Genomic DNA, 52049 nt, shown 5'->3' with positions numbered 1-52049 from the left:
AGCAGCCGCTCGCCCGCGCCGGCGGTGCGCAGCAGCGCGGCGAGCTCGGTGGCGGTGCGCGCCGGGGGAGAGGTGCCCTTGGGCGGCAGCTCGACCGGGAGTGCGCCGAGCGGGATGAGCTCGCCCACGCCGTCTTCTCACCGTGGTCGCCGGCCTCGTCGTCAGCCTCGTCGTCGGCCGCGGGGGCGCCGCGCTTCGGCGGGCTCGAGACGACGACGGCGCCGCCGGTCAGCGCGGTCAGATCCACCACCCCGGCGGAGGAGGCGGGCGTGGCGGCGGGCGTGGCGGCGGGCGTGGCGGCGGCGGACGGGTGCAGCAGCGGCGCCTCCGCACCGTCGACCGGGTTCTGGGGAGCTGAGCCGGCCGGGGCGCTCATCCCGCTCGCCTTCCCCGTGGCGACCTCGGCGAGCTGGGTCTCGCGGCGCTGCAGGAACTCCTCCAGGTCGTCGACCAGGGCGGGCCAGGCGCTGGTGCCCGGGGTAGAGGGCCTCGGCCGACAACTGCCCCGACAGCACGCTCATCCGGGCGCGGGCGTGGTGCGGGCCGACCGGCCTCGTCACTGCTAGCCCTAGGCTCGCGGGCCTGATATGGGGGTCCCATCGGGACGCTGCCTCCATGCGCCTAGGTACGCAGTGAGTGAGACTGCCACAGAGTTCTACACAATCGACGCTCATGATGCCGATCGACGGACGCTATTCACTTTGTACTCCGATTTCGGAGTTAAGCGTCTGCATCTGTCTTGAACAGGTCTCAGACGACTACTGGGGCGAATAACCTGCGCTGCGGGCTGGGCAAACCAACCCCTCCTCCATTCTGGAGGGTGCGTCGGTGTCGAGAACGTGCTGCCCTTCATTCGTGACGTAAGCGGCCGTCTTTCGCATGCCGTCCGCAACTCCTCCGACACCCTCGATCGCCTCCATGCGCGCCGACAGCCAAGGCGCCGCAAGCACGGCGGCGCCGCAGTCATCGACCGGATACCTGCAGGCCGGGCAGCGGCCCGGGGATAGGCCTCGACCAGCCCGGTCACAGCGCCTCCCCGGCCGCGGCACCACCGGCGGACCGAGACAGTCTGCTGATCGCCTGGACGACCGCCGCGTCTTAGCTGCAGCCCCGCCCGCCCCGTTGCCGAGGCGTGATCAAGATGTGTCAGGATTCCCGGCCTGTCCCTTGAGGAGGAATTCGTTGCAGCGCTTGATCGCCGGGCTCGCCGGAGCCGTCGTCCTGTTCATCGCGGCCGCCCCCGCCGCCGCCCTCGCACCCGCCGACCCGGTGAAGGCGCTCAAGAGTCGGGTGATCGCCGGGCAGGGAGTCAAGGTCACGGACGTCACGTCGTACCTGAGCATGGAGGGCAAGACGGCCTTTTTGCGGCGCACCGGAGCGCTGCAGTACGGCAAGCCCGTTGCGGGCGGCACGGGAACTGTCGCCGCCGCCGACCTGCGCAGTATGTACATTCCGCACGACGGCCTCGTGTTCGAGGCCATCGATAACCTGCTGGGTGACGAGCGCACGATCACCGTCGGCAGGTACAGCTACACCAAGGGCTCCAAGCTGTTCGGTGCGACGCAGGAGGGCAAGAGCTGGGTCAAGCTCAAGCGCACCATGCCCGGCGGGGTGAGCGGCATGTACAGCCAGGCCGTGAACGCGGCCGAGCCTGCGACGCTGCAGGTTCTCATCAAGCATGGCGAGCGGTCGGGCCGGACGTACAAGGGCACGGTCGATGAGGCTGCCCTCTGGAGGGCGTCACCCTGGTACCGGGCCGCCACGATCGTCAAGCCCAAGGACGGCACGCTGCAGTACGAGCTCACCCTGGGGACGAACGGCCTGCCCCAGCGGCTCGTCACCTCCCACCCGGCCAAGGAGCACTGGGTGGAGAGCCTGGTCAACGACGACATCATCACCATCGACACCCGTTACACGGGCTGGGGAGGCAAGGTCCGCGTGACGGTCCCTCCGAAGAACCAGGTGCAGACAGGCTGACCGGGATCGCAGGGCTGAACGCGGTGACTTCCACGTCGCGCTGGTTGGGCACATGGCCGGCGTCGACCTCGACGCCGAGCTCCAGCCTTTCACCAGGTGCTCACCCGCGCCGGGCATGAGGTAACCCGAGGGACGAGGGCGGTGCCTTCGCCGCCTCACCGCCCGAGTGCCGCGGCCCCGTGCCACCACCGACCGTCCGCACCGTTTTCTCCCGCCGTGCCCTTAAGCCTGAACCACCGGACCCCGACTGGAAAAGGTGATCCAGGCGTGCGCCCGCTCATGACTCTGCCACAACGGCACCTCGCCGCTGCCATGGCATCAGCAAGGTGAGCTGCGGAGACCATGAAGCCAGTTCCCCCTACCGGGAGATAGTCCACGAGCAGGGCGGACCGCTCGCGGTGCGGAGGAGCTTCAGGGCGTGTCATGCGCGACGATGTACCGCTCGTGATGCAGGCGAAGCCAGGCCTCGGTGATCTCTTCTCCCGTGACGCGCCCCGCGAGGACAAAACCTTCCGACAAGATTTCGGGAGCTCTTTCATCCCAGGCGACGTCCTCGATGGTGGAATGGAGAAGGGGGAGTCCGTCAGTGAGATGCGGGAAGAGCCGGTGCGCCTCGTACAGGTCCACACACTTAGCCGGGCCGCCGTCCTCCGCCCAGAACAATTTGGTGATGTCGCTGAAATGGGTCGCCAACACGAGGACCTGCCCGCCATTGCGAGAGAGGCTGGAAAGAGTCTCCGGCTCGATGAGGCGCCACCCTTGGACCTCCATGCAGATCGTCCAGTCGCCCTCATTCGCTTCACCGATCAGATAAACGCTTGAGTAGTCCCCCCACGCCGGGTCCAGCTCAGCGCCTTCCAACGGATCGGCAAGCGTCACGCTGGTGGCGTGGTCCAGGCGGGCACCGAGGCGGTGAGCGCTCTGCTCGACATCGATGCCCCTGATCCAGGCGATGCCGAAGTGGTGTGTCAGGTGCGGGTCGATCCGGAAGAGGATGTCGTGAAAGTAGGATTTCGAGTGCATTGAATCGTTTCCCTTTGCCGATGAGCTGTCGACCGCGGCGTGCCCGAGTCAATGATCGACACGAGCCGGTCCGGCGTGATCTCGAACGCCGGCACCCGCGTGAGCTCCCGCGTCGCGGCCTCGGCGATCGCCCGGGGGCGTCAACCGCCCACAACGTCATGGACTCCAGACCACAAGCGGTTCGCCTGGAACGTATCCTCGCCCGGGCTTGCGCGGTGGTGTCGTGCCTGCTTGCCGAGACCCTCCAGGCGGTTACTGGCCGATGGATGCTGTGCGCCGAGGGCTTTCCCGCTCTCGAAGCCGCGGCTGTTCTTGATCACGTAGTGCTGGAAGCTGGGCGATGTCTCCGCCAGGCGGGGCGTGCATCCTTGATACTCCCGGCTTGGCCATTTCATGCGGATGCTGACGTCCAAGTGGGGGCGCTTGCCCCGCCAGCATGCTGGCCGCGGTCGCCGGACCGGCAGCGGGTGCGCCTTGCTCGGCGTGCTGGACGACGAACGCAGCGGTGGCGAGACGCTGACCAACACGGGGGTGGGGCGGTGGTCGGTGGGCGGGCGGATGTCGGCGGCGTGCGACCGATACAAGCTGCCGTTAGGTGAGGAACAGTCAAGCTGGGACGGTGCAGGGCGCTGGTTCTGCAAGAGCGACCGCACCGGCAAGCCAGTGGGTGGCCGAACCTTGGTTGACGGTTGTCAAAGAGCCGGGCACAAGCCGACGTGTCGTCGCAACCTCCTTCACCATTTCCACGCGCCTTCGGGAATACGGAAGAGAGCTCGTTGACCGGTGAACCAGTCTTGATCGATGAATCGGCCGGTGACACGACCGAGGAGCAGGAGGTAATCGTTCATCTCCTCTTGCTTGCTTCCTCCCCGTGTCGGGGACACCTCGTGTTCGGCGAAGACGTCCTCGAGCTCGCCCCCGAGGTTGGCATCGCATCCGTGCTGGCCTCTGCCTAGGCCATCACGCCAGTAGGAGAGTCCCTGAACTCCTTCGAAGTTGTACTCCAAGAAGAAGAGTCTGCGACCTCCTTCACTGAGCGGAGTCGGCACCACACCGGGTCCTTGCAGACCGATGATGTGCAGCCAGCCCGGGGCGTGTTCCCCTACCCAGACGACCTCCTCCCCTATGGACAAGGGGTCGTACCAGGTCAACGCTGCTTGGAGATCGCAGTCGAGCCTGCTGGACAGGTCGGCTCGAAGCTGGCGGGCGACGGCTTCGACGTCATCACCCTCCAGCCAGGTTCCGGCGAACCCTTCTGAGAAGCCGTGCGAGGAGAGAAGCTCCCACTGGTCGTCCGCTGGCCGCGGTCGCGCGCTCTTCACCATCATGGACCCCTTCATGCAGGCAAACCTGCACCCATCACGGCTACCCGCTGTCCGATACCTGATGTTTCGGTCGGCAATATGAGTGTGGAGCAACAGTAAAGGAAGATCTATCTATAGCCCCCTGCGGGCTCAAAAATAGGACTCGATGTCTGACTTGCGGGTCCTCGGTAGCGTCAGCTGGCGATCTGGTACTCGTTGACGAGACCGCCGAGTATGGGCCTGCGGTGGACCCAGTGGCTTGCCAGATGGACTGGTAAGGGCGGCCGGTTTCAGCTTGGGATGGGGTCAACTCTCGGAGGCCGGCGGCTGCCCGCCTCGGCGAGGGAGTCCTCCGGTGCCCCTCACCGCCCGCCTGTCCGACATCGGCCTTCTCGACGCCACCCACGAGGACCTGAGCTACGGTCTGCCCTGATCAAGCGTCCACCGACTGCGCCCGCGTCTCGACCTGCGCTGTCCAGCCTGCGGCTGGACCAGGCACGCCATAGTGAGCCCTGTAGGGACGCGATTCGTCGCTCACGACGTCGCCAACCCGGAGTGCTCCTACCGCCGCGAGTCCCACGATCACCCCACCTCAAGGTGCAGTACGCCCGCCTGTCTCGCGCGGCCGGGTGGCACGCCGGCGGAGAAGTCGCCGGAAGCGGCTGGCGGTCAGACCCTCTGGCGACCCATCCGCAGACCGGACGCAAGATCGCCTGGGAGATCCGCACACGCCGCCCTCATCAGTCACCGTGCCCGGCTGTCTACTGATCGTTACGGCCCTCGCTGCCTCGCGCCCATCGGCCTTACTCGTCATCAGCCCAGTCTCGCCACCTCATGGTGTCCGTCGCCTGGCGGACAGCGATCCACCGATCGGTGGATCGCCAGGTCCCGACCACTGGTCGATGCCCGAAAAGCGCTGGTCATAGCAGGCTGAGGAGCCACAGCACCTCGCCGGAAGGACAGGCATGCCACCAGTGATCGAGGTACGCAACCTCCACAAGCGCTATGAGGACAAGGTCGCGGTCGACGATGTCTCGCTCACCGTTCAGGAGGGTGAGATCTTCGGCATCCTCGGCCCGAACGGCGCCGGCAAGACGACGACCGTGGAGTGCATCGAGGGCCTCCGCATGCCGGATCGCGGTGAGATCAGGGTGCTCGGGCTCGACCCTCTTCGAGACCATGCCGAGCTGACCCGGCGGCTCGGCGTCCAGTTGCAAGCCGGCCACCTCCCCGAGCGGCTACAGGTCGCCGAGGCCCTGGAGCTCTACAGCTCCTTCTACCCCGAGCCCGCCGACTGGCGTGTGCTGCTGGACGGCCTCGGCCTGGCGGACAAGGCCAAGACCAGGTACGGCAAGCTGTCCGGCGGCCAGGTACAACGGCTCTCGATCGCGCTGGCGCTCATCGGCAGCCCGAGGGTGGCGATCCTCGACGAGCTCACCACCGGTCTCGACCCGCAGGCCCGACGCGACACCTGGGACCTGATCGAGGGCGTGCGCTCTCGCGGGGTGACGATCGTGCTGGTCACTCATTTCATGGAGGAGGCCGAGCGGCTGTGCGACCGGCTCGCGCTGATCGACGCCGGCCGCGTCGTCATGGTGGACACGCCGACCGGTCTAACCGAGCGGGCGCGCATCGAGCAGCGGATCCAGTTCCGCCCGTCCAGGCCGATGGACGACCGGCTGTTGACGAGCCTGCCCGACGTCTCGGGCGTCACCCGCCGGGGCGAGCTGGTCATCGTCAACGGCAACGACAACGCACTCAACGCCGTCACCACCGTGCTGGCCCGCTACCAGATCGTGGCCGAACAGCTGCGCGTCGAGCGGGCAAGCCTCGAGGACGCGTTCGTCCAGCTGACCGGCAAGCGCCTCGAACCCGGCCCCTGATAACACATCACAGAGAGAGGACCTCATACCCATGTCAGCCCTGCGCACCACCGCACCCCCCGTCACCGCCGGGCTAGGTTCCGCGACGTGGCGGCTCATCAAAGCCGAGAGCACGTTGTGCGTCCGAGACAAGGTCGCCCCCCTCTGGGGTATCGGCTTCCCGCTGGTCCTGTTGATCGTCCTCGGCAGCGTCTCCGATCTGCGCGAGCCCGTGGAGGGCGGCGGCGGCCTGACGTACTTCGACCTGTACGTCCCTGTTCTGATCCTGTTCAATCTGGCCATCCTGGCCACGGCCTCCCTGCCGACCACGCTCGCGGGATACCGGGAGAACGGCGTGCTGCGGCGCATGCGGACCACGCCGGTCGGCCCGGCCCGCGTGCTCGCCGCCCAGCTCGTGGCCAACTTCGTCATCGCGGTCGTCGCGATGGTCCTGTTCCTCGCGGTGGCCTGGTTCGGCTTCGACGTCGACCTGCCGAAGCACCTTCTCGGTTTCGCCCTCGCCTGGCTGCTCGCGGCGGCCGCGCTGCTCTCGATCGGCCTGCTGATCACCGCGCTCGCGCCCGGGCGTGCCCCGGCCACCGCGATCGGCACGGTGCTGTTCTTCCCGATGATGTTCTTCGCCGGACTCTGGGTGCCGATCTCGCAGATGCCGCCGCTGCTGGCAGACATCGCCCACTACACCCCGCTCGGCGCGGGCATGGGGGCGTTCCAGGACGCGTACGTGGGTCACTTTCCGTCCGCCGTGCCGCTGCTGACCCTGGCGGCCTATGCGACGGTGTGCGCGTTCATCGCGGTCCGCTGGTTCCGCTGGGAGTAGGCGCCGGGAATAGAATCTCGTGGGGAGAGGGAGTTTTGAGCAGGAAGATTTCGCAGCAGCCGCCGTTCCTTCTGGTCAACGTGGTGCCGTACGCGCTGCTGGCGCTCCTCGTCGTGATCTTGATGATCGTGGAGGACTGGTCGGGCGGCGCCCTGCTCATCGACCTCGGCCTGTGCGGGCTGGCGGCCGCGTGGATGCTCGGCATGTTCACCCTGCGTCCCGGCTGGTGGGACCAGCCATGGATCATGGGGATGTTCGTCGCGGGACTACTTGTGATCACCGCGGTCCTGGTGGCCCGTCACCCGGTTTTCGGGCTCTTCACCCCTGCCGCCTACATCTACTCCTTCACGGTGCTGCGCTGGCCGTGGCGGCTGCTGGGCGTGGCCGCCGCGGCGGTCCTGGCCGGTACGGCGCAGGCATCCGGTCTCCCCAAAACGGACGTGCTGGGCCTGGCAATGTACGGGATCATCGTCGCCTTCAACATCGCCATGATGTGCGGCTGCGCCTGGGTCCTGCGACTCGCCGAGCAGGAGGAGGAGCGGCGCGAGCAGACCCTCGAAGAGCTGAGCCGGACGAACCGGCTGCTCGAGGCCTCGCTCGCCGAAAACGCCGGCCTGCATGCCCAGCTGCTCGCCCAGGCCAGGGAGGCGGGCGTGCTCGACGAGCGCCAGCGGATGGCTCGCGAGATCCATGACACCCTGGCGCAGGGACTCACCGGCATCATCGCGCAACTCCAGGCGGCCGAGCAGATGCACGAGGTCCCAGCGCCGTGGCGCCGGCCCTTCAACGCCGTCAAGAACCTGGCCAGGGAAAGCCTGGCCGAGGCACGGCGCTCGGTCGACGCACTGCGGCCCGAACCGCTGCAGACCGCGCGCCTGAGCGACGCACTCGCCGACGTCACCGACCGGTGGTCGAAGCTGCACGGGATCGCCGTCCAGGTCACGACGACCGGCACGGCGCGCCCGCTGACAACGGAGGCCGAGTTCGCGCTGTTGCGGACTGCACAGGAGGCGCTGGCCAACGTGGCCAAACACGCGCACGCTAGCAGAGCCGGGGTGACGCTGTCCTACCTGGAGAACGAGGTGGCACTAGACGTGCGCGACGACGGCAAGGGCTTCGACCTGGCGCGCCTTGAGGCCGGCGGCTTCGGCCTGACGATCATGCGGCAGCGCGTGGAAGAGCTGTCCGGCAGCCTGCGTATCGAGTCCGAGCCCGGCGCTGGCACCGGCATCTCGGCCTGCATCCCTTGTCCGCTGACCGGGAGCGGCGCATGACCGGCGCCCCGATCCGGCTGCTGATCGCCGACGACCACCCTGTTGTCCGGGATGGGCTGAGCAGTATGTTCGCTTCCGCGCCCGGATTCGAGGTGCTGGGCGCGGCCTCTGATGGCGCTGACGCGGTGCGGCTGGCCCAGGAACTGCGGCCCGACGTAATTCTGATGGATCTGCGTATGCCGGGCATGGACGGGCTGGCCGCGATCACCGAGTTGACCCGACTCGGCGTCACCGCGCGCGTGCTGGTGCTGACGACCTACGATTCCGACACCGACGTGCTGCCGGCGATCGAGGCGGGCGCGACCGGCTATCTGCTCAAGGACTCCCTCCGGGAGGACCTGCTGCGTGGTGCGCGGGCCGCGGCCAGGGGCGAGAGCGTGCTGTCTCCCTCGGTGGCGGCTCGGCTGATGAACCGGATGCGGGCACCCGCGCCGCAGCTGCTCAGCCCCCGCGAGCTGGAAGTCCTCGAACTTGTGGCGGCCGGGAACACCAACCGCGAGGCGGCCGTCCGGCTGTTCATCACGGAGGCCACTGTCAAGTCCCACCTGCTGAACATCTACACCAAGCTTGGGGTGAACGACCGCGCCGCCGCCGTCACCGAGGCGTTCAACCGCGGGCTGCTCATTCCGCGGACGCCCGGACAGCCTTGACCCGCGGACTTTCCGCTCAGGTGTTGAATCGGAAGATGGCGTGTGGGCGGCGCTGATCGCCGTCACCCTCCTGTTCGCGCAGATGTTCGCCCCTATCCTGCCTGAGAGCGTCTTTCTACGGCTGCGAGACAGGCGGCGGGGGATGCCGCCGCACGCCCTCCCCAAGATCGCTCGTCGCTCATAGCGGGTCATCTGACCGGTGGCCCTCGGTGCTCCGCCCCGGCCCGAGGTCGAGTTGTTTGCTCATGTCGCGCTCGAACCCGCCGTACAGGTTCAGATGGGACCAGAACAGAGCCGACAGGGCGCGCCGAGTCGGCGTCGGTGCGCTTTTTCGCCACTTCGGCTCGGCCAGGACGATCTGTACCGTCCTGGTGTTCAGATAGACGATCGCCGTTGTCCAGGTGAAGGGCCAGTGCGGAGACCTCGACATGCTCACGATCGTCACCAGTCAGATCATCGGCCTTGCCGTACAAGATGTCCTTATTGGCCGAGTTCCAGCTTCTCCACCACGTTCAGGCCCTCGTGAATTTCGCGGCGCAGCATCTGATGGGTCTCGGCGGTGTCCAGCCGTAGCGCCGTCGTGTACTCGATCATCTGATCGTACTGGTTGGCGATCAATTCGAAGTCGCTCGTCTTGCCCGACCACACGCTGTCTAACTGTGCCCAAACCTCGCCCTCGGTCAGGCTCCGGCCGGTACAGTCGGGCCGAGCCGATGTTGTAATCACCCGGCTAGCGCCTGGTATGCCGCACGTATGATCGACGTAACACGCCACGGGTATAACGCTTTGTTGCTTTGCGGCCAGGCTCGCAATGGAATCTCTGGCCAAATCGCACAACATTGGTTACAGAGCGCTACTTTGCGGCTGGTGACCCGGACCGGAATGGGGGTCTGCCTGGCCACCAGGCGGCCTGACAGCAGAACGGTTAGCGAGCAACGCGACCTGCAGAAACATCCCGGTTGCGTTATCGAGGCGGCGAGCGCCGGACTCATCCCCGAACGCCCCGCGTGATTTCGTCGGCGATGAGTAGCAGCGTTTGTCGGTCAATTTGTACAGCGCCTGTGGGCGATGCGGGATGAGGATGTCGGTGAGAAGTAACAGGACTGGGATCGCCATTACCCTCCTCGGCAGTCGCGGTGGTGGTGCGTCCTCCGTCGCAGGTAAAGATCGTTCGTCCTCGGCTTCGCCTCCGGGCGCTCCATCTTGATCTGCTCCTCTGGCCGTGCGAGATGAGCCGCTGTCCGAGCAGGGGCTGAAATGGCTAGGGACACATCCTGAGTGCGGGCGACGAGACCCCTTAGGCGCGCAAGTGGTCATCAATGGGACACTATGGCTGAAACATCCCCTGATGAGTGGAGAGAGTTATGTCGTTCCAGGCGTACCTGGACAACATCGAGGACAAGACCGGGCTGACGCCCCGGCAGTTCATCGCGTTGGCGAAGGAGCGCGGCTTCGATGACCCATCCACGAAGGCGGGGGCGATCGTCGAGTGGCTGAAGCAGGACTATGACCTGGGGCGCGGGCACGCGATGGCGCTGGTGCACGTGATCAAGAAGGGGCCGAAGATCGACGCCAAGCATGTCGGCAGTGTTGGCTCCCACCGGGACGAGTCCGACACGCTGTGGCTGGACGGGAAAGCGAGTAAGCCTCAGCCGAGCTGAACACCGGCGTGGGAGGAGCGGGGCTGGGTCAGCTTGCAGCGGCGTTCTGGCTGGTCGCGGCGTTCTGTGCTTGGATTTTGGCCAGCCGGTAGGACTGGGTGCCGGTCTCGATGATGTTGCCGCCATGATGATGGGGATGTAGCCGTGCAGTCCGCGGCCGAACTCCGTGCCTCCTGCGGGGACGCCGTGCTCACCAGCGGGGAGCTTTGCTCACCGTGGCGGCTGGTCAGCGCGCTGGCTGCATCTGCGCGACCGGCCTCGACCTGCATCTGGATGCCACCACCACGGTCGCAGGACGACTCGACGTCACGGGGAAGGCATTGACTCCTGAGCGGGTTCGACTAGCTCACGGGGGTGCGAAGTCCTCGGAACGGGCGGACGGCCATGAGGGCGTCGGGTCGTGCGCGTACTGGCGATCACCAGCCGAGGCGCGACGGGTCCGTTTCGAAGGCCGAGGCCCGAGCCGTTACCACGACGTGAGGCGGCCCGGCTGTGCCCTTGTGGAGTCTTGAGGCGAGCTTTGCCGCCGCCACGACCCCGATGACCGGCTGAATCCCTACTTCCCTGTGATCATGAGGAAGTGGAGATACACGGTCTCAGCCGCCGAACCGCGCTGCACGGCGGGCTCGCGGCGATCGGCGGCCTGGCCTTTCCGCCCCTTGCTCCCGGCCCGAACAAGCCGTCGCCGGTCCGGCGGGAGAACCGGCGGCCCGGAAGTCCCGGTTGGGACGACGGCCTTCGCTCCTTCGACGATCTCCGGGACATCCAGGGGTATCCCTCCTCTCCCAGCGTCGATGTGGGCGAGTCCATCGCCTTCCACGTCTCGACCGGTTCCCGGGCGCTGCCGTTCCGGGTCGAGGTGTACCGGATCGGCCATTACGCGGGGGCCGGCGCGCGGTTCATGATGCGCAGTCCCGTGCTGCAGGGGAGTGCGCAGCCGGTTCCGCGCAAAGGCCCGCACAACGTTATCCGATGTGGGTGGAAACCGTCCTGGCGGTTCACCGTCCCCCGGTCGTGGACCTCCGGGCTCTACGTCGCGTCCTTCGTGGACGCGCACGGGCGCCGCGGGCACACGCCCTTCGTGGTGCGCGACGACCGGGCCAGAAGCGCGTACCTGGTCGTGCTGCCCTTCACCACCTACCAGGCGTACAACCTGTTCCCGGCCAACGGCGTGCTCGGGGCCAGTCTCTACTACGGCTACGTGCGGGCCACCGACATCGCCGCGCTCGACCGCCCGGCTCCGGACGGCGTGGTGTACCAGGGCAAGCCGATCCCGGGAAAGAAGTACGTCCTGCACTACCCGGCCAGGGCCAGGACCGTCTCCTTCGAGCGGCCGTACGCCTGGCACGGGCTGCCGTCGGGATTCCACCTGGATCTGGCCTTCATCCGGTGGGCCGAGTCCATGGGCCTCGACCTGTCGTACGCCACCAGCCTCGATCTGCACGCGGGCCGGGTACGGCCGGCCCGTCACCGGGCGCTCGTCTTCAGCGGGCACGACGAGTACTGGTCGAGCCCCATGCGGCACGCCGTGGAACGCGCGATCACGTCCGGAGTCAGCGTGGCGTTCATGGCCGCCAACAACGTCTACTGGCGGGTACGGCTGGGCGGCGGCGACCGCCCCGATCTCACGTGCTTCAAGACCGATCCCGATCCCGGGGGAGGGCTCGGCACCAGCACCTGGCGGGTGCTGGGCGGCAAGGGCGAGCATGCCGAGCAGCGGCTGCTGGGCACCCAGTATCTGGGCATCGTCACCGGCCAGGCGCCGTTGATCGTCCGCGAGTCGCGGCACTGGTTCTGGAAGGGCACGGGTGTGCGCGACGGCGACGCGCTCAAAGGCCTCGTCGTCGGCGAGGCCGACGGCCTGGCCCCCCGCATGCCGCGCCCGGCGGCGCGCGGCTGGTTCCTGTCGGAGTCACCGGTCGCCACGACGCAAGGCGGCACCGTCCAGCGCACGAGCCTGTATCGGGCGCCCAGCGGAGCCTGGGTGTTCAACGCGGGCACCCTCGGCTGGACCCCGGCGTTGCTGACCGACGCGCGGATCAGGAAGGCCACCGCCAACCTCATGGAGCGAATGGCGCGCCGCGCGAACCGCAGGTGACCGGACGCTTTCGTCGAGCATGCGGAACCACATCGTCATCGGCGTTCAGGGCGGCGGCGAGGGAGCGCAGAGCGCGCTCCCGGCCTCGTCCCCTTCAACGTCGGCGACCATCTTCCGCTGGCACCTGCAGAACCACACGCACTGGGCGCGCCGGCCCGCCGTACCGTGGCTGCCGGCGAGCTGATCGGTGACGGCCACGTGGAGAAGGTCGTCCGCGACCGGCTGGAGCAGCATGACTGGAACTACGGCTTCATCATCGACGGCTTCCCGCGCGCCCGCTGTCAGATACGCCGACAGCAGCGCGGTCTTGGCGCCGTCGCGGCCCTGCCGGCTCGCGTAGCCGGGGCTGTCACGCCCGACGGTGCCAGAGTCCTAGACGCTTTGGGAGTCGATGATGGCCGCCGCCGGCTCGGGTCTGATACGCAGGTAGCGCGGCAAGGCCTCGGTCACACCGACCTGCTCCCGCTGCTGGAAGTGCCCGTACACGGTCTGCCAGGGGAGAAGATCGGTGGGGCCGGTACCGCCACGGGCAACCGGACCGGACTACATACAGGAGGGCGTTGACGATCTCCCGGCGCGACTGTTTCTCCGGCCGCCCGCCGCTGTTGGGTTCGGAAGCAGAGGCTCGATGAGGACCCATGGGGCGTCGGTCGGGTCCGAGGCGTAGCGCTGCGGGGGATTCGGACACCTTGGCCGCACGCGAGCCAGTCGTCAGCCATACATGAACGATCTTCGCTAACACCAGGCCTGCCACGGGAGATCAGAGACGTATGATGAGCAAGTGCTGTGGGGCTCAAAAACAAGATTCGATGTCTGACCTGCCGATTCTTGGTAGCGTCAGCTGGCCATCTGGTACTCATTGACGAGTCCGCCGAGTACGGGCCTGCAGTGGACCCCATGGCTTGCCAGATTTACTGGCGATGGCGGTCCGGTTTCAGCTTGGGATGGGCGTGGAACAAGTCCCGGCCAGGTGAATCATGGCGAGTCGCCGTCGAGGCCCCCGAGGTCACCATGGTCACCGGCCTGCCGTACGGCGGGACCACCCTCGCCTCGCACGAACTGCGCTGCCTCGCCTACAGCAAGGCGCGAGCGATGCGGCCGAACGCGCCGACGCCGTCGTGCGGCGACTCGCTGCGCTCGACGGCCTGCCCAACGCCGGCTCCAGCAAGGACCCGATCAAGGACTCGATCAAGGAAGCCGGAGACGTGCACGCCTACCTGCGCGGCAAGTAGCAGGGGAAACGCGAGAAGGTCTCGGCCGACCTTGAGCGGGTTGGCTCGGTGCTGTTGGAGTGTCAGGCATGTTAGGCACATGGAGGATTCAGAACGTGTTTGACGCGCTATCTATGGTTGGTCAGGCACGCGCCATGTTCCTGCCGGCCGCGGCATGATCCACTCGGTGCCCGCGCTGGGGCAGGCTGAGCCGTACGAGATGATCGTGCGGCGGTCGCCGCCGCACCTGCGCCCGTACGCGCTGGGGGCGGCGGGGTTCCGGACGTGGATGGCGGAAGACGCGCGGATGCTGCCGCTCAACGCGGCCACCTTGATCGTCGACTTCACGGGGATGAGCCCGATCGTCACTGGCCCGCGCGCCACCGCGGCGTTCGCGGTTCGCACGCCGTGGCGTCACGGAATGGCGGTCGGGCTCACTCCCGCCGGGATGTCCGCGTTGACGGGCGCGCCGGTCCGGGAGGTGGCCGGGGCGACCGTGGCGCTCGCTGACCTCCTGGGCGTCCGGGCGGAGGAGCTGGCGGGGCGGCTGGGCGAGTCAGCGAGCTGGGATGAGCGCTTCGCCCTGCTGTGGGAGCGCTTGACGGCGTGGCTGTGCCCCGGCCCGGGACGCGACCACCTGATCATGCGCGCCTGGTGGCGGCTGCAGGCCCCGGACTGTCCGCGCACGATCGCGGGCCTCGCCGCCGAGCTCGGTGTCAGCAGGCGGTACGTCGAGCTCGGATTCCGCAGAGTGGTGGGTTTGTCACCCAAGACCGTCGCCAGGATCGCCCGCTTCCAGCGGACCGTGGACAGTTGGCGCCGCCCGTCAGCCACCCTGGACGCGGCCCTGAGCTGCGGTTTCGCCGACCAGCCGCATCTCAGCCGGGAGATCAGGGCGATGTCGGGGCTGACGCCCGCACAGCTGTTCGCATTCGTTCAAGACACCGGGCGGCTCGCCGAATAGCGTGACCTTCCGCTCCCGGCCGAACGCCGTGCCCGGGAGCGGGAAGGGGCAGCACGTCATGGGAGTCACGCTCGCCGACTTCGGCAGGGATCCGCTGGGGATCACCATCGTCAAGGCGGTGTTCCTGTTTCTCTTCCTGTCGCTGGGGGTCGTGTTCGGCGTCTGGTTCGAGCGCAAGCTCATCGCCAGGATGCAGAACCGCATCGGACCCAACCGGGCGGGACCCTTCGGGATCCTGCAGTCGGTGGCGGACGCGATCAAGATGGGGTTGAAGGAGGATCTCTTCCCCAACACCGTGGACAAGATGCTGTACCTGCTGGCTCCGGTCATCATGGTGGTTCCGGCGTTCGTGGCGTTCTCGATCGTGCCGTTCGGGCCGAAGGTGTGGATGTTCGGGCACCAGACTCCGTTGCAACTGGTCGATCTGCCGGTGGCGGTGTTGTTCACGCTGGCGATGGGGGCCATCTCGGTGTACGGGCTGGTGCTGGCCGGGTGGTCGTCGCGCTCGCCGTACGCACTGCTCGGTGGTTTGCGTTCGGTGGCGCAGGTGGTCTCCTACGAGATCGCGATGGGCCTGTCGTTCGTGGCCGTCTTCCTCTTCGCCGGGACGCTGTCGACCTCGGAGATCGTGAACGCGCAGACGTCGCTGTGGTACGGCATCATGCTGCTGCCGTCGTTCCTGGTGTATGTGGTCTGCATGTTCGGCGAGGCGGCGCGGATTCCGTTCGACCTGCCCGAGGGTGAGGGTGAGCTGGTCGGCGGGTTCCAGACGGAGTACTCCTCGTCGCTGAAGTTCGCTCTGATCATGATGGGCGAGTACCTGCACACGTTCACTGCCTCCGGCATCGCGGTCACCCTGTTCATGGGGGGCTGGCGGGCGCCGTTCCCGATCTCGCTGTGGGCGGGCGCGAACGAGGGCTGGTGGCCGATGCTCTGGTTCTTCATCAAGTTCGTGCTGACGTTCTGCTTCATCATCTGGGTCCGCGCCTCGCTGCCCCGCGTGCGGTACGACCAGCTCATGTCCTTGGGCTGGAAGGTCCTCATCCCGGTCAGCCTGGGCTGGATCCTCCTCGTCGCCGCCGTCCGCACAATCACGCAGAGCCCGGGAACCGTCTCCATCACGCTCGGGGTCGTCATCGCCGTCGGCGTGCTGGCCATCTGGATGCGGTTCGACACCGTCGGCCAGCGGCGAAGGGAAGCCAGGAAGGCACAGGTGGACGCTGAGTTCAAGGAGCTCGGCGAAGAGCCGACCGCAGGCGGCTTCCCGGTGCCACCGCTCGATCTACCGCACTATCACGGCCGCTGATGCGTCACCCGGGCGCTGACCAGGGTGGCCCGCCGTTCGGCGAGCCGGGCCGCGGGTGGCACCAGGAGGTGGCCGCCGGCTACGTGCTCGGCAACGACCCCGCCGAGGCCGCCGTCACCGTCACCGGCTGGGGCCCTGGGCACTGCACCGGCCCGCTGCGCGCGCGATCGCGGCCGTCGACGACCACATCGAGGACGTGCTGCAGCTGCGCGCCCACCTGCTGGCCCCGGAAGCAGGTGAGCCCGGTGAAGACCTTCGCCTTCTCCCACGAGGTCGAACACCGCCTGATCTGAGGGGATGGCCCGGCCCTGAATCAGCCGCCTTCGACGAGTGCCGAGATCTGGAGGGTGGGACCGTCGAGTGTGAGGGCCAGTTCCAGACCTGTTGTCGAGGACCATAGCCATGTCTGCGTGAGCGGCGGATCGCACGGTCGCTAGGGGAGCAGGGTCGGATGATCTGGCAGTGTCAGCATCTCCAGGCGCGTGACGTCGTCGATCTGTCCATGGGGCGCCAGGTCGACCTCGATCTCGGCGTGCGAGGTCTCCAGCAGCATCCGGAGCAGGCTTCGGCTGCGGATGCGCGCGCGGTCCAGGAGATCGAGCGTCTCTGACGCCGAGGCGGCGAACCTCTTGCGCCACTCGTTCAGGCTCATCGAGGCGAGCCACGTGCGGGGATCGGAGGCCTCACTGGTGGAGTTGGTCGGCATCTCCAGCACGGCCCGCCGGGTTGAAGCCGATCAGCCGGTCCTGGCGGATGGCCATGTTCAGCGCATGCCGCAGCGTTGCCCGGATGTGGCCCTTGAGGGAGCGCTGGGCGGACTCCTCGATCTTGCCCGTGCGGAACTCCTCCAGCCGCTGCGCGATCGTCACAGGTTGGGTCAGGTACTGCCGCGTCCGGAGGCGGTGGTACACCACCTCGACGGCGGGCAGCGCAGCGGTCTCGGCCACATTTCGCTTGATCAGGTCCGCAATCTGGTTGCGGACCAGCACCTCGGCGGATGGGCGGCCAGCGCCACCAGGTCTCGCACCTGCGCCAACAGCTCGGTGGCGACCCCACTTCCCGGCGCTTTCCCTCCAGGGTGGGGCAACTCGATCTGGTATCTCCAGGAGCCGTGCTGGCTGCTCGAGTACGCCGCAGCTTGGGCACTTCTGTCCCAGTGCCTTGCCGTCCGCCTCGGTACAGGGTGGTGTCGTCGATGCGCACCTCACCGCCTGCGCGCCCTCGACGAACGTGCGCTCACCCGGGGATGAGCAGCGTCGACCCGTCGTGGACGGTCACCGTACTGAGAGGACCGCGGACGGCGAGAGCAGCGCGAGCGGTCGGTCCGACGTCGAGCGCGTGCAGGGTGTAGTCGGCCGGATCACCCAGTTCGGGTGGCAGCCCCCGCACCTGCGGATCCTCGTACGGCCCGCTGACCTCCACGGCCGCGAGTTCCACGGCCAGGCCGTGGCCGGTCGCCTTCAGCACTGCTTCCTTCCGCGTCCACCAGGTGAGGAAGTCGCCTGCCCCCCACCCCAGCCGCGTCAGCTCCGAAAGCTCGGTCTCGGACAGGACCGTCGGTGCCACGGTCCGGACGTCCAGCCGGCGGCCGACCTGCTCGATGTCCACTCCGACCTCGGCGCCGGAGCAGAAGGCGGCGATGACCTCACCGCCGGAGTGGCTGAGGGAGAAGTCCAGGCGCGGCCCCTCCGGCCCGGTCAGGCGAGGTTTGCCGTGCGGCCCTCCGCAAAGGCGGCAGGTCCGGTCGAAGGCGAGCGCGGCCGGGTCGCGGCCGAGCAGTTCGCCGAGCACCAGGCGCACCAGGGTCCACGCCCGGGCGAACCGGTCGCGATCCTCCGCCCGCCGGAACCGCCCGTGACGGGCCAGCTCGTCGGCGCTGAGCAATGCGAGCCCACCGGCCGGGCCGGCGGGCGCCCGCCAAACCTCGACCGTGCGCGGCGGGAGCACGGAGCCCGCCTGGCGCGGTGGCAGCACGGAGTCGGCCGGGCGGGGCGACAGCATGGGAGTCAGCCGGGCGCGGTGACGGCACGGAAGAGCGCCACGTTGCCGCGGATCCACAGCCGGTGCTCGGCGAAGTACCTGGCGAGCTGCCGGTCCAGCCCCGCCGGGTCGTCGCCCTGGTTGTGGAAGTGGCCGCGCTGCTGCTCGCGCAGGAACCAGCGAGTGCGCCGGGGCATCGCCACCCCGGCGTCCAGCACCGTCGAGCCGAACAGCACCCCGCCGGGCCGGAGCGTCGCGGCGACGTGGCCGAGGATGGGACCCTTGCCGTCCCAGCCGCCGGGGATGGTGTGGAACACCAGGTTCATCGCCGCCGAGTCGAACCAGTGCCGGGGCAGCGGCAGCGGGCGGGTCAGATCGGCCCGGCAGGTGTCGGGGCGGTAGCGGGCCAGCCGCCGGGCCGAGGCGTGCAGGCACGGCTGGCTGAGGTCGAGCAGCGTGAGCTCGGGCGGCCCGGGGAAGCGGCAGCGGTCGACGAAGTAGCCGGTGCCCGGCCCGATGTCGAGGTGCCGCCGCCCCACGGACGTGTCGTACAGGTCGGCCATCTCGCTCGCCGGGCAACGCCAGAACAGCGAGCAGCCGAGCCCGAGCACGAGCCGGTCGTAGATCGCCAGGCTGAACCGGTGGTAGGCCCGCTGGGCCTGGGCGATGCGCGGGTCCACCTCGTCGGGCGGGGGAGTGCTCCTGGCCACGGCCATGATCGACGCCTCTCAGCTGAACAGGGCCTGCTCGTCCTGGTCGCGCAGGATCGTGCACAACTCGCGCAGGCCGGTTTCGAGCTGGGCGATCTCGGCGTCGCTCACCTCGGCCGACGGGGCGAAGCGCAGCGTGTTGACCGCGCTGGCGGTGGGGAAGGTGCGCAGCCGGTGGCGGCGCAGCAGGAAGCCGGACAGGACGTAGCCGAGGATGTGCGCGCGGGCGAAGTCGCGAAGCAGCGCCGCCTCGGAGTCGGACTGGTCGTGCAGTTCGAGTCCCAGCATCAGCCCCCGGCCCCGCACCTGCTTGACCACCGTGGGGAACTCGGCGCCGAGGCCGGTGAGCATGCTCTTGAGCCGCTCGCCGCGCTCGCGCGCCTGGTGGTAGATCCGGCCGTCGTCGGCTTCGAGCAGTTCCAGGACCTTCAGCGCGATGGCCGAGGAGAAGCCGTCTTTGGCGAAGGTGGAGCTGTGCACCAGCTCGAACTCCTGGCGGTAGCGCGACTCGCGCACCAGGAGCACGGAGACCTTGGCCAGGCCGCCGCCCAGGCTCTTGGCCAGGGTGTAGTAGTCGCCGTGCAGGCCGAGGTCGGCCGAGGCGAGGAAGGAGCCGGTGCGTCCCATGCCGCTCTGGATCTCGTCCACCACGAGCGGGCAGCCGATCGCGTCGCAGACCTGGCGGATCTCGGCGGCGAACTCGGCGCTCACCTCGTGGATGCCGCCCTCGCCCTGGATCGGCTCCAGCAGGAAGGCGCCGAAGACCGGGTACTCGCGTTCCACGATCTCGACCCGGCCGTCCTGGACGACCAGGTCGAGCAGCGTCTCGCGGGACTGCTCGACCAGCTTCGCCAGCGCGCCCGGCTCGTTGAACGGCACGAAGACCGCCTGCGCGGCCAGCGGCGCGAAGGCCGAGCGGACCTCCTCGTTGTGCGTGAGCTGCACGCTGGCGACCAGCTTGCCGTGGAAGGAGCCGGTCAGGGCGAGGTACTTCGGCGGCCGGGCGCTCACCCGCGCGTTGTGCTCGGCCACGTGCCGGGCCAGGTCGTCGAAGTGCTCGACGTCGGGGGAGAGCGCCGCCGAGCCGCCGGCGACCGCGGCGCGCGCGGCCTCGACCGAGGCGGTGATCCCGCTGCTCAGCGCCGCGACCCTCGCCGCGCGGTCGAGCTCGGCGTGCTTGAGCGCGGCCTCGATCGCCTCGGCGCCGGTGCTGGCGAAGACGGCGTAGAACCGCTCGCCGGTGCCGAGCTCGCGCTGGACGATCTCGTTCAGCTTGGCGGCGGTGCGGATGGCGGCGGTGTGCCGCGAGAACTGGGCGAGCACGGGCGTGTCCGCGGTGAGCAGCGCGATGGCGTGCTCGGTGATCCGCCGGTGGTTGTGGCCGAGCAGCAGGGCGCCGTAGCCGCCGGCGAAGTCGGTGACCGGGATCTGCTCGCCGTCCTCGCCGAGGTAGTAGAGCGTGTTCCCGGTGGCTCGGACGTAGTCCACGTCGAGCCCGGCCATGGCCAGGTTCTCGCGCATGTGCGGTTCGGCGAGATCGATCTGGTCGCCCGGGGAATTCATGCCGCCTCCTCGCGGAAAAATGCGCTGGATATATGGGAAATAGGCTGATTTCCTGGGGTCGCTCGGAGCGTATCCCCGCCCTGGTCACCGGCCGGTAATCACCGTGATTAACCGCCGGTTGCCCCCTGATTCGGCACCCGATTTATCGTCGGGACTCACCACGGGACCGATCAGGGAGTGCGCGAAGATGGCGGACTACGCAGAGGGACACGCCGTCGTGCTGGGCGCGGGTTTCGCCGGGCTGTTCGCCGCGCGCGTCCTCGCCGAGTTCTACGGCCGGGTCACCGTCGTAGAGCGGGACGAGCTGAGCGCGGGCCACGCGGCGCGGCGCGGCGTGCCCCAGCGTGACCAGGGGCACGAGCTGCTGGCGCGCGGGCAGCTCATCGCCGAGGAGCTCTTCCCGGGCATGACGGCCGAGATGGTCGCGGCCGGGGCGCACCTGGGCGACATGTCGGCCAACGCGCGCTGGATCCTGGAAGGCCGGCGCCTGGCCCGCACCCGCTCCGGGCTGTCGATCATGGCCTGCACCCGCGGCTTCCGCGAGCGGCACCTGCGCGCCCGCGTCGAGGCCCTGCCGGGGGTCACCGTGGCGGACGGCCTCGCCGTACAACGCCTGACCACCACACCCGACCGCGGTACGGTCACCGGCGTGGTCGTCGCGCGCGGCGGCCGGGAACGCACCCTCACCGCCGACCTGGTCGTGGACGCCACCGGCCGCGGCTCCCGCACCCCGGTCTGGCTGGAGGAACTCGGCTACGGCCGGGTCGCCGAGGACAAGCACAGGATCGACGTCGGCTACGCCACCCGCTACTACCGCACCCCGCCCGGCGCGTTCGAGGACGACGTGTCGATCAACACGCTGGCCTCCGCCGAGGTCCCGCGCGGCGGCAGCACGCAACTCGTCGACGGCGGGCTGACCATCGTCACCACCTACGGCATCCTGGGCGACCACCCGCCGGTGGACCCGGAGGGCTTCCACGCCTTCGTCAAGTCGCTGGCCACCCCCGACATCGCCGAGATCGTGGCGGTCTCCCAGCCCGTCTCCGACGTCGTGCGCTACCGCTTCCCGGCCAACCTGCGCCGCCGCTACGAGCGCCTGACCGCCTTCCCCGACCGCTTCCTCGTGCTCGGCGACGCGGTGTGCAGCTTCAACCCCCGCTACGGCCAGGGCATGACGGTGGCCGCCCTGGAGGCGCTGACCCTGCGGGCGCACCTGGCCGGGCGCGAGCGGCCCGAGCCGCTGACCTTCTTCACCGACCTGGCCGTGTCGGTGCTCAACGACGTCTGGGACATCGTGCTCACCACCGACCTCGTCTTCCCCGGCGTCGAGGGCGAGCGCGGCGACGACGTGCGCTTCATCCACGAGCACGTCGGGCGGCTGCAGGCGGCCGGGATGCGCGACGGCGACATCGCCGTCGCGTGCCTGCGCGTCTTCGGCCTGGTCGACCCGCCCGCCGCCCTGTTCGACCAGGGGCTGCTCGACGCGGTCGCCCGCGTGGAGGAGCACTCGGCAAGCAACGTCCCCACCGCCTGAGAAGAGGACTGATGACTGACAACACGACGCTGGTGATCGGCGGCACGGGCAAGACCGGCAGCCGGGTGCTGTCCAGGCTCCAGGCGCTGGGCGTCCCAGTGCGCAACGGCTCGCGTTCGGCCGCGCCGGTCTTCGACTGGACCGAGCCGGCCACCTGGGCGCCCGCGCTGGAGGGCGTGCGCTCGGCCTACATCGCCTTCTACCCCGACCTGGCCTTCCCCTGGGCCGCCGAGTCGATCGCCGGGCTGAGCGCGATCGCGGCCGGTCAGGGCGTGCGCCGGCTGGTGCTGCTGTCCGGGCGCGGGGAGGAGGAGGCCCGCACCAGCGAGCAGATCGTCCAGGACTCCGGCCTCGAATGGACCATCCTGCGCGCCGACTGGTTCTACCAGAACTTCAGCGAGGGCATGCTCCTGGAGCCGGTGCTCGGCGGCACCGTCGCCTTCCCCGGCGGACAGGTCGCCGAGCCGTTCGTCGACGCCGCCGACGTGGCCGACTGCGCGGTCGCGGCCCTGACCGGCGACGCCCACGTCGGCCAGGTCTACGAGCTCAGCGGCCCGCGTCTGATGACCTTCGCCGAGGTCACCGCGGAGATCTCCAAGGTCGCCGGGCGGGAGGTCGCCTACCAGCCGGTGACGCCGGAGCAGTACGCCGACCTGCTGGTCGAGCACGGCGAGCCGAGAGACGTCGCCGACCTGCTCGCGGGCATCTTCGCCCAGTTGCTGGACGGCCGGAACGCCACCGTGACCGGCGACGTCCGCCGCATCCTGGGCCGCGAAGCGCGGGACTTCACCGCGTTCGCCGACGAGGCGGCGCCCGCCTGGCAGGTCTGAGACCCGGGCGCCCCCCGGTCCGGCCGTCCGCCGACGGCCGGACCGTCGGCCTGCCCGCCCGCTCCGTCCCCGCCCTCTCCTCGTCCCCGCCCTCTCCTCGTCCGGGCCTTCTCCCCGCTGCCCGTTCCACCCTCGGCATGCCGTACGGCAGGCGAAGTCAGGGCCGGGTCAGCCCTGGGTCAGCCCCACGTCAGCGCGATGCGGAAATATAGGGCAAAGCACAGCAACGCGCGCGCGACCGGTGAGGCGACAGCCTCGCTGACGTCGACGAAAGAACGGGGCCGACCACGGTGCCCGGTCCCGAACAGCCGACATCCACTCGGGGGACCGGGCTCGTGGCCTTTCGTCTTAGGGGAGAGCGATGCGATTTCGAATGCTGGGTCCACTGGAGGCCATGGACGGTGATCGGCGGATCGTCCTGGGAGGTATCAAACAGCGCGCGACCCTGGGTTTCCTGCTGTTCCACGCCAACCGGGTGGTCCCGACCAGTCATCTGATGGAAGCGCTGTGGCCGATCGACCCGCCGACCACGGCTCGCAAGATCTTGCAGAACGCGGTGTGGAGCCTGCGGGGCACGCTCAACGCGGTGCCCGGCGTGTCCCTGGTGACGCAGCCACCGGGCTACATGCTCAGCGTGGACACCGACGACGTCGACCTGTACCGCTTCAGCCGGTGGGTGGCCGAAGGCCGGGCCGAGCTGGCCACCGGGTCACCGGACGCGGCGGCCACGCGGCTGCGGGAGGCGCTCACCTTGTGGCAGGGGTCGGCCCTGGCCGACCTGGTGGAGGCCGGCGTCGACTGGCCGGAGATCACCTCGGCGCAGAACGCCCGGCTGGACGCCACGGAAGACTATTTCGAGGCCGAGCTCGCCTGCGGGCGTCATCAGTCGGTGCTGGGCCTGCTGGAGGCGATGGTCCAGGCCGAGCCCTTACGCGAGCGGCTGTGCGGGCAGCTCATGCTCGCCCTCTACCGGTGCGGACGGCAGGCCGACGCCCTGAACGTCTACGGCCGGGTGCGGGCCGCGCTGGTCGCCGACCTGGGCCTCGAACCGGGCCGGGAGCTGCAGATCCTGCAGCAGGCGATCCTCGCCCAGGACGCGGTGCTCGACCTGCCCGAGCCGGGCGAGCCGCCGGAGCCGATGGTCCTGCCCACCCCGGTCGTCCCCGCCCAGGCCCGTCCGGAGCGCGCCCGTCCGGAGCCCGCGCGCCAGGAGCCCGCGCGACAGGAACCCGGCCGGCGGCTGGTGAGCGTGCTGCTGGTCCGGGCCCAGCCCGAGACGGCCGAGGCGGACGGTCCGCGCGGCATCGAGAAGATCAAGGACATCGTCGCCGCGCACGGCGGGACGACGGTCGTCACCATGGGCCAGGTGACGCTCGCCCTGTTCGGCACCACCGGCGCCCACCAAGGTCACGACGGATCCGGCTACGCGAGCAGTGACCAGGAAGCGGTCGCCGGGCACGCGGTCCGGGCCGCGGTCGAGATCCGGGACCACTTCGACCCGGCTCGTCACCCCGCCGCACGGGTGACGGTCCGGGCGGCGGTCAGCACGGGCGAGCCGGCCGGGCACGGTCCCGGTGGCCTGCTCTCCGCGGACGGCCCGGTGCTCGACGCCTGCCAGACGCTGCTGGCGGCGGTCCCGGCCGGGGAGATCTGGGTCTGCGACGACACCCGCCGGGCGACCGCCGCCGCCTTCGGCTACTGCGCGGCGGGGGAGTCCCCGCGCTGCTGGCGGGTCAAGAACGTCGACCCGGAGCCGGTCGCCCCGGTGGTGCCGCTCAGCTCGCACGAGCTGGAGCTGAGCGTGCTGCACGGCCTGCTGGAGCAGGTCAGGCACCGCGGGACGCCGCACGTGGTGACCCTGCTCGGCGAGCCCGGGATCGGCAAGAGCCGGCTGATCGTCGAGTTCGAGCGGCGGGTGATGGGCCAGCCGGAGAAGACGCAGTTCCTGGTCGGGCACGCGCCGCTGTTCGGCAAGGACAACATGATGACCCTGCTGGAATCGGTCGGCGGCATCGTGCTGGGCGACCTGGCCAGGGCGGCGGGCGGCGCGGTGGTCAAGGCCTTCGGGCAGCTCGCCCACCGGGGCGACCCGCGCAGCCGCCTGATGTCGCTGCTGACCCCGCTGGCCGGGCAGAGCGGCCCCCGCGCCGCGCCGGGCATCGGCGACACCGTCGCCGCGATCCTGCAGTGCATCGGCGAGATCGCCAGGAAGAGCCCGCTGGTGGTGATCGTCGAGGACGTGCACCACGCCGACGACGCGGTGCTCGACTTCGTGCACGACCTGGCCGACCGGATGAAACCGGCCGCGCTGCTGGTCATCCTCACCGCCCGGCCGGACCTGCTCACCCGGCGGCCGGGCTGGGGCGGCGGCAAACGGCGCTTCACCACCATCACGATGGACCCGCCGCCGCAGACGGCGACCGCGCAGCGAGAGGAGTTCCTCCGCTTCACCACGCACGACCTCACCCCGCGCGACGAGGCGGCCGACTCGCCGAGCTGGCTGCGCGGCACGCTGCTGCGCGGCCTGCCGTACCCGTGACCGGGCCGTTCAGTGCAGGCCGCGCTTGCCCGGCGTCCAGAACGGCTTCATCTTGATCGACGTGCGGGGCCAGCCGCGCTCGCGGACCAGGTGCGTGCGGATGAGCTGGATGGTCCTGGCCTCGCCGGCCAGGTAGGCGATCCCGGGGTGGGCGGGCAGGTCGAGCTCGCTCACCCCGCGCAGCAACGTCTGCGACGAGACCGGCGAGGCGCCGCGCCGGTGCACGCGGTGCAGCGAGTGGGGGCCCGGCAGCGGCAGGTCGTCGGCCGGGCTCTCGCTCTCCAGCACCCCGTAGACCGTCGCGTCCGGGCCGAGCGCCCTGATCATGGGCCCGAAGGCGCAGGTCGCGGTCTCCTCGCCGACGAACAGGTGGTACGGCGCGGCAGGCTGGAGCACGAAATCGCCCTGCGGGCCCCAGAAGGTCACCGGGTCGCCGGGCTTAGTCTCGCGTGCCCAGGTGAGCCCGATGCCCTCGCCCGCGGGGTCGTACAGATGGGCGCACAGCTCCAGCGCGCGGTCAGCGGCGGAGAAGTCCCAGATCGAATACGCTCGCAGCGTTTCGACCGGGCGCAACAGGCCGTACAGCGACAACGGGTCGTTGATCTGGATGCGCACGTGCTGGCCGGGCGAGTAGGGAGGCACGATGGGCTCGTCGGCGACGATGCGGATCCATCGCATGGTGGGCGTGGCCATCGCGACCTCGGTCACGGTGCCGGCGGCATAGAACTTGGCGAACACGTTGGCGAACGGGCTGCGCGAGGAGCCCTGGCGTGGTGCGGTCCGGTCGTTCATCGTCAGCGTCCTCCGAGCCGGTCGCGAAAGAATCTCTCACATTTGCTTGTGGCTCTAACACTTGCTAGTGATGATAATTAACCATACATTGTCTATCGTGTCAATGAAGGCTGAAGGGGGTTTGCCAGTGATGGCCGTTCACGCGAGCACTCGCCGCGACCGGGTCCGCCAGGGCACGTTGCAGGAAATCCGCACGATTGCTCGCAGACTGCTGGTCTCCGGCGGCTCCTCCGGCGTCACGGTCAACGCCGTGGCGCGCGAGATGGGCATGAGCGGCCCCGCGCTCTACCGCTACTACCCGAGCCACGAGGACCTCGTCGAGGCGGTGACCGCCGACTTCTTCGCCGAGCTGACCGGCGTCATGGAGGCCGCCCGCGACAGCAGGCCCGCCGACGACCTCGCCGGCCGCCTGCTCACCACCTGCCGCGCGATGCGCGGGTGGGCGATCGCGCACCGCGCCGAGTTCGAGTGGATGTTCACCAGCCCGCCGGCCGGGGCCAAGGCCCTGTCCGCCGACTCGGTCCGCTACCAGGCCAAGCAGGCCTTCGAGCGGGTGTTCTTCGACCAGATCGTCGAGGTGTGGCGCACGCGGCCGTTCCCGACCCCCGACCTGAGCGAGCTGTCCGGCTCGCTGCGCGGGCAACTGCGCGACTACTCCACCGCGATGCAGGGCCAGCTCCCGCCGGAGGCGGCCTACATCTTCCTGTCCTGCTGGATCCGGCTGTACGGGCTGCTGTGCATGGAGGTGCTCAACCAGCTCGAGTTCTACGCCGACCTGGAGGCCTTCTTCGAGGAGTGCCTGCGCGACCTGTGCGAACTGCTCGACCTCCACTACGAGCCGGTCCCCGCCGCGGAGTAAGCACGTACGGCGGGCCGAAGGGAGCTTCCGCATGCCCGCGATCGACGACGCCGACTTATGGATCCGCCGCCTCCGTCCCGCGGGCGGCGGCGCCCCGCGACTGCTCTGCTTCCCGCACGCGGGCGGCTCGGCCAGCTACTTCTTCCCGCTGGCCGGCCTGCTCGCCCCCGCGGCCGAGGTGCTGGCTGTGCAGTACCCCGGCCGACAGGACCGCAGGACCGAACCGTGCCGCCACGACCTGCACGAGCTGGCGGCCGAGATCTTCACCCGGCTCAAGGGAAGCGGTGAGCCGCCGCTGACCCTGTTCGGGCACAGCATGGGCGCCACGCTCGCCTACGAGGTGGCCCGCCTGCTGGAATCCTCGGGCGTCCCCGTGGCCCGCCTGATCGTCTCGGGGCGGCGCGGGCCCGCCTGCCGGCGCGCCGACCGGATGCGGCTGCTGAGCGACGACGAACTCGTCGCCGAGACCGCCGCGCTGAACGGCACCGACCCCCGGCTCCTGGCCGACCCCGACGTCCGTGCCATGGTGCTCCCGCCGCTGCGTGGCGACTACCGCGCGATCGAGAGCTACGTCCACCGCCCCGGCCCGCGCCTGGCCTGCCCGGTCACCGCCGTCGTGGGCGACGCCGACCCGGTCACCACGCTCGCCGAAGCCGGCGCCTGGCGCTCGGTCACCGGCGGGCCCTTCGACCTTCGGGTCCTGCCCGGCGGCCACTTCTACCTCGGCGCCTGGCCCGCCGAACTGGTCCGGGTGCTCGCGCCGCGCTGATTCCTCCGGGGTCCCTGGGAGCCATTGACAGGGACGGTGTCTCATCTTAGTTTGAAGGTGTAGCAAGAGTTAGAGCCTGAAGCTCGCATGGCCGCACCTTTGGCCGCCTGCGCCTCCGCTGCCGTCCTGGATGCAGCGAGACACCTCCGCCTGAAAGGACGACCGGCGTATGTCGAAAACCGGATACGGCGGCTTCCCCGCCATCATGGCCACGGCGCTGCCCATGTTCATGGTCGCGCTCGACCACCTCGTGGTGACCAACGCGCTCGCCCAGATCGTGGAGGCCTTCCAGCCGACGCAGGCCCAGCTCCAGTGGGTCGTCAACGCCTACGTGCTGGCCTTCGCCGGCCTGCTGCTGGCCGGCGCCGCCCTCGGCGACCGCTTCGGCCGCCGCCGGGTCTTCCTGCTCGGCGTGGTGCTGTTCACCGCGGCCTCCGCGGCCTGCGCCATGTCCGACTCCATCGAGTTCCTCATCGCCGCCCGCGTGCTGCAGGGCCTGGGGGCCGCCGCGGTCCTGCCCATCTCGCTCACCCTCGCCGTGGCCGCCGTGCCGCCCGCCAAGCGCGACCTGGCGGTCGGCGTCTGGGGCGGCATCAACGGGCTCGGCATCGCCGCAGGACCGCTGATCGGCGGGCTGGTCACCGAGGGCATCGACTGGCACTGGGTGTTCTGGATCAACGTCCCGGTCGGCCTGCTCACCATCCCGCTCGCGCTGCTGACCGTGCGCGAGAGCAGGGGCGGCGACCGCACCATCGACCTGCCCGGCACGCTGCTGATCACCGGAGCGGTGGTGGTCTCCGTCTGGACCATCGTCAACGTCGCCGAACTGGGCTGGACCGACCCGGCGATGCTCGCCGCCTCGGCCGTCGCGCTGCTGTTCTTCGTGCTGTTCTTCTGGTGGGAGCGCAAGGCGAGCGAGCCGTTCGTCCCGGCCCGCCTGTACCGGGTGCGGCCCTTCATGCTCAGCAACTTCGTCTCGCTGACCATGTACTTCGGCGTCTTCGGCGCGGTCTTCTTCCTGATGCAGTACCTCCAGGGACCGCTCGGCTACAGCCCGCTGGAGGCCGGGATCCGCACCCTGCCCTGGACCGCCATCCCGATGGTGACCGTCCCGCTGACCAGCCTGCTGGTCAAGCGCGTCGGCGGCGGCCTGCTGCAGGCGATCGGCGCCGGCCTGCAGGCGCTCGCCCTGGCGTGGCTGGCCTACGTCGCCGCGGTGGACGCCTCCTACACCTCGATGATCCCCGCGCTCGCCATCGCCGGCTTCGGCATGGGCATGGTCTTCGCCGCCAACCCGGCGGTGGTGGTCGGCTCGGTGCCCGACCGCGACCACGGCAAGGCGACCGGCGTCAACAACACCATCCGCGAGTTCGGCGGCGCGCTCGGTGTGGCCGTCCTGACGATGGTCTTCACCAGCGAGTACGCCGCCCACCGCGGCGAGGGACAGGCCGAGGCGTTCGTGGCCTCGCTGCGCGACGCGCTCTGGCTGGGCGCGGCGGTCGTCCTCCTCGGCGCGCTGGCCGCGCTGTTCATCAAGAAGCCCGCCGGAGGCCCGGCCGGGCCCGCGGCGCAGGAACGCCCGGCGGCGGGCGTCGCGCTGCGTTCAGAGTGAGAAGTGCACATCTCCCAGGGAAACGGGGACGTCAGTGAAGATCGCTGTGCTCGGCACGCTCTCCATGTGCGAAGCGGGAATGTCGTTCATGCCCACGGCCGCCAAGCCCCGCCAGGTGCTGGCCATGTTCGCCACCCACGCGGACGCCGTGCTGCCGGTTGGGACGCTGGTGAAGGAACTGTGGGGTGATGCGCCGCCGCAGAGCTTCCAGACCACGCTCCAGACCTACATCGCGCACATCCGCAACCACGTGCGGGCCGCTCTGCTGCAGTCGGGCGAGACTCCTCGCCGCTCGGCCAAGGACGTGCTGGTCACCCGCCCGGGTGGGTACTTGCTGGACACCGGTGGAGGCTCCGTCGACGTCCGGGAGTTCGCGCGGCAGACCTTCGCCGGCTACCGCGCCATGGACTCGGGCGACTACGCGGTCGCCTCGCGCAAGCTGCGGGCGGCGTTGAAACTGTGGCGGGGACCGGCGCTGGCCGACATCAGCCCCGGGCCGATCCTGCACCTGGAGATCCAGCGGCTGGAGGAGGCCAGGCGGTGCGCGCTGGAGCGGCGCATCCAGGCCGACCTGCACCTGGGCCGCCACCAGGAGGTGCTGAGCGAGCTCACCGTGCTGGTCCGCCAGCACCCGGCCAACGAGAACCTCAGCCGGCTGTTCATGATCGCGCTCTACCGCTCCGGCCGGCGCGGCGAGGCGCTCTCGGCCTACCAGCGGCTGCGGCACACGCTCATCCGCGAGCTCGGCATCGAGCCGTCGGCTCCGCTCACCGAGCTGCACCTGGCGATGCTCGACGGCGCCTCCGACATCGACGTGCCCGGCCCCGGCACCGCCCGGCACGGGCTGGCCCCCACCGGCTGAGCCGGGTCCGACCGCGAAGGCAGGACGGCATGGACATTCTCGACCTGGCCCGGCTGCAGTTCACCGTCACCACCGGCCTGCACTGGCTCTTCGTGATCTTCAGTTTGGGGCTGGCGCCGCTGGTGGCGGTCCTGCACACGCTGGCCGTACGGTCCAGGGACCCGGAGACGCGCGCGCGGCGATTACGGATGACCCGCTTCTGGGGCCAGCTCTACGTGATCAACTACGCCGTCGGGCTGGTGACCGGACTGGTGATGGAGTTCCAGCTCGGCCTGTCGTGGAGCGGGTTCACCAAGTTCGCCGGCAACGTGATCGGCGCGCCGCTGGCCCTGGAGGCGCTGGTCGCCTTCTTCGCCGAGTCGACCTTCCTCGGCCTGTGGATCTTCGGGTGGGGGCGGCTGCGGCCGGGCCTGCACGCCGCCCTCATCTGGCTGGTCACGCTCACCGCCTACGCCTCGGCGTACTGGATCCTGGTGGTCAACGCCTTCATGCAGATGCCCGCCGGGCTGGAGGTGCGCGACGGCGTCGCCCGGCTGGCCGACGCCGGGGCGTTGCTGGGCAGCCCCAACGCGATCCTCGCGCTGATCCACGTCAGCTCGGCCGCGCTCCTGGCCGGCGGCCTGTTCATGGCCGGCGTCAGCGCCTACCGCCTGCGCCGCGCCACCACCGAGCCGGCCGGCTTCCGTTTCTCGCTCCGGCTCGGCACCGCCGTCGCCGCGGTCGCCGTCATCCCCACCGCCGTCGTCGGCAACCTGCAGTTCCCGCTCATGATCGACAAGCAGCCGATGAAGGTGCTGCTCTTCACGCACGTGCCCACCGGCGAGCTGCAGGCGCGACTGGCCGCCCGCTACGGGCCCGGCGACTACGTGCCCCCGTACTGGGCGGAGCTCGGCGAGGAGACCATGCTCTACCTCGGCTACGTGCTCGGCCTGTTCAGCCTCTGCGCGCTGCTGCTGGTCTTCCGCGACCTGCTCGTCCGCCACCGCGCCGTCGCGGTCGTCGCGGTGCTCGCGGCCGGCAACTCCATGGGCGAGTTCGCCGGCGGCCTGGTCTTCGGCGCGCCCGGCCCGCACCGGCTGGAGGTCTACCTCGCCTGCAACGTGCTGGCCGCCGCGCTGCTCCTCTACCGGCCCAGGAGCGAGCGCGCCCTGGCGGCGGCGCTCGTCGCCGCGGCGCCGCTGCCCTTCGTGGCCGCGCTCGCCGGCTGGGTGATGCGCGAGGTCGGCCGCCAGCCGTGGCTGGTCTACGGCCACCTGAAGGTCGAGGACGGGCTCTCGCCGGTCACCTGGGGGACGATGCTCGCCTCGACGGTGACCTTCATCGGCGTCCTGGCCGTCCTGGCCGTCGCCGACTGGATCCTGATCCTCAGATTCGCCCGCCGCGAGCCCGCCGAGGCGCACCTGGGCGCCGTCGCGGCCGAACCCAGGCACGAACCCGAGCGCGACAAGCTGACCTTGGAGACGTTGTGAACCTGGCCGACCTCTGGCTCGCGCTGCTCGGCTTCCTGCTGGCGGGCTACTTCGTGCTGGGCGGCGCCGACTACGGCGTGCAGATGCTGGCCGGGAACGGACGGGCGCGGCTGCTCGGCGGCCTCGGGCCGTTCTACTTCGGCAACGAGGTCTGGCTGGTCGGCGCGCTCGCCGTGCTGATCGGGGCCTTCCCCCGGCTGGAGGGCAGCCTGCTGCCCGGATTCGCGCCGCTGTTCGTCCCGCTGGTGGCCGCGCTGGCCCTGGGCAAGGCGGGCGTCCAGCTCCGCGGCCGGGCGGCCGGGGGCGCCGGCCGGCGGTTCTGGACGGTCTGCGTCGTGGCGGGCGGGGTGATCCCGGCGGCCGCCTTCGGGATGATCTTCGGCCTGTTGCTGACCGGGCTGCCGCTGCGGGCCGACGGCGGCTTCGACCTCGGCTGGGCGATGGTGGCCGGTCCGTTCGTCCTCGCCTGCGGGCTGGCCCTCACCGCGGTGTTTGCCGCCCACGGGCTCATGTTCGCCCGGCTCCGGGTTCCGGGTCGGGCGCCGGCCCGGCCGGGGCCGGTGCTCGCCGTCGCGGCGGTGGCCGTGGCGGGCGCCGCGCTCCTGGGGGTTGGTACGGCTCGCCCCACGCAGCCCGGTGCGGCCGTCGCGCTGGCGGCGGCGATGGTGGCGGTGCTCGGGGCGGCCTGGTGGGCGGCGCGACGGGGCCGGGCGGGGTGGGCGTTCGCCGCCACCGGGGTCGCGGCGGCGCTGCCCGTCGTGCTGCTCGGCGCGGCGACCCACCCGTACGTGCTGCTGGGCGCGGGCGGGACCGGGATGACCGTGGCCGAAGGCGCCGCGGACGAGGCCTCGCTGGCCGTCCTCAGCGCCTTCGGCCTGGTGGTGCTGCCGCTCGTGCTCGCCGTACAGGCCTGGACCTGGTGGCGCTTCCGCCGCCCGGCGGAGGGCCCCGCCTACCTCTAGTCCCTAGGAGCGGCGGGCGGCGCTCTGCACGTAGCGGCCGTACAGCAGCTCGCGCAGCACGTCGTCGCCGCCCTCCACGATCGACACGTACCGCATGTCGCGCAACAGCTTCCCGATCGGGTGGTCGTGCGTGTAGCCGAGCCCGCCGAACATCTCCGACCCGGCGCCGGCCACCGCCCACCCGGCCTGGCCGCAGAACATCTTCGCGGTCAGCGCCGACTTCAGCGTGCCCAGCCGGCCGAACGCGGCGGCGGCGTCCGGCCGGGCCATCAGCTCGTCGTACTCGCGGGCCGCGCTCAGGCAGTGGCTCTTCATCACGTCGATCCACATCTCCATCTGCCCGAGCTTGGCGCCGAAGACCGAGCTCCTGGCCAGCGTCGCCCCCTTGAACGGCTTGGCCGCCGCGTACTCCAGGCACAGGTCGCGCACCCGGCGCGCGAGGCCCACCGCGGTGGTGGCGATGAGGATGCGGCTGGCGTTCAGCCCGATCTCCAGCAGCCGCAGCCCCGACCCGTCCAGCCGGTTACCCGCCGGGACGCGGCAGCCGTCGAGGCTGACCTGGTAGGTGGCCGAGGAACGCAGGCCGTTGAGGTCCCAGCGCTTGACGATGCGCAGCCCCGGCGTACCGGCGGGCACGAGCACCGCCGAGTAGGTGTCGGGCTCGTCGGCCGAGCGGGCGACCACGACCAGGAACCCGGCGAAACCGGAGTTGGTGGAGAAGTACTTCTCCCCGCTCACCACGAGTTCCTCGCCGTCCCGCGCCACCGTGGTCCGGATCTTGGTCAGCTCGCTGCCCGCCTCCCGCTCGCTGCCGAGCGTGGCGCAGAAGGTCCCCTCCTTGGCCATCGGCGTCAGGTGGCGCTCGCGCAGCTCGGGCGAGCCGTACAGGGAGACCATCGAGGTGCCGAGCACCGAGATGAACAGGGTGAAGGCCACGCCGGCGTCGCCGTAGGCCAGCTCGTTGACGATCCGCACCCCGTCGGCCAGGCCCAGACCGAGGCCGCCGTGCTCCTCGGGGAGCCACCAGTTCGCCAGCCCGGTCCGGCGGAAGCGCTCGAACAGCTCGTGCGGCGGCTCGTCGAAGGTGTCGAGTGCGGCGCTCCGGCCCAGCAACTCCTCGGCGGCGAAGCTGCGCGCGGTCTCCACGAAGCCGGTCATCGGCGGTCTCCTTCCAGCGTGGTCGGTGATCCGGCGGTCCACGCGCCGGGGGCGAGGTAGCCGGCGCCGGACCGGAGCCAGCTCGCCGCCCGGGCGGCCGGCGGGCCGGACTCGCCGCCGGGGCGGGCCAGGATCAGGACCGCCGCTAGCGCGGCCAGGTCGGCGTCGCCCGGACGGCCCCGCAGGACCCGCAGCACGGGCGCGCTCATTGCGGCTGGTTCCCGTGCTTGCGGCTGGGCAGGCCGGCGTGCTTGGTGCGCAGCATGGCCAGCGAGCGGATCAGCACGGCCCGCGTCTCGGCCGGGTCGATGATGTCGTCGACCAGCCCGCGCTCGGCGGCGTAGTACGGATGCATCAGCTCCGCCCGGTACTCCTTCACCAGGCGCTCGCGGGTGGCGGCCGGGTCGGCGGCGGCCGAGATCTGCTTGCGGAAGATCACGTTGGCCGCGGCCTCGGCGCCCATGACCGCGATCTCGTTGGCCGGCCAGGCGAACGACAGGTCCGCGCCGATCGAGCGCGAGTCCATCACGATGTAGGCCCCGCCGTACGCCTTGCGGAGCACGAGCGAGACGCGCGGGACGGTGGCGTTGCAGTAGGCGTAGAGCAGCTTCGCGCCGTGCCGGATGATCCCGTTGTGCTCCTGGCTCACCCCGGGCAGGAAGCCGGGCACGTCCACCAGCGTGACGAGCGGGATGTTGAAGGCGTCGCAGAACTGTACGAACCTGGCCGCCTTCTCGCTGGCGTGGATGTCGAGCACGCCCGCCATGGACAGCGGCTGGTTCGCCACCACCCCCGCCACGTGCCCGCCGAGCCGGACCAGCGCGCAGACGATGTTCGTCGCCCACTCCGGCTGGATCTCGAACAGCTCGCCGTCGTCGGCCAGCTCGGTGATCACCTGCCGCATGTCGTACGGCCGGCTGGGGTCGGTCGGCACCAGGTCCAGCAGCGCGTGGCAGGGCCGATCCGGCGGATCGGCCACCGGTACGGCAGGCGGCAGCTCGCGGTTGTTGGCCGGCAGCAGCGACAGCAGGTACCGCACGTCCTCCAGGCAGGTCTCCTCGTCGTCGTAGACGTCGGTCGCCACGCCGGACACCCGCGCGTGCACGTCCCCGCCGCCGAGCCCGAGATGAGTGATCTCCTCACCGGTGACCGCCTGGACGACGTCGGGCCCGGTGATGAACATCTGCGCGATGCCCCGCACCATGAAGACGAAGTCGGTGAGCGCCGGCGAGTAGGCCGCGCCGCCCGCGCACGGGCCGAGCATGACGCTGATCTGCGGGATCACCCCCGAGGCCGCGGTGTTGCGGCGGAAGATGCCGCCGTAGCCGGCCAGCGCGGTGACGCCCTCCTGGATGCGGGCGCCGGCCCCGTCGTTCAGCGAGACCAGCGGCGCGCCGGCTTCGAGGGCCAGGTCCATCACCTTGTGGATCTTCTGCGCGTGGGCCTCGCCGAGCGCCCCGCCGAAGATGCGGAAGTCGTGGGCGTAGACGAAGACCGTGCGCCCGTAGACGGTACCCCAGCCGCAGATCACCCCGTCGGTGTGCGGCCGGCGCTCGTCCATGCCGAACCCGGTGGCGCGGTGCCGGCGCAGCGGCTCGATCTCCTGGAAGGATCCGGCGTCGAGGAGCAGGTCGATGCGCTCACGCGCGGTCAGCTTGCCCTTGGCGTGCTGGCGCTCGGTCGCCGCCGGGTCCGGGCCCTGCCGGACTCCCTCGCGGATGAGCTGCAGCTCGGCCAGCCGCTCCTCGATGGACGGCTCCTGGGAACGCTCGTGTATGACGGTCACGCGGTCATCGCCTCCTTGATCGGCCTCGGGTGCTCGTCGGTGGGCGGGGCCGGGAAATAGCCCACTTCGCGGAAGAAGTTCACGTACGTGGCGAACAGCTCGCGGGTGATGGGGGGACACTCGATCCCCGTCCCGCGCAGCGCCTCATCGGTCTCGGTGGTGTCGATCTCGGGATAGAAGTCGCCGGAGCCGGCGGCCATCAGCTCGAAGGCGTCCAGCAGCGGGGTCATCGCGTTGCGCCGGTCGGCGTCCACCCGCGCCCGCCAGCCGGCCCAGTCGCGCTCGCGCAGCGGATGGCCGAGCGCGCGCAGGTGGGCGACGAAGTCGCCGAACCCGGCCCCCTCCCGGTTGTACAGGTGGAAGGTGCCGCCGGCGCTGCCGGCCCGGCCCGCCAGGTGGACGATCGCCGCGCTGACGTAGTCCACCGGCACCAGGTGCAGCCGGCCGCCGAGGCCCTCGGGGAAGGTCCCGGCCTGCAGCAGGCCCTTCAGGCTGAGCCAGACGAAGTCGCGCGTCTGGCAGGCGCCCCGGACCTGGTCGCCGCAGATGACGTCCACCCGGAACACCGACACCGGCAGCCCGCGCTCCCTGGCCAGGCCGATGACCTGCTCGGCCACCCACTTGCTCTGCACGTACCCGGTCGGCAGCGCCTGCCCGGGCCCGGTCGGGTCGTCCACCCGCAGCGGGCGGCCGTCCTCGGCCGCGCGGGCGAACACGCCGGTGCTGGACACGTAGTGGACCGGGACGGTCCGGTGGCGCGCGGCCAGCCGGAGCACCTCCTCGGTCCCGCCCACGTTGGCGTCCCTGAGCTGGTCGTAGGGGTGCAGCCAGTTGACCGAGGCGCCCGCGTGGTAGACCGCGTCGACGGTCTTGGCCAGGTCGTCGAAGTCCGCCTCGGACAGCCCCAGCCGGGGCGCGGCCAGGTCGCCGACGACCAGCCGGATCCGGTCGGGATCCACCTCGTCCCAGACCCGGTACCACTCCAGGTTGGCGCGCAGCCGCTCCCGCGCGCTCGCCTCGTCGCTCGCCCTGACCAGGCAGTGTACGGTCGCCCGCGTCGAACGCAGCAGGTCGCGCAGCAGGAACGCGCCCAGGAACCCGGTCGCCCCGGTCAGCAGCACCTCGCCCGGATCGCCCGCCACCCGGACCACCTCGCGGGCCGGCCGTACGTCGTCGGCCAGCCGGATCTCGGCGGCGAAGTCCACCTCCTGGCGGGCCTGCGTCCCGGCGGCCAGCAGCTCGGCGCGCAGGTAGGCGGCCAGCTCGCCCGGCGTCGGCCGGTCGAAGACGAGCGTGGCGGGCAGCCGGCGGCCGATCGCGGCGCTGATCCGGTTGCGCAGCTCGACCGAGGTCAGCGAGTCGAAGCCGAGGTCGGTGAACTGCTGGCCGGCGCCGACCGAGCGCGGGCCGTCGAGCCCCAGGACGGCGGCCACCTCACCGGCCACCACCTCCAGGATCAGCCGGTGCTGCTCGGCCTCGCCCAGCTCCGCCAGCCGCCCGGCCAGCGAGGCCAGGCCGGAGTCGCTGTTCTGGGCGGTACGGCGGGCCGGGACGCGCACCAGCTCGCGCAGGACGAACGGCACCTGCGCCGGGTTCTCCCGCAGCGTGGCGAGCTTCAGCGGGGTGGCGACCAGCACCGGCTCCTCGCTGCTCAGCGCGGCGTCGAACAGCGCCAGGCCCTGTTCCTGGGTGAGCGGGCTCAGGCCGGTTCTGGCGATCCGGCGCCGGTCGGCCTCGGCCAGGTGGCCGGTGATGCCGGTCGCCTGCTCCCACAGGCCCCAGCAGATGCTGGTCGCCGGCAGCCCCTCGGCCCGGCGCATGCGGGCCAGGGCGTCGAGGAAGGAGTTGGCCGCGGCGTAGTTGCCCTGGCCCGGGCCGCCGATCACGCCCGCGATGGAGGAGTACAGGACGAAGGTGTGCGGGTGGTGGGCCAGGGTCTGCCGGTGCAGGTTCCACGCCGCATGGGTCTTCGGCGCCAGGACGGTGCGGAGCTGGGCCGGGCTCATGGTCGGGATGGTGGCGTCGTCGACGAGCCCGGCGGTGTGCACCACCGCGCCCAGCGGATGGCCGGCCGGGATCGCCTCCAGGGTGCGCGCCAGGGCTTCGGCGTCGGTGGTGTCGCAGGCGGCGATCGTCACCGTGGCGCCCAGCAGGCCGAGCTCCTCGTGCAGCTCCGCCGCGCCCGGCGCCTCCGGACCTCGGCGGCTGACCAGCAGCAGGTGCCGGACGCCGTGCCGGGTCACCAGGTGACGGGCCAGCGCGGCGGCCAGCGAGCCGGTGCCGCCGGTGATCAGCACGGTCTCCTCCGGGCCGAACCGGCTCCTCGTGGGCGCGGGCGCCGCCCGGCGGGCCCGGGGCAGCAGCACCCGGCCCTCCCGGACGGCCACCTGGGGTTCACCCGACAGCAGTACGGCCGGCAGCGCGGCGGCCGAGGCCGGGTCGTCGTCCAGGTCGGCCAGGACGATGCGGCCCGGGGCCTCCGACTGGGCGGACCGCAGCAGGCCCCAGACGGCGGCGGCGGCCGGGTCGGCCAGGAGCTCGCTGCTGGTCACGACGACGAGCGGGGTCTCGGCCAGGGAGTCGTCCGCGAGCAACTCCTGCACCAGGGCGAGGGCCGCCCGGGTCGCGTCGTCGGCGGTTGCCGCCGGGTCCTGGTCGCTCGTCGGCCGGATGGGGTAGAGGACGGCGTCCAGGGAGCCGTCGCCCGCGCCGCGGAGCGTGGGCAGGGCCTCGGCGGCCAGCGTCTCCGCGACGCCCTCGCGGGGGCCGAGCACACCCCACCGCAGCGGGTACGCCGGAGGCGTCAGGGTGATCGGCGTCCAGCCCAGGTGGAACAGCTCGTCGTGGTGGTGGCTGTCTGTGGGGGTGGCCAGGCGGCCCAGGCGGACCTCGCGGATCGTGGCCACCGGCTGGCCCACCTGGTCGGCGAGCCGTACGGCGAGGGTGTCGCCCTGGCGGGTCAGCTCGGCGCGCAGGCTCGTGGCGCCTGAGGCGTGCAACTGCAGGCCGTCCCATCCGACGGGCTCCTTCTGCGTGTCTGGACTCGCCAGCAGGGCCGCTTGGAAGGCCGTGTCGAGGAGGACCGGGTGCAGCCCGAAGCGGGAGCCGCCCGATCTGGCCTGTTCCGGGAGGACGACCTCGGCGAAGACTGTGTCACCGCGCTGCCACGCCGCCGTCACGCCGCTGCTCTCCGTCAGCGGGAGGGGGTGGGCGTCTCGCGGTGGCCAGGCGGTCAGGTCGAACGGGGCTGCGGGGCCGGTGAAGGTGAGCGTCGCGTGGGCGTGCTCGGTCCAGGGGGCGTCCGCGTCGTCGGGGCGGGCGCAGATGCGGACCTTTCGGGAGCCTGCTTCGTCCTTTGGGCCTGCTTTCACTTGGATCTGGAGGGCGCCCTTGGGTGGGAGGGCTATCGGGGTTCGCTGATGGAAGGCGTCCACCGTGGTGCAGCCGAGCTCGTCGGCGGCTCGGATCAGCAGCTCGGCCAGGGCGGCGGTGGGGAGGGTGCGGTTGGTCAGCCACTGGGTGGTGTGGGGGGAGATCCGGCTGGTGAAGATCGTCTCGTCGGTGCCTGCTACGTGGGTGGGGGTGCCTAGGAGGGGGTGGTGGGAGCTGGTGGTGGAGGCGGGGGTTAGCCAGTAGCGCTGGTGTTGAAAGGGGTAGGTGGGGAGGTCGATCTGTCTTCCTGTGGGCCAGGTGGTGGGGAGGTTGTGGGTGTGGGCTTGGGCTAGGGCTTCGGGGAACTGGTGTGTGGGGATGGCTGTGGCTTCGGGGAGGGTGTGGCGGGTCAGGGTGGTGAGGGTGGTGTCGGGTCCGATTTCGATGTAGGCGCTTCCGGCTTCGAGGGCTTGGTGGAAGTGGACGGGTTGTCTGATCTGCTGGGTCCAGTAGTCGGCGTCGTAGGACTCCCTTGTGGTCGCGATCTTGGGCGGGTGGTAGGTGACGGTCGCTGCCACCGCTCGGAACTGGTCAAGGATCGGGTCCATCAGGGGTGAGTGGAAGGCGTGGTCACCTGGGAGCCGCTTGGTCCGTCGTCCGCGCTCGGCCCACAGGGCGGCGATCTCTTCGACTGCGTGTGCGTTGCCGGAGATGACGGTGAGGGTGGGTGTGTTGGTGGCGGCGATCGAGACGTTGGCCCGCCCCTGGAGGGTCTCGGCTATCTCGGTTTCGGTGGCGTGGATGCTGATCATGGCGCCGGGTGGGGCTTGGGCCATGAGGTGGGCTCGGGCGGTGATGAGGGTGGCGGCGTCTTGCAGGGTGAGGACGCCGGCGACATGGGCGGCGGTGAGCTCGCCCAGGGAGTGCCCGATCACCCGGTCCGGCTTCAGCCCGTGGCTCTCGACTAGGCGGTAGAGGGCGGTCTGGTAGGCGAACAGGGCAGGTTGGGTGTAGCGGGTCTGGCCGAGCAGGTCACCGTCGTCGGAGAACAGGATCGACTTCAATGGCAGGTCGAACGCCGCGAGGACCTCATCGAGAGTCTCGGCGAAGACGGGCTGGGTGGCGTACAGATCCCGCCCCATGCCGGGGCGCTGGCTGCCTTGGCCGGAGAACATGAAGGTGATCGGCTGGCGGGGCGGTGCCTGGACGACGGTGATTGAGGCGAGGGCGGCGCCAAGTTCGTCGAGGGTTTCGCCGGTGACGGCGGCTCGGTATTCGTGGGCGGTGCGGCGGGCGAGGGTGTGGGCGACGTCGGCAGGGCTCAGATCCGGATATCTCGCGATGTGGTCGGCCAAACGCGCCGCCTGGTCGTGGACGGCCTGCGGGGTCTTGCCGGACAGGAACCAGGCCACCGGGCCAGACGGTGCCGCGGCAGAGGGCTCGGAGGCGGCGGGTTCCGAGATGGCTGGGGGTTGTTCGAGGATGACGTGGGCGTTCGTGCCACTGACGCCGAACGACGACACCGCCGCACGCCGAGGAGCACCGGTGTCGGGCCAGGGGCGCGCCTCGGTGAGCAGCTCGACCTGACCGGAAGACCAGTCCACAAAGGGAGTCGGCTCGTCGACATGCAAGGTCCGGGGCAGCGTGCCGTACCGCATGGCCTGGATCATCTTGATCACCCCGCCCGCCCCCGCGGCCGCGACGCTGTGGCCGATGTTCGACTTGAGGGAGCCAAGCCACAACGGCCGCCCGTGCGGACGATGCCTGCCGTACGTCGCGAGGAGGGCCTGCGCCTCGATGGGGTCCCCGAGCCGGGTCCCGGTGCCGTGGGCCTCGACGACGTCGATGTCCGCCGGGCTGAGCCCGGAGTTGGCCAGCGCCTGGCGGATGACCCGCTCCTGGGAGGGCCCGTTGGGCGCGGTGAGGCCGTTGGACGCACCGTCCTGGTTGACCGCCGACCCACGGACCACGGCCAGCACGCGGTGACCGTTGCGGCGGGCGTCGGACAGCCGCTCGACCAGGAGCAGTCCGACCCCCTCCGACCAGGACGTCCCGTCGGCCGCCGCCGCGAAGGACTTGCACCGCCCGTCGGCGGCCAGGCCGCGCTGGCGGGAGAAGTCGATGAGCCCGCCCGGGTCGGCGCTCACCGTGGAGCCGCCCGCGACGGCCAGGTCCGATTCGCCCGAACGCAGCGACTGGACGGCCAGGTGCAGGGCGACCAGCGAGGACGAGCACGCCGTGTCCAGCGAGACCGCCGGCCCCTCGAAGCCGTAGGTGTAGGCGATGCGGCCCGAGGCGACACTGCTGAGCTTGCTGGTCATCAGGTAGCCCTCGAGCTCCTCCGGCGCGTTGAGCCCGAGGTAACTCTCCTCGACGATGCCGACGAAGACGCCGGTCCTGCTGCCTTTCAACGTCGTGACGTCGATGCAGGCCTGCTCGAACAGCTCCCAGGACGCCTCCAGCAACACCCGGTGCTGCGGGTCCATGGCGAGCGCCTCGCGCGGCGAGATGCCGAAGAAGGCGGGATCGAACAACGCCGCGTCCCGCAGGAACCCGCCCTCCCGGGTGGAGCACTTGCCGGGTTTGCCGGGCTCGGGGTCGTACAGCTCGTCGATGTCCCAGCCGCGGTCGGCGGGGAACTCGGCGATGGCGTCGACCCCCTCGTCGACCAGCCGCCACAGCTCCTCCGGTGAGGACACCCCGCCGGGGAAGCGGCAGGCCATGCCGACGATCGCGATCGGCTCCTGCTCGGCCGCCTCCAGGTCGGCGAGCCGCCGGCGCGTCTCCTTGAGATCGGCGGTGACCCATTTGAGGTAGTCGAGCAGCTTCTGCTCTTCGGACATCAGCGCACCTCTCCTGTCGTACGGCCGAGCTCTGTGTCGATGAAGGCGAAGATCTCCTCGGCCGAGGCCGACTCCAGGCGGCTGTCCGCCGCCTCTTCCTGGGGTACGGCGGGGCGGTGGAGTTTGGTGGTGATGGCTCTCAGCCGCCGGTAGAGCGTCCCGCGGTCCTTGTGGTCGTCCGGGACGGCGGCGAGCAGCGCGTCGAGGCGGTCCATCTCGGCCAGCAGCGCATCCACCCCGCCGCCCTCCTCCGGGGAGAGCCGGGACAGCAGTAGCTCCGCCACGGCCAGCGGGGTGGGATGGTCGAACGCCACGGTGGCCTCCACCTGCAGGCCGGTCTCGGCCTGGAGCCGGTTCCGCAGGTCGACCGCGCTGAGCGAGTCGAGCCCCAGGTCTTGGAAGGGCTGCCCCAGGTCGACGGATGCGGGCTGTGCGTACCCCAGGGCTGCGGCAACCTGCGTCCGTACGAGCTCCAGGACGACGCTCCGGCGCTCGGCCGGAGCCAGCCCCGCGAGCCGCTCGGTAAGCGGGGCCGTGGATCGGGCCTGCTTGCGATGCCGGCTCCCGGCGAGCAGCCCACGCAACACCGACGGGACCGCACCCAGGGCCCGCAACGCGGCCAGGTCGACACCCACGGCTACCCGCACCGGGTCTCCTGCGGGGGCCGTCCGCCTCCTGTCCGTGTCCTCGGTGGCGCGCAGCAGTTCTGTGGCGCTGGCCTTCAGTCGGTTCCCGCCCGTGTCCGCGGCGACACGCGCTCCTTCGGTTGCCGGCGGTTGATCGCCGCCCTCGAGTGGAGCCCAGGTTCCGGCGGTGAGGGCGGCGTCGAAGGCGGCCAGGCGTTGCTCGGAGGTCAGTGCGCGCTCGATGCTCATGCCCCCGCGCCGGTCCTGCTCGCGGGCCATCCCCCAGGCGATGCTCGTCGCAGGCAGACCCTCGGCGTGCCGGTGCCGGGCGAGCGCGTCGAGGAAGGCGTCGGCCGCCGCCTGGGCGGCCTGGCCTGGCCCGCCGACGGTCCCGGCGATGGAGGAGTACAGGACGAACGCGGCCAGGTCACGGGTCTGCTGGTGCAGGTTCCATGCCGCGGCTGCTTTCGCCTGGAGGGTGGTGCGGAGTTGGGCGGGGGTGAGGTGGGTGAGCGTGCTCTGGGCGTGGGCCGGACGACCGTGCTCGGATTCCTCAGCGCGGCCGTCGCGGCTACTCGCGGTGTGGATGACGGCGGTCAGCGGGTGCTCGGCCGGGATGGCCTGCAGGGTCCGGGCGAGGTCCTCGGCGTCGGCGGGGTCACAGGCGGCGAGGGTCACCGTCGCCGCACCCAGGCCGGTGAGTTCCTCCCGCAGCGGCTCGCCGTCCGGGTCGTGCCTGGTGAGGAGCAGGAGGTGCTGGACGCCGTGCCGGGTCACCAGGTGGCGGGCGAGCTCGGCTCCCTCGGGCCCGGTGCCGTCGGTGATCAGGACCGTGCCGGTTCCGGGGAACGTGGATGGGCCGGCGGGTGGGGTCTCGCGGGTCAGCCGGGGGGCCTGCCAGCCGCCGTCCACCAGGCGCAGCTCCGACTCGCCTGACGCGAGGGCGGCAGGGAGGGTTGTGAGGTCCGACGCGCTGGACGCGAGGGTGGCCGGGCGAGTCCCGAGGTTCGGATCGCCCGATGCGATGGCGGTAGCGGGCGCGGCGAGGTCCGGCGTGCCTGCGGGCGTTTCCACGAGCAGCACCCGGCCGAAGGACTCCGCCTGGGCGGTGCGGAACAGGCCGCGCACTGCGTGATCGGCCAGGCTCCGCCCGCTGAAGTGCACCACCAGGCGGGTCTTGTCGAGCCGGGGGTCGCCGAGGAAGGCCTGGACCAGCTCCAGCGCCCGCGCCGCGGCCTCGCCGGTGGCGGTCACGTCGTCGTCATCGTTCGGGCCGGAAGGCCAGGAGAGCAGCAGGTGGCCAGGCGGGTCGCTCGACTCGGCCGCGGCGGCCAGGGTCTCGTAGCTCGGGATCCCCGGCAGGCCGTCACTCGCTGGGCCGAGCGTTGCCCAGCCGGCGAAATCGGCGGAGTCGTTCGCGTCGGGGAGTTCGATCGGGGTCCACTCCAGGCGGTACACCTCGCTCCGGGCTCCGGGGAGCCGTTCCTCGGGGAGGCGCCCGAAGGTGATCGAGTCGACGGTCGCGACCAGGTCTCCGGCGGGGTCCAGGAGGGTGAGCGCGTACGTGTGCTCGCCGACCTCGGCCAGCCTCGCGGTCACCTGGTGGGCGCCCTGGGCGTGCAGCCGGATGCCGCGCCAGGTGACCGGGGTGCCGTCCACGTGGGAGACGACCTGGTCGAGGAGCTCAGGATGCAGGCCGTAGGCCGCCGCCTCCTGGCGCTGGTCCGCGGGCAGGGCCGCTTCGATCGGGTCACCCTTGGCGAGGGCGGGCGGCTGATCGTTGGTGGACAGGTGGCCGGTGGCCAGCAGGGTCCACTTTTCGGCTGCCTCACTTCTGAGGTGTACGGTCACCGGCCGTCGTCCGTCTTCGGCGGGACGGAGGCGGAGCTGGAGATGTAGGTCGGGGGTGGGAGGGAGGACCGGGGTGGTGTGGAAGGTCAGCTCGTCGATCGTGGGGTGGCCTATGGCGAGGACTGCCTCGACGACCGCTGCCGCTGGGAAGGTGGGGTGGCTGGATAGCCAGGGGAGGGTCAGGCGACTGGAGAAGACCGTTTCGTCGGTGTCGGCCAGGGTGGTTGGGGGGCCTAGGAGGGGGTGGGTGTTGGTGGGCGTGTGCCTTGAGGTGGGGGTTAGCCAGAACCGTTTGTGCTGGAAGGGGTAGGTGGGGAGGTCGATCTGTCTTCCTGTTGGCCAGGTGGTGGGGAGGTTGTGGGTGTGGGCTTTGGCCAGGGCTTCGGGGAGGTTGTGGGTGGGGATGGCTGTGGCTTCGGGGAGGGTGTGGCGGGTCAGGGTGGTGAGGGTGGTGTCGGGCCCGATCTCGACGTAAGCGGTCCCGGCTTCGAGGGCTTGGTGGAAGTGGACGGGCTGTCTGATCTGCTGCGTCCAGTAGTCCGCGTCGTAGGACTCTCGGCCCGTGTCGATCTTGGGCGCGTGATAGGTGACGGTCGCCGCCACAGCCCGGAACTCGCCGAGGATCGGGTCCATCAAGGGTGAGTGGAAGGCGTGGTTGCCCGGTAGCCGCTTGGTCCGCCGTCCGCGCTCGGCCCAGTGGGCGGCGATCTCTTCGACGGTCTGCGCGTTGCCGGAGATGACGGTGAGGGTGGGCGTGTTGGTGGCGGCGATCGAGACGTCAGCTCGCCCCTGGAGGGTCTCGGCTATCTCGGTTTCGGTGGCGTGGATGCTGATCATGGCGCCGGGTGGGGCTTGTGCCATGAGGTGGGCTCGGGCGGTGATGAGGGTGGCGGCGTCTTTCAGGGTGAGGACGCCGGCGACATGGGCCGCAGTGAGCTCGCCCAGGGAGTGCCCGATCACCCGATCCGGCTTCAGCCCGTGGCTCTCGACGAGCCGGTAGAGGGCGGTTTGGTAGGCGAACAGGGCGGGCTGCGTGTAGCGGGTCTGACCGAGCAGATTATCGTCGTCGGCGAACAGGATCGACTTGAGCGGCAGGTCGAACGCCGCGAGGACCTCATCGAGAGCTTCGGCGAAGACGGGCTGGGTGGCGTACAGGTGGCGGCCCATGCCGGGGCGTTGGCTGCCTTGGCCGCTGAACATGAACGTCACAGGCTGGCGGGGCGGGGCCTGGACGACGGTGACCGAGGCGAGGGCGGCGGCGAGCTCGTCGAGGGTTTCGCCGGTGACGGCGGCTCGGAATTCGTGGGTGGTGCGGCGGGCCAGGGTGTGGGCGACGTCAGCAGGGTTGAGCTCTGGGTGGGCCCGAAGGTGGTCAGCCAGTCGGGCGGCCTGGTCATGGACAGCCTGCGGCGACTTGCCGGACAAGAACCAAGCGACTGAGCCAGCCGTGGTCGGGCCAGAGGGCTCAGAGGAAGCGGGTTCGGAAGTGGCGGGGGCGGGGGCTGCGAACGCGGAGGAGGTCTCGGTCCCAGAGGGTGAGAGCTCGGAGGGAGCGGGGGTGAAGCGAGCGGACTCGGAGGTCGCGGGCTCGGAGGTCGCGGGCTTGGAAGGGGTCGGCTCGGAGGTGGCGGGCTCGAAGGCGGTCGGCGGCTGTTCGAGGATGACGTGGGCGTTGGTGCCGCTGATGCCGAAGGAGGAGATCGCGGCGCGGCGGGGGCGGGTGGTGGTGGGCCAGGGGCGGGACTCGGTGAGGAGGGCGACGCCGCTGTCGGCCCAGTCGACGAAGGGGGAGGGGGCGTCGACGTGCAGGGTGCGGGGCAGCGTGCCGTACCGCATGGCCTGGATCATCTTGATGAGGCTGGCCGCGCCGGCGGCGGCCTGGGTGTGGCCGATGTTCGACTTCAGGGAGCCCAGCCACAGCGGCCGGTCCGGGGGACGGGCGGAGCCGTACGTGGTGATGAGGGCCTGCGCCTCGATGGGGTCGCCGAGGCGGGTGCCGGTGCCGTGGGCTTCGACGGCGTCGATGTCGGCCGGAGTGAGGCCGGAGTTGGCGAGGGCCTGGCGGATGACGCGTTCTTGCGAGGGGCCGTTGGGGGCGGTGAGGCCGTTGGAGGCGCCGTCCTGGTTGACCGCGGAGCCACGGACGACGGCGAGGACGCGGTGGCCGTTGCGCAGCGCGTCGGACAGGCGCTCGACCAGGAGCAGGCCGACGCCCTCCGACCAGGACGTGCCGTCGGCCCCGGCGGCGAACGGCTTGCAGCGGCCGTCGGGGGCCAGGCCGCGCTGGCGGGAGAACTCGCTGAACGGCATGGGAATGGACATCACCGTCGCCCCGCCCGCGAGCGCCAGGTCGCACTCGCCGTTGCGCAACGCGGCGGCGGCCAGGTGCAGGGCGACGAGCGAGGACGAGCACGCCGTGTCCAGGGTCAGCGTGGGCCCCTCGAAACCGAAGGTGTAGGCGATGCGGCCGGAGGCGATGCTGCCGGAGCTGCCACCGGCGATGTAACCCTCGACGTCCTCCGGGATGTCCTGCCAGACGCTGGCGGCGTGTCCCTGATACATGAGCCCGGTGAAGACGCCGGTACGGCTCCCGCGCAGCGAGGCGGGGTCGAGGCCGGCCTGCTCCAGGGTCTCCCAGGTCGCCTCCAGCAGCAGGCGTTGCTGCGGGTCGGCGGCCAGGGCCTCGCGCGGCGACATGCCGAAGAACTCGGCGTCGAACTGGTCGGCGTCGTGCAGGAAGCCGCCGTGCCGGGTGTAGGAGGTCTGGGGGTGCTCGGGGTCGGGGTGGTAGACGGCGTCGAGGTCCCAGCCGCGGTTGGCGGGGAACTCGCTGATCGCGTCCACCTCGCCGGCGACCAGCCGCCACAGGTCTTCGGGGGAGCGTACGCCGCCGGGGAAGCGGCAGGCCATGCCGATGATCACGATCGGGTCCTCGCCCGCGCCGGGAGCGGAAGCGGTGCGCGCGACCGGCGCGGCCGGGGCCGCGGTCTCGGCGAACTGCGCCGCGATGTGCGCCGCGAGCGCGACCGGCGTGGGGTGGTCGAAGACGACCGTCACCGGCAGCCGCAGGCCGGTCGCCGAGTTGACCTGGTTGCGCAGTTCGATCGCGGTGAGGGAGTCGAGGCCAAGCTGCTGGAAGGGCTGGTCGTCCTGGACCGCGTCGGCGCTGGTGTGACCCAGGACCGCGGCGGTCTGGCCGCGGATGAGGGTGACGAGCGCCTCGCCCCGCTGCTTCGGGTCGAGCGCGGCCAGGTCCGCGGCGGCTGCGCCGTGCGCGGCGGTCTTCCGCAGGGGGCGCAGCAGCGACCTCAGCAGGGGCGGCACGTACGCGACCCGCTGCGAGGCGTCGAGGTTCGCGGCGGCGTGGAGGGGGTGGCCGCTCGCCGTGGCCTGGTCGAAGAGGCTCAGCGCGTGCGTGGTGGTGAGCGGGTGCAGGCCCGTCTTCGCCAGCCGGCCGAGGTCGGCGGCGCTGAGGTGCTCGGTCATGGTGCTCGCCTGTTGCCACAGGCCCCAGGCGATGCTGGTGGCGGGGAGTCCTTGGGTGTGGCGGTGGTGGGCGAGGGCGTCGAGGAAGGTGTTGGCGGCGGCGTAGTTGGCTTGTCCGGCGGTGCCGATGAGCCCGGACAGGGAGGAGAAAAGGGCGAAGGTGTGCAGGTCGTGGCCGAGGGTCTGCTGGTGCAGGTTCCAGGCGGCGTCGGCCTTCGCCCGGACGACCGCGTGCAGGTGCTCGGGGCTGAGCTGGACGAGCGTGCTGTCGTGCACGGTTCCCGCGGAATGGATCACGGCGGTCAGGGGGTGCTCGGCGGGGACGCCGGCGAGCGTGCGCGACAGGGCGTCGGCGTCGGCGGCGTCGCAGGCCGCGATCGTCACGTCGGCGCCCAGGTCGGTGAGCTCCTGCCGCAGTTCGGCCGCGCCGGGGGCCTCGGGGCCGCGGCGGCTGACGAGGAGCAGGTGGCGGGCTCCGTGCTTGGTCACGAGGTGCCTGGCCAGCGTCGCGCCGAGGGCTCCGGTGCCGCCGGTGATCAGCGTCGTGCCGCGTGACCAGTCCGGGGTCTGGGTGACCGTCTGGCCGGGATCCTTCTCGGGCGCCGGCCGGGGGGCGGCCCGGGTGATTCTGGGTGCGTACGGCAGGCCGTCCCGGACGGCTAGCTGGGGCTCGTCGAGGGTCAGGAGGGCGGCGAGGGTTCGCGTGTCGGCCGCCTCGTCGTGGTCGATGAGGGTGATGCGGTCGGGGTTCTCGCTCTGGGCCGCTCTGACCAGGCCCCACACACCCGACTGCGCCAGCTCCACCTGATCGCCGGGACCGGCGGCGATGGCTCGCCGGGTCAGGACGAGCAGCCGGCTCTGGGCCAGTTCGGGACGGGTCAGGCAGGACTGCAGCGCGGTCAGCGTCTCGGCCAGCGTGGCGTGGACCGCGTCGGGCACGGCTGCGTCGTCGCGGTGCTTGATGGGGACGACGATCACCGGTGGGGCGGGCTGATCGGCTTCGAGGTCGTGGAGGTAGGTCCAGTCCGGGGCGTCTGCCGGCTCTGCCTCGACTCGGGTCCAGGTCACGTCGAAGAGGCCGTCGGTCGGTACGGCTTCGCCGTTCAGTAGCCCGGCGGCCGGCATCGGGCGCAGTACGAGTGCGCCCACGGTGGCGACCAGGTTGCCGGTGGGGTCGGTCAGCACCATCTCGACCTCCGGCCCGGACTCCCGCTCGGCGCGGCCCAGGCGGACGTGGAGGGTGGTGGCTCCGGTGGTGTGGAGGGTGACGTCGTTCCAGGTGAACGGCAGGTGGGCGGTGGCGCTGGTCTCGACTACGCCGGGGAGGAGCGGGTGGAGGGCGGCGTCCAGGAGTGCCGGGTGGATCAGGTGGGCGGGCGCGTCCGGCTTGGCGTGGTCGGGGAGGGTGATCTCGGCGTAGAGGTGGGTGGGGGTGGTGTAGACGGCTTTCAGGCCTTGGAAGGTGGGGCCGTAGGTGTAGCCGTGCTGGGTCAGGTGCTCGTACGGGTGGTCCAGCGGGTGTGGTGTCGCGTTCGGGGGTGGCCACGGGGTCTTGTCGTGCTCTGGTTGTGGGGGTGCCTCGCTGGTCAGGTGGCCGGTGGCGTGGTGTTGCCACGGGTGGGTGGGGGTGGTTCTTGAGTAGATGTCGATCTTCTGGCGGGTGGGTGTGGCTGGGGAGGTGTGGGTCTGGAGGTGGAGGTGGCCCTGTGTCGGGAGGGTCAGGGGGTGGGTGAGGGTCAGTTCCTCCAGGTGGGGGTGGCCGGTGTGGTCGCCCGCGGCCAGGGCCAGGTCCAGGAGGGCGGTGGCTGGGATGAGGGTGGCGCCGGCGATGGTGTGGTCGGTCAGCCAGGGGTGGGTGGTTGCGGACAGGCGGGTGGTGAAGATGGTTTCTTCGCGGTCGGCTACCTGGGTGGGGGTGCCGAGCAGCGGGTGGGTGGTTGTGTTGGGGTGGTGGTTTCGGGTGTGGGCGTTCAGCCAGAACCGTCGGTGTTGGAAGGGGTAGGTGGGGAGGTCGATCTGTCTTCCTGTTGGCCAGGTGGTGGGGAGGTTGTGGGTGTGGGCTTGGGCTAGGGCTTCGGGGAACTGGTGTGTGGGGATGGCTGTGGCTTCGGGGAGGGTGTGGCGGGTCAGGGTGGTGAGGGTGGTGTCGGGTCCGATCTCGACGTAGGCGCTTCCCTGCTTAAGGGCTTGGTGGAAGTGGACGGGCTGCCTGATCTGCTGCGTCCAGTACTCGGCGTCGTAGGACTCCCTAGTGGTCGCGAGCTTGGGCGGGTGGTAGGTGATGGTCCCTGCCACCGCTCGGAATTCGTCGAGGATGGGGTCCATCAGGGGTGAGTGGAAGGCGTGGTTGCCCGGTAGCCGTCGGGTTCGCCGTCCGCGCTCGGTCCACAGGGCGGCGATCTCTTCGACGGCGTGTGCGTTGCCGGAGACGACGGTAAGGGCGGGGGTGTTGGTGGCGGCGATGGTGACGTCGCTGCGGCCTTGAAGGGTTTCGGTGACTTCTGCTTCGGTGGCGTGGATGCTGATCATGGCGCCGGGTGGGGCCTGGGCCATGAGGTGGGCTCGGGCGGTGATCAGGGTGGCGGCGTCGTGGAGTGTGAGGACGCCGGCGATGTGGGCGGCGGTGAGTTCACCGAGAGAGTGCCCGATCACCCGGTCAGCCGTCAGTCCGTGGCTCTCGATCAGGCGGTAGAGGGCGGTTTGGTAGGCGAATAGGGCGGGTTGGGTGTAGCGGGTCTGGCCGAGTAGGTCGCTGTCGTCGGCGAACAGGATCGGCTTGAGGGGCAGGTCGAAGGCGGCGAGGACCTCGTCGAGAGCTTGGGCGAAGACGGGCTGGGTGGCGTAGAGGTGGCGGCCCATGCCGGGGCGTTGGCTGCCTTGGCCGGAGAACATGAAGGTGATCGGCTGGCGGGGTGGTGCCTGAACCACGGTGATTGAGGCGAGGGCGGCGGCGAGTTCGTTGAGGGTTTGGCCGGTAACGGCTGCTCGGTATTCGTGGGCGGTGCGGCGGGCCAGGGTGTGCGCGACGTCGGCAGGGCTCAGATCCGGATATCTCGCGATGTGGTCGGCCAGTCGAGCTGCCTGGTCGTGGACGGCCTGTGGGGACTTGGCGGACAGGAACCAAGCGACCGGACCAGTTGGGGCGGACGAACCGGACAACCCAGTCGACGACGCCGACGACCCAGAAGACACAGACGACCCAGAAGATGAGCCAGATGAGCCAGACGACCCCAATAGAGCAGGTGGCGGGGTGGGCTCCTGGACGGGGGCCTGTTCGAGGATGATGTGGGCGTTGGTGCCGCCGAGGCCGAACGAGGACACGCCGGCACGGCGGGGGGCGCCGGTTTCGGGCCAGGGGCGAGTCTCGGTGAGGAGTTCGACCTGGCCGGAGGCCCAGTCGACGTGCGGGGACGGCGCGTCGATGTGCAGGGTCTTGGGCAACACCCCGTGCCGCATGGCCTCGATCATCTTGATGAGGCTGGCCGCGCCCGCAGCCGACTGAGTGTGGCCGATGTTGGACTTCATCGACCCGATGTAGAGGGGCCGGCCGTGCGGGCGGTCCTGGCCGTAGGTGGCGAGGAGGGCTTGGGCTTCGATGGGGTCGCCGAGGCGGGTGCCGGTGCCGTGAGCCTCAACCGCGTCGATGTCGGCGGGGGTGAGCTGGGCGTTGGCGAGGGCCTGGCGGATGACGCGTTCTTGCGAGGGGCCGTTGGGGGCGGTGAGGCCGTTGGAGGCGCCGTCCTGGTTGACCGCGGAGCCGCGGACGACCGCGAGGATGCGGTGGCCGTTGCGCAGCGCGTCCGACAGCCGCTCCACGAGGAGCAGGCCCACGCCCTCCGCCCACGCGGTGCCGTCCCCGGCCGCCGCGAACGGCTTGCAACGCCCGTCGGGAGCGAGTCCCCGCTGCCGGGAGAACTCGCTGAAGGTCAACGGGATGGACATCACCGTCGCCCCACCGGCCAGAGCCAGGTCGCACTCACCCCGCCGGAGCGCGGCGGCGGCGAGGTGGAGAGCCACCAGGGAGGAGGAGCAGGCGGTGTCGATGCCGACCGCCGGCCCCTCGAAGCCGAAGGTGTAGGCGATCCGCCCCGAGGCGATACTCCCTGGGCTGCCGCTGGCGACGTAGCCCTCGACCTCCTCGGGCACGTCCAGCAGGACGCCCGCCGCATAGCCCTGATACATCAGGCCGGTGTAGACGCCGGTGCGGGTGCCGCGGAGGGTGGCGGGTTGGAGTCCGGCGTGTTCGAGGGCTTCCCAGCTGGTTTCGAGGAGGAGGCG

Annotated in this window: 37 protein-coding genes and 1 pseudogene; 22 read left to right on the top strand and 16 right to left on the bottom strand. The window is 70.7% G+C overall.

Going from position 1 to position 52049, the window contains the following annotated elements; genetic code table 11:
• Window positions 1-269: 269 nt before the first annotated feature.
• The gene (locus AB0I67_RS41205) at window positions 270-566 is read left to right on the top strand and encodes a hypothetical protein (RefSeq protein ID WP_357936084.1); all 297 of its coding nucleotides are present in this window, start codon (window positions 270-272) and stop codon (window positions 564-566) included.
• A 625-nt stretch (window positions 567-1191) separates the two neighbouring features.
• The gene (locus tag AB0I67_RS41200) at window positions 1192-1977 is read left to right on the top strand and encodes a hypothetical protein (RefSeq protein WP_357936082.1); all 786 of its coding nucleotides are present in this window, start codon (window positions 1192-1194) and stop codon (window positions 1975-1977) included.
• A gap of 411 nt (window positions 1978-2388) precedes the next feature.
• Here the strand turns inward: AB0I67_RS41200 and AB0I67_RS41195 are convergent, their stop codons facing one another.
• Window positions 2389-3000, bottom strand: a complete 612-nt coding sequence (locus AB0I67_RS41195; RefSeq protein WP_357936079.1) for a DUF6461 domain-containing protein — start codon at window positions 2998-3000, stop codon at window positions 2389-2391.
• Window positions 3001-3734: 734 nt separating this feature from the next.
• The gene (locus AB0I67_RS41190) at window positions 3735-4328 is read right to left on the bottom strand and encodes a hypothetical protein (protein ID WP_357936077.1); all 594 of its coding nucleotides are present in this window, start codon (window positions 4326-4328) and stop codon (window positions 3735-3737) included.
• A 941-nt stretch (window positions 4329-5269) separates the two neighbouring features.
• On the opposite strand from AB0I67_RS41190, the gene AB0I67_RS41185 reads away from it, so the two are divergent.
• The 4 genes from AB0I67_RS41185 to AB0I67_RS41170 are packed head-to-tail and all read left to right on the top strand — an operon-like array spanning window position 5270 to window position 8928.
• A complete protein-coding gene (locus AB0I67_RS41185) occupies window positions 5270-6187 on the top strand; it encodes an ABC transporter ATP-binding protein (protein ID WP_357936074.1) in 918 nt (305 codons plus the stop codon).
• Window positions 6188-6218: 31 nt separating this feature from the next.
• Entirely contained in the window at window positions 6219-7004 is a 786-nt protein-coding gene (locus AB0I67_RS41180) for an ABC transporter permease (RefSeq protein WP_357936071.1), read from the top strand.
• Window positions 7005-7039: 35 nt separating this feature from the next.
• Complete coding sequence (locus AB0I67_RS41175; RefSeq protein WP_357936069.1) at window positions 7040-8278, top strand: sensor histidine kinase; 1239 nt, start codon at window positions 7040-7042, stop codon at window positions 8276-8278.
• Window positions 8275-8928: a response regulator transcription factor gene (locus tag AB0I67_RS41170; RefSeq protein WP_357936067.1), complete on the top strand. Its 654-nt coding sequence runs from the start codon at window positions 8275-8277 to the stop codon at window positions 8926-8928. The genes AB0I67_RS41175 and AB0I67_RS41170 overlap by 4 nt, the downstream gene beginning before the upstream one ends.
• A 178-nt stretch (window positions 8929-9106) precedes the next feature.
• Here the strand turns inward: AB0I67_RS41170 and AB0I67_RS41165 are convergent, their stop codons facing one another.
• The gene (locus AB0I67_RS41165; RefSeq protein WP_357936064.1) at window positions 9107-9373 is read right to left on the bottom strand and encodes a Tn3 family transposase; all 267 of its coding nucleotides are present in this window, start codon (window positions 9371-9373) and stop codon (window positions 9107-9109) included.
• A gap of 35 nt (window positions 9374-9408) precedes the next feature.
• Window positions 9409-9576 (bottom strand): hypothetical protein, encoded by a 168-nt coding sequence (locus AB0I67_RS41160; protein WP_357936061.1) that lies wholly within the window; start codon window positions 9574-9576, stop codon window positions 9409-9411.
• Window positions 9577-10292: 716 nt separating this feature from the next.
• Here AB0I67_RS41160 and AB0I67_RS41155 point away from each other — a divergent pair.
• The 4 genes from AB0I67_RS41155 to AB0I67_RS41140 all read left to right on the top strand — a co-directional run bounded on the left by AB0I67_RS41155 (window position 10293) and on the right by AB0I67_RS41140 (window position 13251).
• Window positions 10293-10589, top strand: a complete 297-nt coding sequence (locus AB0I67_RS41155) for a DUF4287 domain-containing protein (RefSeq protein ID WP_357936058.1) — start codon at window positions 10293-10295, stop codon at window positions 10587-10589.
• 580 nt (window positions 10590-11169) lie between these two features.
• Complete coding sequence (locus AB0I67_RS41150; protein ID WP_357936055.1) at window positions 11170-12687, top strand: N,N-dimethylformamidase beta subunit family domain-containing protein; 1518 nt, start codon at window positions 11170-11172, stop codon at window positions 12685-12687.
• Window positions 12688-12706: 19 nt separating this feature from the next.
• Window positions 12707-12871 (top strand): hypothetical protein, encoded by a 165-nt coding sequence (locus tag AB0I67_RS41145; RefSeq protein ID WP_357936052.1) that lies wholly within the window; start codon window positions 12707-12709, stop codon window positions 12869-12871.
• A complete protein-coding gene (locus AB0I67_RS41140) occupies window positions 12805-13251 on the top strand; it encodes a nucleoside monophosphate kinase (protein WP_357936085.1) in 447 nt (148 codons plus the stop codon). Before AB0I67_RS41145 ends, AB0I67_RS41140 begins: the two co-directional genes overlap by 67 nt.
• Here AB0I67_RS41140 and AB0I67_RS41135 read toward each other — a convergent pair.
• Window positions 13199-13327: pseudogene (locus AB0I67_RS41135) on the bottom strand (transposase); the annotation flags it as partial. The gene AB0I67_RS41140 and the pseudogene AB0I67_RS41135 sit on opposite strands and share 53 nt — an antisense overlap.
• Before the next feature lie 758 nt (window positions 13328-14085).
• Here AB0I67_RS41135 and AB0I67_RS41130 point away from each other — a divergent pair.
• From AB0I67_RS41130 to AB0I67_RS41120, 3 genes are read left to right on the top strand one after another with little or no spacing between them, the layout of a single operon-like run.
• Window positions 14086-14862: a helix-turn-helix transcriptional regulator gene (locus tag AB0I67_RS41130; protein WP_357936049.1), complete on the top strand. Its 777-nt coding sequence runs from the start codon at window positions 14086-14088 to the stop codon at window positions 14860-14862.
• Between the two features lie 58 nt (window positions 14863-14920).
• On the top strand, window positions 14921-16168 hold the full coding sequence (gene nuoH, locus AB0I67_RS41125) for an NADH-quinone oxidoreductase subunit NuoH (protein WP_357936046.1): 1248 nt from the start codon (window positions 14921-14923) through the stop codon (window positions 16166-16168).
• On the top strand, window positions 16168-16461 hold the full coding sequence (locus AB0I67_RS41120) for a hypothetical protein (RefSeq protein ID WP_357936043.1): 294 nt from the start codon (window positions 16168-16170) through the stop codon (window positions 16459-16461). The genes nuoH and AB0I67_RS41120 overlap by 1 nt, the downstream gene beginning before the upstream one ends.
• Before the next feature lie 140 nt (window positions 16462-16601).
• Here the strand turns inward: AB0I67_RS41120 and AB0I67_RS41115 are convergent, their stop codons facing one another.
• From AB0I67_RS41115 to AB0I67_RS41095, 5 genes are all read right to left on the bottom strand, one after another.
• Window positions 16602-16820: a hypothetical protein gene (locus AB0I67_RS41115; protein ID WP_357936040.1), complete on the bottom strand. Its 219-nt coding sequence runs from the start codon at window positions 16818-16820 to the stop codon at window positions 16602-16604.
• Between the two features lie 31 nt (window positions 16821-16851).
• Window positions 16852-17157 (bottom strand): hypothetical protein, encoded by a 306-nt coding sequence (locus AB0I67_RS41110; protein WP_357936037.1) that lies wholly within the window; start codon window positions 17155-17157, stop codon window positions 16852-16854.
• Window positions 17158-17404: 247 nt separating this feature from the next.
• Window positions 17405-18169 (bottom strand): 4'-phosphopantetheinyl transferase superfamily protein, encoded by a 765-nt coding sequence (locus AB0I67_RS41105; RefSeq protein ID WP_357936035.1) that lies wholly within the window; start codon window positions 18167-18169, stop codon window positions 17405-17407.
• A gap of 5 nt (window positions 18170-18174) precedes the next feature.
• Window positions 18175-18864: a class I SAM-dependent methyltransferase gene (locus tag AB0I67_RS41100; RefSeq protein ID WP_357936032.1), complete on the bottom strand. Its 690-nt coding sequence runs from the start codon at window positions 18862-18864 to the stop codon at window positions 18175-18177.
• A gap of 12 nt (window positions 18865-18876) precedes the next feature.
• Window positions 18877-20421, bottom strand: coding sequence for an aminotransferase class III-fold pyridoxal phosphate-dependent enzyme (locus AB0I67_RS41095; protein ID WP_357936029.1), 1545 nt, complete (start codon window positions 20419-20421; stop codon window positions 18877-18879).
• Window positions 20422-20608: 187 nt separating this feature from the next.
• Between AB0I67_RS41095 and AB0I67_RS41090 the strand changes: the two genes are divergently transcribed.
• The 3 genes from AB0I67_RS41090 to AB0I67_RS41080 all read left to right on the top strand — a co-directional run bounded on the left by AB0I67_RS41090 (window position 20609) and on the right by AB0I67_RS41080 (window position 25324).
• Window positions 20609-21955 (top strand): FAD-dependent monooxygenase, encoded by a 1347-nt coding sequence (locus AB0I67_RS41090; RefSeq protein ID WP_357936027.1) that lies wholly within the window; start codon window positions 20609-20611, stop codon window positions 21953-21955.
• Window positions 21956-21966: 11 nt separating this feature from the next.
• The gene (locus AB0I67_RS41085; RefSeq protein ID WP_357936025.1) at window positions 21967-22785 is read left to right on the top strand and encodes an NAD(P)H-binding protein; all 819 of its coding nucleotides are present in this window, start codon (window positions 21967-21969) and stop codon (window positions 22783-22785) included.
• 394 nt (window positions 22786-23179) lie between these two features.
• Window positions 23180-25324: a BTAD domain-containing putative transcriptional regulator gene (locus tag AB0I67_RS41080; RefSeq protein ID WP_357936022.1), complete on the top strand. Its 2145-nt coding sequence runs from the start codon at window positions 23180-23182 to the stop codon at window positions 25322-25324.
• A 9-nt stretch (window positions 25325-25333) separates the two neighbouring features.
• On the opposite strand, the gene AB0I67_RS41075 is transcribed toward AB0I67_RS41080, so the two are convergent.
• Window positions 25334-26116: a siderophore-interacting protein gene (locus AB0I67_RS41075; protein ID WP_357936020.1), complete on the bottom strand. Its 783-nt coding sequence runs from the start codon at window positions 26114-26116 to the stop codon at window positions 25334-25336.
• 130 nt (window positions 26117-26246) lie between these two features.
• Between AB0I67_RS41075 and AB0I67_RS41070 the strand changes: the two genes are divergently transcribed.
• From AB0I67_RS41070 to AB0I67_RS41045, 6 genes are all read left to right on the top strand, one after another.
• On the top strand, window positions 26247-26975 hold the full coding sequence (locus AB0I67_RS41070; RefSeq protein WP_357936017.1) for a TetR/AcrR family transcriptional regulator: 729 nt from the start codon (window positions 26247-26249) through the stop codon (window positions 26973-26975).
• A gap of 31 nt (window positions 26976-27006) precedes the next feature.
• On the top strand, window positions 27007-27744 hold the full coding sequence (locus AB0I67_RS41065; protein WP_357936014.1) for an alpha/beta fold hydrolase: 738 nt from the start codon (window positions 27007-27009) through the stop codon (window positions 27742-27744).
• 169 nt (window positions 27745-27913) lie between these two features.
• A complete protein-coding gene (locus AB0I67_RS41060) occupies window positions 27914-29356 on the top strand; it encodes an MFS transporter (protein WP_357936012.1) in 1443 nt (480 codons plus the stop codon).
• A 34-nt stretch (window positions 29357-29390) separates the two neighbouring features.
• A complete protein-coding gene (locus AB0I67_RS41055) occupies window positions 29391-30218 on the top strand; it encodes an AfsR/SARP family transcriptional regulator (RefSeq protein ID WP_357936010.1) in 828 nt (275 codons plus the stop codon).
• 29 nt (window positions 30219-30247) lie between these two features.
• Complete coding sequence (locus AB0I67_RS41050; protein WP_357936007.1) at window positions 30248-31687, top strand: cytochrome ubiquinol oxidase subunit I; 1440 nt, start codon at window positions 30248-30250, stop codon at window positions 31685-31687.
• Window positions 31684-32649 carry a cytochrome d ubiquinol oxidase subunit II gene (locus AB0I67_RS41045; RefSeq protein WP_357936005.1) on the top strand — a complete coding sequence of 322 codons (966 nt, stop codon included), beginning with the start codon at window positions 31684-31686 and terminating at the stop codon, window positions 32647-32649. Before AB0I67_RS41050 ends, AB0I67_RS41045 begins: the two co-directional genes overlap by 4 nt.
• 3 nt (window positions 32650-32652) lie before the next feature.
• Here the strand turns inward: AB0I67_RS41045 and AB0I67_RS41040 are convergent, their stop codons facing one another.
• The 5 genes from AB0I67_RS41040 to AB0I67_RS41020 all read right to left on the bottom strand — a co-directional run.
• A complete protein-coding gene (locus AB0I67_RS41040) occupies window positions 32653-33807 on the bottom strand; it encodes an acyl-CoA dehydrogenase family protein (RefSeq protein ID WP_357936002.1) in 1155 nt (384 codons plus the stop codon).
• The gene (locus AB0I67_RS41035; protein WP_357936000.1) at window positions 33804-34016 is read right to left on the bottom strand and encodes an acyl-CoA carboxylase epsilon subunit; all 213 of its coding nucleotides are present in this window, start codon (window positions 34014-34016) and stop codon (window positions 33804-33806) included. The genes AB0I67_RS41040 and AB0I67_RS41035 overlap by 4 nt, the downstream gene beginning before the upstream one ends.
• A complete protein-coding gene (locus AB0I67_RS41030) occupies window positions 34013-35593 on the bottom strand; it encodes an acyl-CoA carboxylase subunit beta (RefSeq protein WP_357935997.1) in 1581 nt (526 codons plus the stop codon). The genes AB0I67_RS41035 and AB0I67_RS41030 overlap by 4 nt, the downstream gene beginning before the upstream one ends.
• A complete protein-coding gene (locus AB0I67_RS41025; protein WP_357935996.1) occupies window positions 35590-41808 on the bottom strand; it encodes a thioester reductase domain-containing protein in 6219 nt (2072 codons plus the stop codon). Before AB0I67_RS41025 ends, AB0I67_RS41030 begins: the two co-directional genes overlap by 4 nt.
• Window positions 41808-52049, bottom strand: a 10242-nt coding sequence (locus tag AB0I67_RS41020) for a type I polyketide synthase (protein ID WP_357935994.1), incomplete at its 5' end; no start/stop codon positions are given. The genes AB0I67_RS41025 and AB0I67_RS41020, both read right to left, overlap by 1 nt.

This window comes from Nonomuraea sp. NPDC050310 (genome assembly GCF_040655795.1).
Taxonomy (GTDB): domain Bacteria; phylum Actinomycetota; class Actinomycetes; order Streptosporangiales; family Streptosporangiaceae; genus Nonomuraea.
Note: the sequence above shows the minus strand (reverse complement) of the source record. Positions and strands in the feature narration are given on the sequence as shown.

Coding starts and splice junctions, on each gene's coding strand:
- AB0I67_RS41195 (WP_357936079.1), bottom strand. CDS start 3,000: ATGCACTCGAAATCCTACTTTCACGACATCCTCTTCCGGATCGACCCG.
- AB0I67_RS41190 (WP_357936077.1), bottom strand. CDS start 4,328: ATGATGGTGAAGAGCGCGCGACCGCGGCCAGCGGACGACCAGTGGGAG.
- AB0I67_RS41185 (WP_357936074.1), top strand. CDS start 5,270: ATGCCACCAGTGATCGAGGTACGCAACCTCCACAAGCGCTATGAGGAC.
- AB0I67_RS41180 (WP_357936071.1), top strand. CDS start 6,219: ATGTCAGCCCTGCGCACCACCGCACCCCCCGTCACCGCCGGGCTAGGT.
- AB0I67_RS41170 (WP_357936067.1), top strand. CDS start 8,275: ATGACCGGCGCCCCGATCCGGCTGCTGATCGCCGACGACCACCCTGTT.
- AB0I67_RS41155 (WP_357936058.1), top strand. CDS start 10,293: ATGTCGTTCCAGGCGTACCTGGACAACATCGAGGACAAGACCGGGCTG.
- AB0I67_RS41145 (WP_357936052.1), top strand. CDS start 12,707: ATGCGGAACCACATCGTCATCGGCGTTCAGGGCGGCGGCGAGGGAGCG.
- nuoH (WP_357936046.1), top strand. CDS start 14,921: ATGGGAGTCACGCTCGCCGACTTCGGCAGGGATCCGCTGGGGATCACC.
- AB0I67_RS41120 (WP_357936043.1), top strand. CDS start 16,168: ATGCGTCACCCGGGCGCTGACCAGGGTGGCCCGCCGTTCGGCGAGCCG.
- AB0I67_RS41115 (WP_357936040.1), bottom strand. CDS start 16,820: ATGAGCCTGAACGAGTGGCGCAAGAGGTTCGCCGCCTCGGCGTCAGAG.
- AB0I67_RS41105 (WP_357936035.1), bottom strand. CDS start 18,169: ATGCTGTCGCCCCGCCCGGCCGACTCCGTGCTGCCACCGCGCCAGGCG.
- AB0I67_RS41100 (WP_357936032.1), bottom strand. CDS start 18,864: ATGGCCGTGGCCAGGAGCACTCCCCCGCCCGACGAGGTGGACCCGCGC.
- AB0I67_RS41095 (WP_357936029.1), bottom strand. CDS start 20,421: ATGAATTCCCCGGGCGACCAGATCGATCTCGCCGAACCGCACATGCGC.
- AB0I67_RS41090 (WP_357936027.1), top strand. CDS start 20,609: ATGGCGGACTACGCAGAGGGACACGCCGTCGTGCTGGGCGCGGGTTTC.
- AB0I67_RS41085 (WP_357936025.1), top strand. CDS start 21,967: ATGACTGACAACACGACGCTGGTGATCGGCGGCACGGGCAAGACCGGC.
- AB0I67_RS41080 (WP_357936022.1), top strand. CDS start 23,180: ATGGACGGTGATCGGCGGATCGTCCTGGGAGGTATCAAACAGCGCGCG.
- AB0I67_RS41075 (WP_357936020.1), bottom strand. CDS start 26,116: ATGAACGACCGGACCGCACCACGCCAGGGCTCCTCGCGCAGCCCGTTC.
- AB0I67_RS41070 (WP_357936017.1), top strand. CDS start 26,247: ATGGCCGTTCACGCGAGCACTCGCCGCGACCGGGTCCGCCAGGGCACG.
- AB0I67_RS41065 (WP_357936014.1), top strand. CDS start 27,007: ATGCCCGCGATCGACGACGCCGACTTATGGATCCGCCGCCTCCGTCCC.
- AB0I67_RS41060 (WP_357936012.1), top strand. CDS start 27,914: ATGTCGAAAACCGGATACGGCGGCTTCCCCGCCATCATGGCCACGGCG.
- AB0I67_RS41050 (WP_357936007.1), top strand. CDS start 30,248: ATGGACATTCTCGACCTGGCCCGGCTGCAGTTCACCGTCACCACCGGC.
- AB0I67_RS41040 (WP_357936002.1), bottom strand. CDS start 33,807: ATGACCGGCTTCGTGGAGACCGCGCGCAGCTTCGCCGCCGAGGAGTTG.
- AB0I67_RS41035 (WP_357936000.1), bottom strand. CDS start 34,016: ATGAGCGCGCCCGTGCTGCGGGTCCTGCGGGGCCGTCCGGGCGACGCC.
- AB0I67_RS41025 (WP_357935996.1), bottom strand. CDS start 41,808: ATGTCCGAAGAGCAGAAGCTGCTCGACTACCTCAAATGGGTCACCGCC.